Source organism: Collinsella aerofaciens (assembly GCF_040910265.1).
Lineage (GTDB): Bacteria > Actinomycetota > Coriobacteriia > Coriobacteriales > Coriobacteriaceae > Collinsella > Collinsella aerofaciens_BK.
On record NZ_JBDGAW010000005.1, the window covers coordinates 56,769 to 112,686 of the forward strand.

Here is a 55,918-nt window from a genome sequence, read left to right on the forward strand (position 1 = left end):
GCCGGTCGCGCTGTGCCTCTGCGGCCCTGCCGTCCAATTTGTCATGGGCCTTGTGGCCGATTTCATCATTTGGCTCGCCTCTGTTGCCGGTCCCGCTGCGACCGCGGTTGTCGGCGCATTCTGGAATCTGATCATCGCCACCGGCATGCACGTGCCGATCTATACCGCCATATTGCCCGCCGCGCTCCAGAACGGTTACGACGCCATCTTATACCCCGGCACCGCGGTTGTAGCCTACACCACGCTTGCCATCGCGCTCGCCTATGGCCTGCGCGCTAAGGACAAGGAGAGTCGAGCCACGGGCTGGAACTTGTTCATCACCTATGCCTTCGGTCGCGTGAGTGAGCCCATCATCTACGGCATCCTGTTTCGCGACAAGAAGGCTCTTGCCTGGAACATGATTGGTGGTGCTGTCGGTGGTCTGCTGGTAAGCCTTCTTCATGCCAACGTCTATATCTTCACTGGCGTTGGTTTCCCATGGATGAACGTGCTCATGTTTGCTCAGGATATCATCCCTGGCACCATCGGGTGTCTTGCTGGCGGTGCCGTGACGTTTGCGTTGGCGATGATTTTTGGATTTGAAGGACAGGAGAAGATGCCGTTGAAGTCCAAGAGCGGCGATTCTGAGGCCGTTGAATCCGTCGAGGCATAAGAGGCTACTACACAAATATGCTCCCCAGCCGTTGCGCGGTCCGACCCCTTGGCCGCGCAACGGTACTGTGCTGTTGCGCGGCACTTGCCGAGTCCGTTGCGTTCGACAGTGTGGGCCGGGAATTTGATAGAAAGGACGACACCATAATGTTTAGAGAAGATTTTTTATGGGGCGGGGCTCTGGCTGCAAACCAGTGCGAGGGAGGATGGAACGAAGGCGGTCGCGGTTTAGCCAATTCCGACATGCTGCCGTTTGGCGATCAACGCATGGACGTCATGCGGGGAGACCTTGATCCGCGTGCGTTGGCACCCGACAGCTTCTATCCCGCTCGCAAGGGCATTGATTTTTACCATAGGTACAAGCAGGATATTGAACTGTTTGCCCAGATGGGTTTTAAATGCCTGCGCTTATCAATCGCCTGGAGCCGCATTTTTCCCAAAGGAGACGAAGCCGAGCCCAATGAAGAAGGCCTTGCCTTTTACGAGGATGTTTTTAGGACGTGTCGCGCGCATGACATTGAGCCTTTGGTGACGCTCAACCACTATGATGTCCCCATGCATCTCGTCGATGCGTATGGCGGATGGCGCGATCGCAGGTTGGTCGACCTGTTCGAGCGATATTCGCGTACCGTGTTCGAGCGCTATCGGGGATTGGTCAATTATTGGCTGACCTTTAACGAGATCAACATCATGACGCAGGCGTGCTTTATGGCGGCGGGGATCATCTTCGAGCAAGGGGAGAATCGCTATGCAACGGTTCACACGGCCGTGCACCATGTATTGGTTGCGAGCGCCCGTGCGGTCGGGGCGTGTCATGAACTGTGCCCTGGGGCGAAGATCGGTTGCATGCTCAACGCAGGTGTCTTCTATCCGGCTACATGTGATCCGGACGATGTGCTGGCTGCGCAGGCTGAGAATCGCAGCCATTACATGTTTACCGACGTCCAGGTGCGCGGTGCGTACCCGAGCTATGTTCTCAAGGAATACGCCCGCCATGGTTTTGAGGTGCCCTATCGGGATGATGACCGCGAAGTACTGGCTGCAAACCTGGTCGATTTCGTCTCGTTTTCGTATTACTCGACGCGCGTCGCAAAAGCGCATGCGGAAGGTCAGTTCGATTCGAACCTTCTTCGCTCGGCGCCTAATCCGTATCTAAAACAGGAGCCTTGGGGGAGGTTTATCGACCCCAAAGGGCTGCGCGTCACCATGAATGAAATCTGGGATCGCTATCAAAAGCCGCTGTTCATCGTCGAAAACGGTTTGGGTGCTCCTGATGTGCCGGAAGATTCGGGTGAAATAGAAGACGACTATCGAGTTGAATACCTGCGGGCCCACATCGAGGCGATGAGGGAGACCGTCGAGCTCGACGGGGTGGAACTCATGGGATATACCTGTTGGGGCCCGATCGATTTGGTTTCGGTCGCCACAGGACAGATGCGTAAGCGCTACGGGTTTATCTATGTCGATCGAGACGATAGCGGTGCGGGCTCGTTTGAGAGACGTAAAAAGAAAAGCTTCGAATGGTACCGACGCGTAATAGCAAGCAATGGCGAAGACCTTGCGTGATAACGTTAAGATGGACAAATGCGCCCGTTGGGGGAATAGTCGTGCCACTTCGCTTGACAACAGGCTAAACTAGCTATTAAACATTTACTATTCTGTTTAGATTGAATTTGCGGTCGTTTAGTTGCCGAGCCACGGGGCGGTCAAGCCACGATGCTCGGCCGCGACCGATGCTAGGGGGAACGATGGCTAAAGCAAGCGTCCGCGAGATCAGCCGCATTACCGGCTTTTCGCCCGCAACCGTGTCCAACGCGCTCAACCGCAAGCGCAGCGTGAGCGAGGAGACCGCCAAGGTCATCCTGGAGTGCGCGCAGTCGCTTGGCTATCAGCAGTCGACGCAGCTCGAGAGCATCCAGTTTGTGCTTGCGCGCAAGACGGGCGCCATCCTGGACGAGAGCACCTTCCATCCCGCGGTCATCGAGGGCGTGGAGCGTCAGGCGCGTCGCCACGGTATGAGCACGAGCTTTGTCTCGCTCGACTTTAGCGACCTGGACGCCGTGCGCCCGCAGGTCGAGGGTCTGATCGCCGACCCGTCGGCCGCCATCGTGCTGATGGGTACGGAGCTGGGCGAGGAGGACTACGCCCTGTTCGCCAACGCTGCCGCCCACCTGATTGTGCTCGACGGCTGGAGCGACCGCCAGTATTTCGATGCCGTGGTCATCGCCAACACCGATTCGGTGCTGCGTGCCGTGGATTACCTTATCGAGAAGGGCCACAAGCAGATTGGTTATCTGGCGGGCGACCTTCGCATCCGCAACTTTAAGGACCGCGAGCGCGGTTACCGCCAAGCGCTTGAGGATGCGGGTCTTGAGGCTAATCCGGCATGGCGCGTCACGCTGGGCACCACGCTCGAGGGCGCTTATCGCGACATGGGCGTGTGGCTCGACAATGTCTCGCGCGACGATCTGCCGACGGCTTTCTTTGCCGAGAACGACGTGCTCGCCGTGGGCGCCATGCGCGCGTTCAACGAGCACGGTATTCGCGTGCCCGAGGATGTCTCGATCATCGGCTTTGACGACCTGTCTTTGGGCGCCTTCTCCAACCCGCCGCTCACCACGGTGCATGTTCCCAAGCACGAGGTGGGCGAGATCGCGGTGCGTCGCCTGGTGGGCAACATCCGCAACCCCAAGAGCTATACCTGCAAGACGGCCGTGTCGACCTACTTTGTCGAGCGCCAGAGCGTGTGCGAGATCTAGGCGAAGAAAACGCCGGGGCGCAGGGCGGCAAAGCTCGCTAAGGCAGCCATATCTAACGCTACTAAGAGAGGGTCCTTCGGGGCCCTCTTTTTGTTTCCCTTGTATGTTCAGTTTGTTTACATACCGTTTAGGCTGATTTCTCTACCGTTTACGGGACTTTCGCGCTAGACTATTAAACAAAAGAGTAAAACATTTAGTAAACAGAACAAAACGAAACATGCGTCTGTTTACTGAACATGTGATTAGGGGAGGACGTACATGGACAAGATCAAGCTCGGCTTTGTGCCCACGCGCCGCAGCATCTTTAGCGCGCCGGACGCAATCAAGTATCGCGGCCTGACGGCTGATCGCCTGCGCGAGATCGGCGTCGACATCGTGGATATCGACGACATCAATGACGAGGGCCTGCTGTTCGACGACAGCCACATTGAGCCTATCGTCAAGAAATTCCGCGCCGAGGGCGTCGATGGCATTATGCTGTGCCACGCCAACTTTGGCACCGAGTACGTTTGCGCTCGCCTTGCCCGCGAGCTCGGCCTGCCCGTGCTGCTGTGGGGCCCGCGCGACGAGCGCCCCGAGCCCGACGGCACGCGCCTGCGCGATAGCCAGTGCGGTCTGTTCGCCACCGGCAAGGTCCTGCGCCGCTTCCAGGTTCCCTTCACCTACATGACCAACTGCCGCCTGACCGACCCCGAGTTCGAGCGCGGCGTTTGGGACTTTTTGGCCGTTTGCAACGTGGTCAAGACCTTCAAGCACACTCGCATCCTGCAGATGGCGACCCGTCCGTTCGACTTCTGGTCCACCATGTGCAACGAGGGCGAGCTGCTCGAGAAGTTCAATATTCAGCTTTCGCCCATCCCCATGACCGAACTTGTCCAGGCTGTGCGCGACGCCCAGGCCGACGAGCAGGCCATGGCCGCCATGCTTGCCCACATCAACGACAGCTTTGAGATCTGCATCCCCGAGGACAAGGTCCCTGCGGTCGCCGGTCTTGCCATCGCCATGAAGCGCTTGGTCGAGAAGTATGGCTGCAACGCCGGTGCCATTCAGTGCTGGAACGCTCTGCAGGACGAGCTGGGCATTATGCCCTGCGCCGCCAACGCCATCCTCAACGAGATGGGCATCCCCGTCGTCTGCGAGACCGACATCCACGGCGCCATCACCGCGCTCATGGTCGAGGCAGCCGATCTTGGCCGTCACCGCGGCATGTTCGCCGACTGGACCGTGCGTCATCCCGACAACGAGAACGGCGAGCTGCTGCAGCACTGCGGCCCCTGGCCCTGCAGCTGCGCGGCGGTCAAGCCCAAGCTCACCTACCCGCTGGCTTTCGATCACCCCGGCGCGCTGACGGCCGAGGCCAAGCACGGCGACCTCACCCTTGCCCGCTTTGACGGCGACAACGGCGAGTACTCGCTGCTGCTGGGCAACGCCCGCGGCATCGACGGCCCGGCCGGCATGGGCACCTACCTGTGGGTCGAGGTCGAGAACCTCAAGCGCCTCGAGGCCAAGATCGTCGAGGGTCCCTACATCCACCACTGCGTGGCCATCCACGCCAACGTGGTGCCGGTGCTCTACGAGGCATGCAAATATATCGGCATCGCCCCCGACCTGTACGACCCCATCGAAGAAGACGTCAAAGCCTACCTGCGAGGAGAGTAGAAATGGCAACTATCGAAGAGCTTGAGTCCCTGCGCTGGGACCTCCGCCGCGATTGCGTCGACATCATCATGGCCGGCGCCGGCGGCCACATCGGCGGCGACATGTCGGTCATCGACGCGCTCATGACCCTCTACGCCAACCATCTGAACATTTCGCCCGAGACCGTCGACGATCCCAACCGCGACCGCTTCGTGCTCTCCAAGGGCCACGCCATGGAGGCCTACTACGCGGTGCTGTGCCACGAGGGCTATCTGGACCTCGACGACGTCAAGGCCCGCTTCTCCAAGTTCGGCAGCCCCTATATCGGCCACCCCAACAACAAGCTTAAGGGCATCGAGATGAACTCTGGCTCGCTGGGCCACGGCCTGCCCGTGGCGGTGGGCATGGCGCTCGCCGGCAAGATGGACGGTCGCGACTACCGCGTCTACACCATCATGGGCGATGGCGAGCTTGCCGAGGGCTCGGTCTGGGAGGGCGCCATGAGCGGCGGCAACTACCAGCTCGACAACCTGTGCGCACTCGTGGACCGCAACCGCCTGCAGATCAGCGGCAGCACCGAGGATGTCATGAAGCAGGACTCGCAGGAGGAGCGCTGGGCCGCCTTCGGTTGGAACGTGCTGTCCATTCCGGGCAACGACGTCCAGGCCATCGACGCCGCGCTGACGCTTGCGGCCGAGACCAAGGGTAAGCCCACGGTCATCATCCTCAACACGGTGAAGGGCTACGGCTCGCCCGTTATGGAGGACAAGGCCGGCTGGCATCACCACCTGCCCAACGACGAGGAATATGCCCAGATCATCGCCGATTTCGCTGCCCATAAGGAGGCCGTCAATGGCTAACAAGATCGCCAACCGCAAGGTTATCTGCGACACGCTGCTCGAGGCCGCCGCAACCGACAAGGACATCGTCGTCCTGTGCTCAGACTCCCGTGGCTCCGCGTCGCTCACGCCGTTCTTCGATCAGTATCCCCAGCAGTCCGTTGAGGTCGGCATTGCCGAGCAGGACCTGGTGAGCATCGCCGCCGGCATGGCTTCGTGCGGCAAGAAGGCTTGGGCCGCCTCGCCCGCATCCTTTGTGACCACGCGTTCGTATGAGCAGTGCAAGGTCGACGTTTCGTACTCCAATACCAACGTCAAGCTCATCGGCATCTCGGGCGGCGTGTCCTACGGCGCCCTGGGTATGAGCCATCACTCCGCGCAGGATATCGCCGCCATGAGCGCGATCCCCAACATGCGCGTGTATCTGCCGAGCGACCGCTTCCAGACCGCCGAGCTCGTGCGCGCCCTGGTCGCCGACAACAAGCCCGCCTACATCCGCGTGGGCCGCAACCCGGTCGAGGACGTGTATACCCAGGACGAGTGCCCGTTCCAGATGGATCGCGCCACCTGGGTGCGCCGCGGCACCGATGTGACGATTGTCGCCACCGGCGAGATGGTCCGCCATGCCGTGGATGCCGCCGATCTGCTGGCCGAGCAGGGCATCTCCGCCACCGTACTCGACATGTACTGCGTCAAGCCGCTCGACGCCGAGGCCGTGATTGAGGCCGCCGGCGCCACGCGTGCCGTCGTGACCGTCGAGGAGCACAGCCCCTTCGGCGGCTTGGGCTCTATGGTCGCGCAGGTGGTGGGCGAGCATTGCCCGCGTCCGGTCAAGTGTCTCTCCCTGCCCGACGCGCCGGTCATCACTGGCACGAGCCCCGAGGTCTTTGCGCACTACGGCCTGACGGGTGTCGGAATCGCTGAAACCGTTAAGGACTTCCTGCCCGCAGAGTAATTGGAATGTGACAAAGGGACAGTCCCTTTGTCACATTCATTTTGAAAGGGGTGGCCATGGGCCGCTACATCATCGGAATCGATCAGTCCACGCAGGGCACCAAGGCGCTGCTGGTGGACGAGGGCGGCCATCTGATTCATCGTGCCGACCGCTCGCATCGCCAGATCGTCAACGAGGCCGGCTGGGTGAGCCATGATCCGGCCGAGATCGCGGCCAACGTCCTGGCCGTGGCGCGTGCCGTGGTGGAGGAGACCGGGGTCAATCCGGCCGATGTCGCCGGCATCGGCATTTCCAACCAGCGCGAGACCACCGTTGCCTGGAACCGCACGACGGGCGAGCCGCTGTGCGACGCCGTGGTGTGGCAGTGTGCCCGTGCCCGCGAGCTGTGCGACGAACTGGCCGCGCGCGAAGGCGTGGCCGAGTTGGTGCGCGACACGACGGGCCTGGTGCTCTCGCCCTACTATCCGGCGGGCAAGATGGCCTGGATTCTCGCAAACGTGCCGGCAGCTGCTAAGGCCGCTGCGGCGGGCGAGCTGTGTCTGGGCACGATTGACGCCTGGGTGGTCTGGACGCTCACGGGCGGCACCGAGTTTCGTTGCGACTGGTCCAACGCCAGCCGTACGCAGCTGTTCGACCTGCGCCGTGGCTGCTGGAGCGAGCCGGTGTGCCAGGCCTTTGGCATCGACGCTGCCTGCCTACCGCAGGTGACCGATTCCGACGGTCTGTTCGGCACAACGGACCTGGGCGGCTTTTTGCCGGCGCCCGTGCCCATTCACGGCGTGCTCGGCGACAGCCACGCCGCCCTGTTTGCGCAGGGCTGCCACAGCCGCGGCATGGCCAAGGCGACCTATGGCACCGGCAGTTCGGTCATGATGAACGTCGGCGACGAGTTTGTCGCCAGCTCGCACGGGCTTTCGAGCTCGCTCGCGTGGCGCATGGACGGCGTGACCGAGTACGTGCTCGAGGGTAACGTGAGCTACGCCGGCGCCGTCAAGACGTGGCTGCGCGACGACCTGGAACTCATCAATAACCCCGAAGAGGTCACCGACCTGTGCTATGCCGCCAACCCGGCGAGCCGCGTCTACTTTGTGCCGGCGTTTACCGGCCTGGGCGCGCCGCACTGGGCAAGCGACGCCGAGGGCTGCGTCTTTGGCATGACGCGCACCACCGGCCGCGCGGAGTTCGTGAAGGCTGCCGACGAGTCGATCGCCTATCAGATCTTCGACGTGATCGATGCGATGGTCGAGGATTCGGGCGCGGCGCTGGCCGAGCTTCGCGTTGACGGCGGCCCCACGCGCGATGCGTACCTGATGCAGTTTGAGAGTGACCTGGTGGGCTCGCCCATCCGCATCGCGAGCAACGACGAGATGAGCGGCCTGGGCGCGGCTTGGGCCTGCGGCATTGCGCTGGGCATGTACACGCGCGACGTGGTTGACGTGTACGGTGCCCGCGGCATTGTGGAGCCCTCGATGCCGGCAGACGAGCGAGCCAAAAAGATCGCCGGCTGGCGCCACGCCGTACAATCTACGATCGCGTACACCGCCTAGCATGATTTTTCTGGGACGGGGATTAAAAACTCATTGGTCCCCGTCCCAGGTAGCTAATTTGGGACGGGGCTTTTTTGACTGGTATGATTGGTGCGACCATTCCAACCAGCTAAAAGAGCCCCGTCCCAAATTGACTACCGAGAGGATCTACCATGGAGCGCATTGCGAGCTTTTCTGTCGATCATCTGCTGCTTGAGCCCGGCGTGTACGTGAGCCGCATCGACCGCGATCCGGCGACCGGAGCCGCCGTCACCACCTTTGACCTGCGCCTGACCACGCCCAACAAAGAGCCGGTCATGAACACGGCCGAGTGCCACACCATCGAGCACCTGGGCGCGACGTTTCTGCGCAATCATGTCGAGTGGTCGAGCCGTATTGTCTACTTTGGCCCCATGGGCTGCCGCACGGGCTTTTACCTGGTCGTGTTTGGCGAGGCGACGAGCGAGGAGATCCTGCCGCTCGTGCGCGAGCTGTTTGAGTTCGTCGCCGGCTTCGAGGGCGATGTCCCCGGCGCCGCTCCCGAGGAGTGCGGCAACTACCTGGACCAGAACCTCCCCATGGCCAACTGGCTCGCGCACCGCTACCTTGACCGCGACCTGACCGATATCGACGAGAAGCACCTGCACTATCAGCAGGCATAAGGATTGCCTTCTGCTTCTAAACCGTTCACATGGAGATATCGACCGTTTAACTGTTTAGTAATGTTTACACGAGGTCATTTACGGTGTTTCGCTTAAACTGGCAACCAGAGTGATATTCAGGCAAGGCTCCTGAAGCAGCATCTGTCGACATTGATTGTCGGATTCTGCTTCGGGAGCCTTGTTTTGTTTAAGGGGGACACATGGAAATCGTTAAACGAATTAACACCAGCGCTGTCCTCTGCATCGACGGAAATGGCAGGCAGCTGGTGGCATTCGGGCGTGGCCTGGGGTTTAAGGACGTTGGCGATGAATTACCGCTCTCGGAGATTCAACGAACGTTCTATAACGTTAGTTCCCGCTACATCGCTCTCATTGATGAAGTCTCGGATGAACTTCTCGAGCTGACCTCGGATGTTATTGATATGTCGACAGGACTGCTTCCCTATGAAGTAAGCCCTAATTTGCCGTTTATTCTTGCGGACCATATCGCGTATGCAATTAAGCGCAAGGAGCAAAACATTGTTGTCCATATGCCCTTGTCTTTTGATGTTCGCCAACAATATCCCGTCGAATTCAAAATCGGCGAGTACGCGCTTCGAATAATCAGGAAACGTCTCAATGTTAGGCTTCCCGCTCATGAGACAGTTGGAATTGCCATGGCGTTTATCAATAACATGGCCGATTCGGATTCATGTGAGCTGGCTGAAGAGTTTGGCACGGACGTTTACGATCGCGTTCTCGAAGAATCAACTATTGCTGTTGAAAGACGGCTTGGTATTCAAGTTGATCGGGAGGGCTTCGATTATGCAAGGTTCGCAACCCACCTTCAGTACCTATTCAATAGGTTGAACTCTGGCGAAAGTATCGTAAGCGACAACCGCAAGATGTATCTCTCGCTCAAAGATGAATATCCGGTGGCATCGGCGTGCGCCGATGACATCGCTTCTGTTCTCAGCCGGCTGACGGGCCAAGAACTTATAGACGAAGAAAGACTCTATCTGATGATGCATATCAATCGAATCGCATCGAAAGCTAGGTAATTGGTCGGCGAAGGCGCGCGCTTTGCCGATGGTTACATATAAAACACAACATGGGAGAAATGGTATTTATGGCAGATACAACCAAGCTCGCTGCCGAGATTCTCGAGATGGTGGGCGGTGCAGAAAACGTTACATTTGTAGCCCACTGCATGACTCGTTTAAGGTTCAATCTTAAGGACGAAAGCATCGTAGATGATGCAAAAGTCAAGGCAATCGATGGTGTGATCGATATTCGCCATTCAGCAGGGCAATACCAAGTGATTGTGGGGCCCAAGGTCGATAAGGTCTACGAAATCGTTGCAAAGGAAACCGGGGTTGACACCGGGAAGTCCGCGGCAGATGAAGGCGAGACCAAAGGTTTTCTGGGAAAGCTGATGAAGCTGATCAGCGGCATCATGATGCCCGTTCTTCCCGCCTTGATTGCATGCGGAATGATAAACGCCGTCCTTAGTATCCTGACGACGGCAGGTGTCGTTTCCGCTGAGAGCGGAATTTATACCCTGCTGTACGGCATGGGAAACGCCAGCATGTATTTCTTGCCCGTTCTCGTCGGATCGTCTGCGGCCAAATTCTTTGGAATCGATCAATATATCGGTGCGGTGCTCGGTGCAATCCTGCTTTACCCGACTTTTGTTGCCGCAGCTGGAGCTGGTGATGCGCTGGATTTGTTCGGCATGAAGTTCACGATGGTGAGCTATGCCTCGACGGTGTTTCCCGCTATCGTGGCGGCTTGGTTCGCATCCGTTCTTTATAAGTGGCTGCGTGCGGTTCTTCCCGATGCTTTGGCATTTGCACTCGTTCCGTTCCTGACAGTTGCTATTGCTGCCCCCATCTCGCTTCTTGTGGTTGGCCCGGTTATCCAACAGGCGAGCTCCTTGCTTGCGACTGCCGTACTGGCGGTCTATCAGTTCAGCCCCATTCTTTGCGGCGTTATTCTTGGACCGATATTTGGCCTCGTCATGATTCCTCTTGGACTCCATTGGGCCCTCATTGTGATCTCCATCAACAATATTATGACCGTCGGTTCCGACCCTATCCTTGGACTTCTTTGCGGTAGCATGGGTGTCGTCGGCGCTTGCTTGGCGTTTGCTTTCCGCTCGAAGGATCCGAGCGAAAAGAGCCTTGGATTCAGCTGTGCCATTACGAGCCTGTGCGGAATTACAGAACCTGCCCTGTACGGCATAGTTTTGGAGCACAAGAAGATCATCGTCGCTTCCATGATTTCTGGTGCAATTAGCGCTGTTATCCCGGCTATCTTCAATACCCGCACGTTCGTTATGACGTCGAGTGGTATTTTCAGCTTCCCCGGCTACATGAATCCTTCCGGTGATATGAGCAGCCTTATTGGTGCGATCCTTTGCAATGTCGTTGGTTTTATTCTTACCTTCGTCCTCGTCTACATCATGTATCGCCCTGATGCAGACACGTCGGCGGAATAGACAATTATTCGGAATGTAAGCTGCTGAAAACCCCGCGGCAGATTGCATATGGTGGGCTTGCGATTGATCTGCGCGAGCCCACCTCGTTTTTGGAGTGACTGGTTATGACAATTACTGCCGATATGACATTTGGAGAAATCGCACTTCTTCCTGAGTTCGCTGGGTTCGGTGAGCATCTCATGCTTTGCCGACCTTCAACTTGGGAGCGCATGTGGAATAAGCCCATCGCGGCCCATTTGAATTCCGACACTAATCCGTATGAAGTTACTCGTGTTCTGCGCGGGTTGAATCGGATTGTTGAGCTTGCGGATGACGGGAGGCAGGTTGCATACGATATTTGGGATGAAGCCGATTGTATTCGCGATCCGACCCGGCGCAACACAAAGCTGTTTTTCTTTCCGGGGCGACCGGGGGCGCCATTCGTTATCGCGATTTCGGGTGGGGGCTATCAGAGCGTTTGTCACCAAATGGAAGGTTTTCCCGTTGCTCCCGAGCTCAACGATGCGGGCTATAACGTGTTTGTGTTGTCATACAGGGTGAGGGTCGAGCCGCTGATGCCGCGTCCGATCGATGACCTTAATCGCGCAGTCCGTTTTGTCCTCGAGAATTCAACGCGATTTAATGTGGACAAAAAATATGCGGTTATCGGTTTTTCCGCTGGCGCGCATTTGACCGCCGAGTGGGGGACGGATAACAAGGGGTTTGCATCTTACGGATGCGAGCCGCCAAAAGCTTTGGTTCTGTGTTACGCCCCGATTGACCTTCATGAGTCCGAATGTGCGTCAGACCATAGATTTCTTGATTCGGTGTGCGGTGGAGCTGGGCACGATGCGATTGATGATTTCTGCATTGATCAACATGTGTGGGAACGGTATCCGCCGACATATCTTTGGCAATGCGCCGACGATGATGTCGTATCGCCCGGCAATCTCGGAAAGATGGTTGACGCACTGGATGCGGCTGGGGTGCACCACGAGGAGATTGTGTATCCAGAAGGAGGACATGCGTTAATGAAACCTCATGCGCCGGAAACTGATCACTGGTGCTCGGGTGTCATTGAGTTCCTTAAGGGCTATCTCGGCTAAGTAAAATACACGCCGCCCTTTTGCCCATGTGACTCTGGTGCGTGTTGTTTGCGGTATTGACTCCATCAAAAGACGGCTAATGTTCTAGAATGTTTATATAGTCACATTTACGAACAGGAGCGAACATGCATATCTACTCTGTTACCGATCCCGAGTTCAAGTCCTACGGCCGCGTGTGGGGCGACGTACCCTCCAGCCTGACAGCTCCGCTTGTCGAGGCACTTTCCGCCACGCCCATTCCCGAGGGTAGCAAGTATGTGGCCTCCGCGCCCGAGCTGGAACAGGTCGAAGGTGCCGACACGCTCGGTCTGCTCATGTACGGCGGCCGCCCCTTCCAGCTGGGCTGGTGCAACGGCCGTAACACGAAGCTCAACTGCCTGGAGTATCACCGCGCCAGCGAGTTCAACCTGGGCGCCCGCGATTTTATCCTGCTGCTGGCCAAGCGCGAGCAGATCGTCGACGGCAAGCTCGATACCGCGCAGGTCAAGGCCTTCCGCGCGCCGGCCGGCACGCTCGTCGAGGTCTACGCCACGACGCTGCACTACACGCCGTGCATGGTCGACGACGGTGGCTTCCAGGTAATGGTAGCGCTGCCCGCCGGCACCAATGGTCCGCGTCCCGAGGCCGCTGCCAACATGTCCGCCGCCGGCGACAGCTACTGCTACTGGAAGGCCGACAAGTGGGTCCTCTGCCACGCCGATAGTCCCAAAGCAGCCGAGGGCGGCTACGTAGGCCTAACCGGCAAAAACCTCGACATCACCTGCGACTAGCGCTTCGTCTCAATCCTGTAACATCTAGCAGCCAAAATCGTCTCTACCTGTTACAGAACGAGACAAACTGCAGGGGGCTGCCCGAAAATCTCAATCTGTAACACCAGGCTCGGTTTTGACGGTCTAACTGTTACAGACCGAGACAAACCGGTCAAAACCATCACAAAGGTGCCTGTCCCCTTCGTGGTGGTTTTCCTACAGCTGACTGCGCAGGTAGTCAGCCATATAAGGAACAGCGAAGCGCACGTACCCGCGGCGGGCCTGTTCGATTACGCCGGCGTCGATAAGGCGCCGGCGATACTTTTGTGCGTAGTCGGGTGTGACCGACATGCGCTCGGCTACATCAGAAATGCGCGACACGGTGTCTTCGTCATCCGCCATTGCGGCAAGAAACGCAACGTCTTGGTCCGAGAGCGCGGCGAGCGTCGTCTCGCACACATCGTTTTCGAAATCGACCTTTGACGCCTCGATGGCTCCGTCGACTAGCTCTCGTGTTGCGCGTTCTCCTGCCTGGCAACGATTGGCGATGTTGTAACCGATGAGCTGCAACATGTAGGGCGAGCCCTGGGTTGCGCGAGCGGCATCTAGTCGAAGATCGCTTGGGATATCAAGGTCGAGTTCTTCGAAAGCCCGCTGGTAATAGGTGTCGACGTCTCCGACTGAAAGCGGTTCGAGTGTGACTTTGCGAGCGCGGTTGAGAAACGTCAGCACGCGGTCATTGAGCGTCGCCGAGACCGCTCCCGGAAGGCCCGCCATAACGAGCGCGACGTTGAGTCCCTCACCGACGAGTTCTTGATAAGCGGTGACAAGTTGCCTGATTTCGGGCGAATTGGCCTGGAGCTCATCGATAAGGATGAGGATGCCGTGTCCTTGCTCGGTCAATTTGCGCGTCAGCTGCGTGAGCTTGAACTGGAAGCTCTTGGTTTCCTGCACATCGCGTGTGAACTCAAGACCGGCCGAGAAACCGAAGACGCTCAGGCTGCCACCCGTGAGTTTAGGGAGATGGCGTTTGTTGGCATAGGGCTCGCCCGCCTCTTGGATTTTTTCAACAATACGCTCGAGCATGTCCTCGGAGGCTACGGTGGGTGTGGCAACAACGAAGCCGAGCTTACGAGCGCGATCGGCAAGTTCCCACAGGAGAACCGTTTTGCCGCTGCCTCGCTGGCCAAGCATGAGCATGGCGCGGTCTCGATTGCCCGGCTCCTGCTCAAGGCCGGAGATGAATGTCGAAATTACACTTCCTCGCCCAACCAGATAGGACGGGCGATTTCCAAACGAAGGGGAGAAGATGGTTTCAGTCATGAGTCTCCTTTCCTTTTTTCCCTATTTTTTCCTTTTTTTCCTATTCAGTCAAATTGCCTGCTGGCCGAGGGCGGCTATGTGGGCCTCATCGGCAAGAACCTCGACATCGCCTGCGACTAGAATCTTCCGTCTCGATCTGTAACACCTAACGGGCCAAATCGCCTCTACCTGTTACAGATTTAGACAAACGAGCGGAGCCTCCCGAATAATCTCAATCTGTAACATCTGGCCCGGTTTTGACAGCCTACCTGTTACAGATCGAGACAAACCGGCGGGGCGAATTATCTTCCAAGACAAAGACCGCCGCAGGCCACCGAGTTCCCGCAATCTAACAACTTGCGATGGAATGCGGGCTGATTTGTCTCCGTGAACGGTCGATTATCGGCCGCGAACGGCTTTTTTCGATTTAAGCGTTTCATTTAGAAGCAGATATGTGCATACTATCCATGCGCCGCGTTACTCCTCGGGAGGCGCCACGAGCATTTTTAACCACGTCCTGCGGATGCGCGGGGCCATCGGATGCTGAAAGTGGAGCCAGGGGAGTTTTTTCATGCTCATAACCAAGGCCATAAACAACAATGTCGTCCTTGCCGAGGATGAGAACGGGCGCGAGCTCGTGCTCTTTGGCAAGGGACTTGGTTTTCGTGGTGCTCCTTCCTACATCGAGGACGAGTCCGCAATCCAGCGTAGTTTCCGCGACGTGCGCCTCGAGCTCTATGACGCGCTTGCCTCGCTTGGCGACGACGTGATCATTATCGCGTCGGGCATTGTTGATATTGCCCGCCAGGAACTCAACTGCAAACTCAATCCAAATCTCGTCTTTACCATTGCGGACCACCTGCAGTTTGCCATCGAACGTGCTCGTGATAACAAGGTGATCCCCAACCCACTCGCCGAAGAGGTCCAGTTTGTCTATCCTCGCGAATATGACGTGGGCCGTCGCGGCGTATTGCTGGTCAAGGCAATCGATGAAGATGTCGACTTTCCCGATTTTGAGGCGGCGGCCATCGCGCTGCACGTCGTGAATGCCGAGAGCCTCGATGAGGGTGGCTCGGAAGCGTTAAGCCATAACATGGGCATCGTGGTCAAGAGCACGGAGGTGCTCGAGGCGGTCACTGACATCATCCAGCGAACGCTCGGCATCCAGATCGACCGCTGCTCCTACGGCTACGCGCGCTTTATCACACATATGCGTTTCCTCATTAGCCGTCTTATGAACGGCGAGGTCGAGAAGTCGCGCAATAGCTCGCTTTTCCGTCAGGCAACGCACGATTTTTCGGATGCCTACACGTGCGCCCGATCCATCGACGAATACCTGCGCACTAAACACGGGTGGAAGTGCTCCGATGAGGAGCTTCTTTACCTGATGATGCACATCAACCGTCTTTGCCCAGGCCGTTAACCGGGCAAACTTCGCTGTCTTGCCCCAAGGCGTCGGGGCTGCAGATATACCTTGTAATCGCCGTGAAACGAGGAGGTTTCACCATGGCTAAGGACTACACGCAACTTGCGCGTACCATTATCGAGCTCGTCGGTGGCGAGGAAAACGTCACTAGCGTCTCGCACTGCATTACCCGTCTGCGCTTTAAGCTCAAGGACGAGGACAAAGCCCAGACCGAGAAGCTCAACCAAACCGAGGGCGTTATCTCGGTCATCAAGAGCGCCGGGCAGTACCAGGTTGTTATCGGCAACCACGTCACTGACGTCTACGATGCGATTCCCAAAGTCTCGAACATCGAGCTGGGTGGCGAAGTCGACGCTGATGAGCAGGGTGGCAACCTGTTCAACCGTGCAATTAATTTGATCTCGGGCATCTTCATGCCGATGCTCCCCGCCATGAGCGCCGCTGGTCTTCTCAAGGCGTTTGTGATCATGTTCAACACGTTCGGCGTGCTCGACGCGGCAAGCACTACCTATCAGCTCCTGTACGCCATGGGCGACGCGGTGTTCTATTTCATGCCGATCTTCCTGGCACGTACGGCTGCGCAGAAGTTCAAGTGCAACGACTGGACTGCGATGGCCATCGCTGCGTTCCTCTGCTACCCGACGCTCACCACGCTCTTTAACGGTACCGATCCTGTCGACCTGTTCGGTCTGCCGGTAACGCTCATCAGTTACACGTCCTCGGTCCTGCCCATCATCGTTGCCGTGTGGGTGCAGTCTTGGGTTGAGCGTGCGCTCAACAAGGTCACGCCTGACATGCTTAAGGGTCTTATCGTCCCCCTGTTCACCGTCTTCGTTGCGTGCGTTGCCACGATCTTTGTCGTCGGTCCCGTTACCGATATCATCGGCAAGCTGATAGCCAACGCTCTGATCTCGTTGCTCAATACTGTGCCGCTTGTTGCCGGCTTCTTGATCGGCGCCCTGTGGCCCTGCCTCATCATCTTCGGTATGCACTGGGCCTTCATCCCGGTCATCATGAGCAACATCGGTACGCTCGGCTATGACGTAATTCTTCCCATTACCGTGGGTACCAACTTTGCCGTGGGCGCTGCCGCGTTGGCCGTCTTCCTTAAGACCAAGGACACCGGCCTCAAGGAGATTGCTGCCGCGAGCTCGGTGTCCGCACTGCTCGCTGGCATCACCGAGCCCGCCATCTACGGCGTCGTGCTCAAGTACAAGCGCCCGTTTGTGATCATGGCCCTGTCCTGCGGCGTCTGCGGCGCCATTGCTGCGACGGGCGGCCTGCATCAGGCGGCTCTCATGACCACGTGCGTTCTCACCATTCCCGCGATCGGCGGCATGGTTGGCTGGCTCGATGTCATCGCGCTTGCAGTTGCTGCTGCGATTACGTTTGTCGCGACGCTTGCCTTTGGCTACAGCGACAAAATGCTGCTCGAGGCTGACAAGTAATCTGCTAGCAAATTTGCTCCCCAATCCCCTTACTGGCCGGGGGCCCGGCAATACGCCGGTGCCCCTGGTCCTGTTTGTCGAAGACGGTATATCGTCGCTCGCTTGGACGTCGATGCATCGTCTTGGACAAACAGAAAGGATGCTCGTCATGAAAGACAGTGAAGTTCTGGAACTCCTGAGTCGCATGACCCTTAAAGAGAAGATCGGTCAGCTGGTGCAGCTTGACGGCGGGTGCTTTGGCACCGAAGCCCTGGCCGTTGGCCCGCGCGCCAAGCTCGGCGTGACCCAGGAGGACGTGGATGTATGCGGCAGCGTGCTCAACGTGCTTGGCGCCGAGGAAGTTCATCGGATTCAAGATGCTTATCTCGAGCGCAGTCGCCTCAAGATCCCCCTGGTCTTTATGGCCGATGTGATCTATGGCTATCAAACTTGTTACCCGATTCCTATGGGACTTGGTGCCACGTGGGATCCAGATTTGATTCGCGAGGACTACAAGCTCATTGCCGAGGAGGCCGTTGCAGACGGCTGCATGGTGACGTTTAGCCCGCCGGCCGATGTGGCTCGCGATGCCCGTTGGGGCCGCTGTCTTGAGATGCCGGGTGAGGATCCTTTTCTTAACGCGCGATTTGCTACGGCGATGGTCGAGGGCTTTAAGGGCGATGAAACGCCCGAAAAGAGTGTTGCAAGCTGCGTTAAACACTATGCCGGCTACGGTGCGCCTGAGGCCGGACGCGAGTACAACACCGTTGACATGAGCGAATGGCGCTTCCGCAACGAGTACCTGCCGCCCTACAAGGCCGCGGTCGATGCTGGTTGTGATCTTGTGATGACGAGCTTCAACACCGTTGACGGTATCCCCGCTACGGCAAACAAGTGGCTCATGGACGATGTGCTGCGCGGCGAATGGGGTTTCGACGGCCCGATCATTACTGACTATGCGGCCATCTCGGAGCTCATCGGCCATGGTGTGGCGGCAGACCGTCGCGAGGCAGCCAGGCTCGCCATGAACGCAACGGTCGATATCGATATGAAGACGCCGTGCTACGCACATGAACTCGAGGGACTCATTGCCGAAGGCGAGATTTCCCTGGAGCAGATTGACGCCGCCTGCCTGCGCGTGCTTCGTCTTAAGAACAAGCTCGGACTCTTCGAGGATCCGTATCGAACCTGCTCGCCTGAGCGTCGTTTGGCGGTGACCTGTACGCCCGAGCGACTCGAGAGCGCACGTAAAACCTGTGACGAGGCGCTTGTGCTCTTCAAGAATGAGAATGGCGTTCTGCCGCTTACTGCCGGTGCCGAGGCTCCGCGCGTGGCACTCATCGGTCCCTATGCCAACAGCCGCGACATTATCGGCATGTGGGCGATTCATGCCGACAAATCCCATTCCGTCACACTGGTAGAGGCGTTTGCCGAGGTACTGGGCGTAGACGGTTTTGCCTGGGCCTGCGGCTGCAATATGCTCGACGACTATACCGAGCTCGGCGAGTTCGGCAAGGTCCCAGCCTTTGGTTCGCCGACCGATGAACGCGACCCACAAGAGATGGAGACCGAGGCGCTTGAGCTTGCTGCGACATCCGACGTGGTGGTCATGGCACTTGGTGAGCATATGCTGCAGAGCGGTGAGGGCGGCGCGCGCACCGATATCACGCTGCCGGCGCCGCAGAAACGCCTGCTCAAAAAGGTCCGCGCCCTCGGCAAGCCGGTAGTGCTCGTGCTCTTCAACGGACGACCGCTTGCCCTGACGGATATCTTGGATGACTGCGATGCAATTCTGGAGGCTTGGTTCCCCGGCACGGCGGGCGGCCGCTCGGTGGCAGACGTGCTATTTGGCAAGGTCAATCCCTCGGGCAGACTTACCGTGAGCTTCCCGTATAACGTCGGTCAGGAGCCTCTGTATTACGCTCAGTTCTCGACAGGTCGCTGCGCCAAGACGTCGATCCACAGCGGAAGATTCGTCTCGCGCTATATGGATTGTTCCAACGGCGCGCTTTTCCCCTTCGGGTACGGTCTTTCCTATCACAAGGCGCGTTATGAGAACCTGCGTCTTTCGTCCACGCGGATGGTGGCGGGCGAGCGTCTGCTCGTTTCGATCGACGTGGAGAACGAATCCGAGGTTACCGGTGTCGAGACCGTTCAGCTCTACATCCATGACAAGGTGGGCACGCGTGTGCGCCCCCTGCTTGAGCTGCGCGATTTCAAACGAGTGTCGCTTTCTGCGCACGAGCGCAAGACTGTCGAGTTCGAGCTCGGCGAGGAACAACTAAGGTTCTGGACACCTGAGCATGCCTGGGCGAGTGAGCCCGGTGAGTTCGAGGTGTTTGTCGGGCCCAACAGCGAGGAGCTGCTCGGAGCGGAGTTCCAACTTGTCGATTGACGATAGCTGATATCACCTATTTTTCACTTACGTTTGAAAGGATTGGCATGCAGCACGTTGCAACAAATCCCTATTTACCGGGCTGGGAGTATATCCCTGATGGTGAGCCTCGTGTGTTCGACGGGCGTGTATATGTGTATGGTAGCCATGACGCCCCCGATGGCACGGCGTATTGCCCCGGTGACTATGTCTGCTGGTCGGCTCCTGTCGATGACTTGGGGGCATGGACCTTTGAGGGCGTGGTTTGGCGCAAATCGGATGACCCCGCCAACGCCGATCTTGCTGGATACGGTGCGCCCGATGTGTGCAGGGGCGCCGACGGCAAGTACTATCTTTTTTATTTTTGCATGGCAACACCCGATGGTCCGGTCATATCGGTTGCCGTGTGCGACGATCCGGCGGGCCGTTATCGCTACCTCGGACCCGTGCGCACACCCGATGGTAAGCGGTTTACGGCGGCATCGGGATACGGTCTTCCGTTCGATCCGGCGGTGCTTGCGTGCAAAGACGGCGGATGCTGGCTTTATTACGGCTTTGGCGCCAAGAAGGCCGGCGGGCGTCTGCCCTCTGCGGCGACCGAGGGCAGTTTTGTGGTGCGTCTTTCGGATGATATGCATACGATGACAGGCGCCCCCGTGCGCCTGGCGCCGGGGTGTCTGCAGGCGGACGGGACGGGCTTCGAGGGACATGCGTTCTTTGAGGCATCGAGCATCCGTGAACTCGATGGGCGCTATTACTTTGTGTATTCCAGCGAGGTGGGCCATGAGCTCTGCTGGGCAACGATGCCCGCCCCCGATGGTCCCGTGACGTACGGCGGCGTGCTCGTCTCCAACGGTGACGTGGGCTTGCCTGGTCATGAGACCGAGGATAAGGCCGTTATGGACCTTGGCAACAACCATGGTGGCATGGTACGCATCGACGGGCGCGACTACATTTTCTATCACCGTCACACCCACGGTGCCCAACATGCGCGGCAAGGCTGCGCGGAGCCGTTGTATATTGCGGTCGACGGATCAATCGAGCAGGTTGAAATCACGAGCTGCGGACTCAACAGGGCAGCGTTGCCATGCGGGCGTGTTTACCCTGCAAGCATCTGTTGCCATCTGGTCGGTCCCCATGGCGCGGTTCACTATCGGGGGGATCTGGAGCTTGCGCCCAATCACTCCGTAATCACGCAGGAAGTCGATGCCGGTTGCGTGACTTCGGCACGCACGTATGTCGCCAACTTCTGCGACGGCGCAACGGTGGGATACAAATATCTTGCCTTTGAGGGTACGGAGCGAATTCTTCGCTGCGAGGTCCGCGGTGACTTCGAGGGCGAGCTCGAAGTGCATATCGATGCCGTGGATGGCCCGGTGATCGGTGCCGTCGCGTGTGCGCCGGATGCCGGCTGGCACGAGGCAACGGCGGGCATTGAAGGTCTCACCGGTAGCCATGCCGTCTATTTCGCCGCCAAGGGCAAGGGGACTCTCGATTTCTCCGCTTTCTGTTTTGAATGATGCAAGTGCGGAGGAGTACTGCCGATATGAGTTCGATTCCATGCCTTGAGAGAGATACGTCAAAAGTCGCCATAGGGGGCGGGCCTCATTGTGATGACCGTCTATACAGAACACCCGTACGGCCTCTTTCCTTTCTTTCCTATTTTTCCTAATGAGGCGGGCGGTTCGATTTCCGTTTGTCTCAATCTGTAACATCTAGCGGGCCAAATCGTCTCTACCTGTTACAGATTTAGACAAACTGCAGGGGACAGACCGAAAAATCTCGATCTGTAACACCAGGCCCGGTTTTGACTGCCTATCTGTTACAGATCGAGACAAACCGCCCCGAACCACCACAAAGGTGCCTGTCCCCTTTGTGGTGGTTGGGTATCAGAAAGTGTCAGGCTCGGGCGGCTGCTGGGCGCCTGCGTGCGAAAAGAAGTGTCGACCTGCGTTGTTGTCGTTGGGTGGCGCCCCGTTTACGGGGATACTGAAACCACGACAAGCAGCGTATGAAAGGATCGATGCATGGCTTTCCGTAATGACTTCCTGTGGGGCGGCGCGACGGCTGCCAACCAGTGCGAGGGTGCCTACAACGTGGACGGCCGCGGCCTGGCCAACGTGGACGTGGCCCCGCACGGCTCCGAGCGCTTCGCGGTGGTCTCCGGCCAGCGCAAGATGCTCGACTTCGAGGACGGCTATTACTATCCCGCGCAGACCGGCATCGATTTTTACCATCACTACAAGGAGGACATCGCCCTCTTTGCCGAGATGGGCTTTAAGACCTTCCGCATGAGCCTGGCTTGGACCCGCATCTTCCCCAACGGTGACGAGACCGAGCCCAACGAGGCCGGCCTGGCTTTCTACGAAGACGTGTTCCGCGAGTGCCAAAAGTACGGCATCGAGCCCCTCGTGACCATCACGCACTTCGACTGCCCCATTCACCTCATCAAGGAGTACGGCGGCTGGCGCAACCGCAAGCTCATCGACTTCTACAAGAATCTGGCCACCACGATCTTCACCCGCTACAAGGGCCTGGTGAAGTACTGGCTCACCTTCAACGAGATCAACATGATCCTGCACCTGCCGTTTATGGGTGCCGGCCTGGTCTTTGAGGAGGGCGAGAACAAGGAGGCCGTCGAGTACCTGGCCGCCCACAACGAGCTCGTCGCCAGCGCGTGGGCAACCAAGATCGCCCACGAGATCGACCCCGAGGTCAAGATTGGCTGCATGCTCGCCGCCGGCACCTACTATCCCTACAGTTGCCGTCCGGGCGATGTTCGCCAGGCTCAGCTCGACAACCAGGACAACTACTTCTTCGTCGATGTCCAGAGCCGTGGCTACTACCCGGCTTATGCCGTCAAGAAGCTCGAGCGCCTGGGCATCGATGTGGGCATGACCGACGAGGACCGCGAGATCATGGCCGACAACACCGTCGACTTCATCAGCTTTAGCTACTACTCCACCCGCTGCTCCGCCGGCGCCGACAACCCCGATGTCGAGAAGACCCAGGGCAACGCCTTCGCCGGCGCCAAGAATCCGTATCTTCAGCAGAGCCAGTGGGGCTGGGCCATCGATCCGCTGGGCTTCCGCATTACCCTCAACGACCTGTACGACCGCTATCAGAAGCCGCTGTTCGTGGTCGAGAACGGCCTGGGCGCCAAGGACGTTGTCGAGGAGGATGGCTCCATCAACGATGACTATCGTATCGACTACCTGCGCCAGCACATCCAGGCCATGCGCGACGCGGTGACCGAGGACGGCATTGACCTGCTGGGCTACACCACCTGGGGTCCGATTGACCTGGTCAGCGCCGGTACGGGCGAGATGTCCAAGCGCTACGGCTTTATCTACGTCGACCGCGACGATGCCGGCAATGGCACCCTCAAGCGCTCCAAGAAGAAGAGCTTCGACTGGTACAAGAAGGTAATCGCTTCCAACGGCGAAGATTTGGCCTAAGGACACTGAGGCACTCAACCTTGGGGCTCCAACCCTCCTCGCGTGCTTAAGTACGCTTCGTCGGGCTTGTCGCTCCCAATCTTGAGCACCTCAGGCCCTTAGGAGGCAGTCTCGACCGCGGCTCTTCGCAAGTCCAACCGCATAGTCTCCTAACCAAAGCGCCCGGCGAGTAGTTTGTGCTTGCCGGGCGCTTTGCCGTCTACGGATTTTGGGACATGCGGCCCGTTTTTTGAGCCTGCCTGTCGGTACACTAAAAGCACTATGGGTACCCGTGAGCGACATATCGGCCGTGCGGCCGCCCGATCCGCGCCGGTGGCGGATCCCAGGGGCGGCAGGCTCTTCGCCATGCCGCGATTCCTCGTTGGCATAACGCACCTGGTATACCGTCGCCGTGCCTTCGTCATTGCTGGCGTCATAACCGCACTATTTCTTCTGCTTTTGGCGGTCTTGCCGGCGTTATTCGCCTCCGACCCTAAGCTCTCCAACACCGTGCCTGTCTATAGCGAGGTGTCCAAAGAAGTCGTGGACGGGCTTATCCATTCGAGCTCGATTCCGCTGCTTGTCGCTGCGATCGCCTTTTCAATCTGGGGCGTGCTGGTCTATCTGCGCTGTCTGGATTACGTTTTGCGCCGGCGCCTCGTTGCCGTTGCCACCATCTGCGCCCTGTGGATGATCGAGGTCATCCTCAAGTACAAGTCGTTCACGCCGTTCTATGCCACGATCTTGTGGTACCTGTACTACGTCCCCATGACGCTCGTTCCGCTGCTCTATCAGCTGTGCGGCCTGCGTCTTGCAGGCTTGGAGCAACATCGTGCGGGCCGCCGCTACCGTACGGCCTTGTGGACTGCGGCCATCCTGCTCATGGTGTTTGTGCTTACCAACGATTTTCACCAGCAGGTCTTTCACTTCGATCGCTCAAGTGACACCTGGAGCAACGACTACACGTACGGCTGGGGCTATTTCGCCGTGCTCATATGGACGGCCTTTAACTTTGTCACCTTTTTCATTTTGGTGGGGCGTTCCTCGTCCTTCCGCATTCAGCGCTTTTCGGGCACGGCGGCACTCGTGCTGCTGGGCGGCGCGTTCTTTGCCATCTCGTATGCCCTGCGCGTGCCGTGGGCGTGGAAGCTCAACTTTTCGCTCGTCTACTGTGTGCTGTGCGTGGTGACGCTCGAGATTTGCCTCGATTGCGGCGTCATTCCGTCGTATCACGACATCGCCGGCATCTTCGATACCCTGCCGCTCGACCTTAAGGTCCTAACGCGCGACCTGCAGGAAGTTTACGCCACGCCGGTATCAAAGCCGATTCCGGCGGGCGTGCGCGAGGAGCTGCGCGCTCAAGAACTCGGACACCCCCACGCCTTTGCCGTCGTTTCCAATCCCGATGTGATGTATCGCTCCTTTCCACTGTTGGGCGGGTCGGCCCTGCTTGCTCAGGACGTATCGGAGGTCAACGAACTCAACCGCGAGCTGGCGCATCGGCGTATGGAACTGCAGCGCCAAAACGAACTGCTCACGGCCGACTACGACCTTAAGGCGCATCTGGCGGATCAAGAGGCCGAGGCCTTGTTGGTCAAAGACGTTGACCAGGCACTTGCCCGCGCACTCGGCGAGATGTATGGCTTGCTGAGCTCGCTGCCGCCGCTCACCGACGAGGCATCCTCGCACGAGCGGTACCGCATGCTGCAGTGTGCCAAGATGTTTGTCGCCTATTGCAAGCGCAAAGGCTCGCTCACGCTGGCACAGCACGGGGAGAGCGGTTTTGACCGCGACCGTATCCAGCTGATCGCCAACGAGATGGCAAGCGATCTGCGCACTATCGATGTCGACTGCGCCTCGATTATTGCCATACGGCGCCCCATGCATGCCAGCGCGGTGAGCGCGCTGTACGACTGCGTGTACGATTTTGCGTTTTTCGCCTACACCACCGATCATCCGGCGCTCATGTATCACCTGAGCGACCACGATTCGTGCAGCGTGGAGCTGCGCGCCACGCTCTTCTCCAATGACGAGGAGGACTTGTCGCAGACGCCGGCTGCCCACGAACTCGAAAGCGCGCTGCAGGGGCGCAACGTGGCATATCGCCTTGAGGGCGAGTCCGGTCAGCTGCGCATGATCGTATTGATGCCGTGGGCAGGTGAGTGACGATGCAGATTCTGCTTATCCTTCCCCAAATCGTTGCGCTCGATATCGTCTTTGCTCTGGCGGCGTGCCTGCAGACCATTCACGTTCCGCTCATCGCATCGCGCCGCTCGTCCTACAACCGCAAAGTGATTTGCGCCTACGAGGCGAGCCTTGTGCTGCACTTGATTATCTCGGCCGTCATCTTGTTCGCGTTGTCTGGCTCGTATTTGGTGGCGCCGCCTCACGTCGCCGCCGAGGCGGCGGGCGCACTGCTATGGCTCAACGCTGCGATTGCCGCCTATGGCGTGGTCCTTATGGTGCATTATCGTCGTCCCGTCATGATGGTCGAGCTGCTGCTCGTTGCCGCCGTGACGCCGCCAGTGGTTTATGCCATGGGCCCGGCATGGACCGCAGTCCTTATCGCGGAGGGCGCGTTCTTCCTGTTCCGCTCCGTCGCGGCGCTTTTGATGGACGTGCGCAACCGCCAGGAGGACATCACGGCGTTCTCGACGATCGAGACCATCAACGTGATTCCCGTGGGCATTCTGTATCTGGATTCGAAGGGCCGCCCGTTGCTCATGAACCGCTGCATGCGTAAGAACCTCATGGAGCTTCACATGCCTACCGACCTGCACGACATGAGCGATACGTGGAGCGGCCTTCGCAAACTCAGCGCGCAGATGCCCGAGAGCAGCAAAGACCGCGTTCGAATCGACCTGGACCGCTTTGGTGAGGCGCGTGCAGTGATCGAGATTTCTTCCGCCGAGATTCGCCTATTTGTGCGCGACGATGTTATGGTTTCGGGTCGTTCGTTCGAACGCATTATTGGCTTGGACGTGACGGAGTACGCGCATGCCCACGACCGTCTGGCGCAGGCAAATCACCTGCTTGAGCTTGCGGGTCAAGAGCTCCAGGCTCAGATCGAAGAGGTCAAGAAGGTTGCCGACAATGCGGCCTACCTGCGTATGCGTGCCCGCGTACACGACGTGATCGGGCAGCGCCTGTCCATTCTCCATCGTTATCTGGAAGAGGGACGCCTGGACGACGAGTCGCTCAAGCAGATTGACCCGCTGCTGCGCTCGATTGCCGCCGACCTGCGCAGCGGTGGCGCTAGCGAGCCTGCGGAGCAACTGGGCGATATCGTTCATGCCTTTGGCCTGGTGAGCGTACAGATCGATGTAGATGGATCGCTTCCGGACGATGTGCACGTCGCTGCCGCCTTTTTGCAGATTATTCGCGAGGCATCGACCAATGCCACCAAGCATGCGCAGGCCCACCAGGTCCAGGTGCGCCTGTGGCAGGAGGTATCGGATGGTGGCGCCATTGCACACATGACGGTATCAAACGACGGTGCGCCCGCTCCCGTATCGTATCGCGAGGGAACGGGTATCCCTGGCATGAGGCATGTCGCGCAAAATCTGGGCGGCAGCCTGGAGGTCCATGCCGCCCCGCCCTTTACGCTTGCGGTATCCATTCCGCTGAACTCCAACGCAACGGTCCAAAGGAGAAGCTCATGATTCGTATCCTTATCGTCGAAGACCAGGCCATTCTGCGCGAGAGCCTTGCACGCTCTGTTGGTGACCAGCCCGACATGACCGTTGTTGCCGCCATCGCCGATGCCTCAGATGCCTTGGACGTTGCGCTCAAGGAGCATCCGGACATGATTTTGATGGACGTGTGCACCGAGCACGATTCCAACGGCATCGTGGCGGCGGCGCGCATCAAAGAGCAGCTGCCCGAGTGCCGCATCGTTATCATGACGGGCATGCCCGAGATTACGTTTGTGGACCAAGCGCGCGAGGCCGGCGTCGACAGCTTTGTGTACAAGAACGTCGGCATCGATGAGCTCTTTGCCGTGATGCGCTCCACGCTGGCAGGTTACTGTACGTTTCCCAAACCGCCCGAAAGCATCTTTTCGGGCACGGCGGCGCTCGATGACGTTGAGCTGTCGATTTTGCGCCTTGCCTGCGAAGGCAGGAGCCGTCGCGAGATCGCGGCCGAGTTGTTTATGAGCGAGGGCACGATCAAGCGCCGCATCTCGGAGATTCTCAACAAGACCGGCTACGACAACATCATGCGCCTGGCCGTGCACGCGGTGACCGAAGGCAGCATCGTCCCCAATATGGAGCGCTAACGCTCGTTACCTATCGGCGCAAAGCGACGGGGCCGCAGGATCAACTCCTGCGGCCCCGTCTGGCATGTGCGCGGATGTGTCCGCCAATCCGCGGCTGTCGTGGTCTGCCGTTACGCGATGGTTGCGCTGTAGGAGGCGACGTCCTCGTAGGAATCGGTCAGGTAGGCGTCGATGCCGATGGTCGTGTTGACCAGGTCGTCGAGGCTATCGAGCGCGCCGTTCGAGAACGTGAATTCCTCGGTGGCGTTGGTGCCGGGCATCAGGTGAGCCGAGAACCAGGGTTCCTTCATGGTGCCGTTGACGTTGGTCTTACCGCTGGGAGCGTAGAAGGTCAGGTCCTTGTCGCTCTTGTTGGTGATGTTGACGACAAAGCCGATGTCGCCCCAGTCGTCCTTGAACTTCTCGGTGATGGTGATGGTGCACAGATCGTCATCGGCGACGGTGACGGCGGGGGAGATTTCGACGCTCTGGACGTCGTCGTCTTCGACGGCCTCATCGATCTCCTCTTCCTTCTCGGCGGCCTCGCGATCCTTCTTCACCGTGCCGGACAGATCCTTGTCGGACTTGGTGAAGACAAGATTGCCGTCATCCTCTTCGAGGATGAGTTTGCCGTCCTTGAGCTTCATGTCGTGCGACTCGTCTTCGGCGGTGATCGTTACGGTGGTGGCGTCCTTTGCCTCCCATTTAAGGTCGACAACCTCAAGGAACAGGTCGAGGGCGCCCGTGCCGTCCTCATCGAGAACCAGGACGCAGTGGACACCCCAGTCCTCGAGCATATCCATGTACTCATCGGTCAGCTCTTCGCCCTCCAGGGTTCCTCCCGAGAGCTCCCAACTGCCGACGAAGTTGGCCTTGGGATCCTTGCCGCCGCCACCGCTGCAGCCCGTCAGGGCAAAGGCGAGCGCCAGGACGCATGTCAGGAATGCGAGTACGGACTTTTTGAACGTTGTCTTCATGGTGTCCTCCTTAATCGAACGAAACCCATAGAAGCAGGAGCGGGGGCGGCGGTTCCCCCGCCAATTACCAGATAGAGGGGCTAGGGCCTGGGCGTTCCGCAGTTGCTGCAGAACTTGCCGTCGTTTTCGCTACCGCAGTTGGGGCAGAACCACTTGGCCGGCGCCGGGGCGGGTGCGGGGCTGCCGCACTCGGGGCAGAACTTGCCGGTGTTGGTGGCGCCGCAGCTGCAGGTCCACGTGCCGGCCGCGGGAGCGGCGGCGGGAGCCGGTGCCGGGGCGGGGGCAGGTGCCGGTTGCGGGGCGGCCTGCTGCTGCGCCTGGCCGGCGGCGAACAGCTGGCTGGCGTTCATGCCGCCCATGCCGCCCGCCATGCCCATGCCCATAAAGCCGGCCAACGCGCCGTTGGGGTTGGCCGCTGCCGCGCGCATCGCGTCGCTCTGGGCGCTGGCGATGTTGGCGGCCGCCATGGTGGGATCGCGCATGACCGCGGCCTTTTGCAGGTCCTTGATCATCTGCTCGTCTTCTTGCGAGGCGGCGATGGAGTTGACGCCAAAGCTCACGATCTCGACGCCGCGCAGGTCGCGCCAGTCGGCGGAGAGGACCTCGTTGAGCGCACGGGCGAGCTCGGTGGTGTGCCCGGGGATGGCGCTGTAGCGGATGCCCATCTCCGAGATCTTGGCAAAGGCGGGCTGTAGGGCGGTGAGCAGCTCGGACTTGAGTTGGCTGTCGATCTTGTCGCGCGTATAGCTATCGGTCACGTTGCCGCACACATTGGTGTAGAACAGCAGCGGGTTGGTGATGCGGTACGAATACTCGCCGTTGCAGCGCACGGAGATGTCGACGTCCAGGCCAATATTGTTGTCGACCACGCGGAAAGGCACGGGCGAGGCGGTGCCGTACTTGTTGCCGATGATCTCCTTGGTGTTGATGAAGTAGACGCGCTGGTCCTTGCCCGCGTCGCCGCCAAAGGTAAAGCGGCTGCCGATATTGGCGAAGGTTTCCTTGATGGAGTCGCCCAGGTTGCCGCTAAAGACGCTCGGCTCGCTGCCGGTGTCGAAGACGAACTCGCCGGGCTCAAGCGCGACCTCGATAATCTTGCCGTTTTGCACCACGAGCATACCCTGGCCGTCGTTGACGGCGATGACGGAGCCGTTGGAGATGACGTTGTCCTCGCCGTGCGTGTTGGAGCTGCGGCCGCCGGTGCGCTTGACGCCCTTGCAGGCCAAGACATCAGCGGGCATCGATTCGCAATAGATAAATTCCTTCCACTGGTCGGCCATGACGCCGCCGGCAGCTCCCAATCCAGCTTTCAAGAGTCCCATGGTGATCTTCCTTTCTCGTTAAAGTCGGGGCGGTGTTGATCGGGCTATTTAGTCGTCCTTGTCGTCTTTCATGACAACGGTGGTCTCGGTGTGGCTGAAGGTGTCGTGCTTCTCGGTCAGGTCGAGCTCGCCGCAGCACTCGTCGGCGTGGGTGGCCTCGTTGGCTGTCTTGAGCTGGCCTACCAGTAGCACGTCTCCGATAATCACGATGATCAGCGGCGCGATGATGTTGATGAGGATGCCCTCGATATCAAAGGCGAGGTAATCCGGATCGAAGGCGTTCTCGCCCATAAAGAGAATCTGGGAGAGGACAAATCCGATCACAAAGAACAGCACCGAGGCGATGGCGAGCTTGGGCTTGGAGCAGGGGAGCTCGCCGACCAAGCGGCCGGTCTGGCCGTTCATGGCAAACAGGTAGCTCTTGCCGTTCCACGAGGTGGAGAGCATCCAGACGGGGAACAGGGCGTAGTCGCTGTCTTCCCAGGTGTAGTCGAGCTGCTTGCTTTCGACCGTGGCATCGTCGTATTCGTCGACGACAGTCTCGCGCAGGGCCGAGATCGTGCTTTCTTCCATACGGCGCTCGGCGCGCGCCTTGCAGGTCTCGCAGTCCTCGTCGTAACGGTTGGCGATGTAGCCGGGCATGTAGGCGACCGAGAACGGACGCAGTGCGTCGTAGTCAAACGGCTCGATGGCGTCCATGTGGCCGTCGGGCATCTTGGACGATCCGTCGACGGGCACGCGCTTAAACGAGATATTGCCCTTGCGATAGGCATCGTAGTGGTCGGTGGTCGTGACGGTGCGATCGGATTCCTCGGTCACGGTCTCGTTGGTCGCGTCAAAGTACACTTCGCCGTCAACGCGGGCGCCGTAGAGCCAAAACGGCACGTAGACACCTTGGACCTCGTCGATGTGGTTGCCGGTGACAAAGCTCTTGGGCAGCAAGATCTTGCCCTTATAGTGTTCCTTGAGTGCGGCCGTGACGTCGTCGCGCCCGAGCTTAAACGGAATCACCAGGTCGGGCGAGAAGTCGCCAGAGAGCTGGCCGGGCGCCACGGCGGAGTTACCGCAGTACGGGCAGGTGGTGACGGCGACGGTGCCGTCGGACACGAGCTCGGCGCCGCACGACGAGCAGATGTAGCCGGCGTTTTGGGCGAGCTCCTGCACCGCGTCGTCGGCAGCAGGTTTGGGAGCTGCGGCTGCGGCATCGGCTTTGGCATCTGCCTTGTTCTGGCGCTCGCGATAGAGGGCCTCGACTTCTTCGACTTCAAAGCGTGAGTCACAGTAGTCGCAGACAAGCTTTTGCTCGGCGCTGGCAAAATGCAGGGGACCACCGCAGGCGGGGCACTGATAGTTAACGCTCTCGAAGGCCATGATCGGTCCTTTCCGTGCCGGAGGCTATGCGCCGATGGCGCCGCCGCAGTATTCGCAGCGCCCACTGGCATCGGGAATGGTGGTGGCGCCGCAGAAGGGGCAGGTCACCGCAGTCTTGGGGGCCTTGGCGGCAACGACGCTATCGCGCGTCTCCTGACGCAGCTGCACCAGCGCGTCGCGGACTTCGGTTGCCTGACGTTTGGCCTCGCGGTACTCGATGGACCCGCGCTGCTCGATGGTGGAGTCGTTCACGCGCAGGTCGATCTCGGTAAAGTACGGCGTGTTGACGTGGATGGTCAGGTTAAAGTCGTAATCCAGGTCGTAGCGCGGCGGGTCATAACTCTCACGCTCGCCGTCCTTGGTCTCGCGATAGATCTCGGTGCGATGCTCGTCGATATCCATATCGCAGCCGAGCACCTGCGAGAACTCGATGATGTCGGGATTGGCGTCGCGCCAGCGCGTCTGCGAGGTAATGATCAGCAGGCCCGCGTCCTCGTCGAGCATAATATTGGTGCGCCCGGCCGAGAGCGTGCGCGTGGGATTGAACGATGCTAGGCGCTCGGCATTGGCCTCGCGATAGGCGAGCTGCTCGCGAATGTCGTCCGCGGTGCTAGAGCGATAACCGCCAAAGAAGGGAGAGAGCTTGCCGACGCATTCTTTGCACAGGTAGCCTTCATTGATCTTGGTCTTACCTAGAAGTCCCAGCTCGGTACCGCAAATCGCGCACTCTTTCTTCTCGAACATCTTGTCAAAGAAGCCCATGGTTGCCTCCCATCAACAGGTAGCGTGTGTCACTTTTGATGATGGGGGAGCGCGCGATCTTTCACGATACCCAGACGGCTCAAGAGGTCTCCACAACTGGGACACATGGCCCATTTTTCATCCCCAAATAACTTGCGGTGAAATAGTTCCCAAATGTGGGCCATAGAAGGCCAAACAGGAACTATTCCACCGCAACTTCTGGGTAGTCATCGGGGACGTTCTTAAACGACTAGTCGTTGGGGGCAGTCTTTGTCTAATGCGGTGGCCGCCGCTTGCTACGCGACGGTGATGGCGACTTGGGCGTAGCGGGTGCAGGGGCGCTCGGCGCACGTCTGCACGCTGAGGGTGAGCACGATGCGGTCACCGGGTTGTGCATCGGCGGGCACGGTAAAGGCGGCGTCCACCGCGCATTCCTGCCATAGCGACAGGTCTTGGGCGCCTGCATAGCTCGATGGCCCCATGGCGACATCCCAATGCGCATCGAAGCCCCTGCTATCGGGGTCGACGATGGACGCTGCAAGAGCAACGCGCTCACCGGCTGTGGCACTGCGGTCGCCCATGACCTCGGTAACATACGCCGGATGTGAGCAGGTCGCGGGCTCGTGAGCACACCACTGCGCGCGGGCGGCGAAGTCCTCCTGATAGGCGCGCAGGTAGGGATTGGGGTTGCCGTCCACCGGCGTTCCCATGGCGGCAAAACCAGCGGGCGCATTCGAATCGGGATGCCCGTCAAGGAACATGCGGCCGAGCAACGTGTCAAAGTCGCGGTTATCGATGCCGCGCAGGCCAACCGGCAGCAGCGGAATATAGGTCATCGAGTCGCCCTCGGCCATAAAATCGCCGCGCTCAAACTGCATCGCGGGCATGCCTTCTAGGCCCCAATCCAGGCGGGCATGCTTGCCAAACTGGAATCGCTCAGGCTCGTTTTCGTACACCTTGCCATCGCCATAGAGCATATAGCGCGCCATAAGGGGGCCGTTACCTTGGGTGAGGTTCTGTGCAGGCCAGGGAGCTTGGAACAACGGCAGCGTATCGGGCTGAGCCATCTTGGCATCAACGTAGCCGCCATACATATAAGGCACGCACCAAAAGATGAGATCGGGAAAGAGCTCGCGCCCATGGTCGAGCCAAGAATTGTCCTGCCCCACACCATCGGCAACGCCCATCACGCGCACCTTCTGATAGACACGCTGCTGCACAGAAGGCCATTCGGGCGTATCACGATAGCGCTCAGCAATGCTCATGAGCGCACGAACAATGGTATTCATGCCACCCCAGCTGAGCAGCCAAAGCGCACGCGGGTCATCATCCAAGATCGCTTGAGCAATCACGCGCGAGCCCTCAGTCTCTGCGCGCACATCGCCCTCAAAGGCAACGTTCCCAACAAAGGTACGCTCAATCATCTGAGCAGGCGAGGGAAACGGCGGCTCACCGGCAGCGTCCGCATTCGCCTGCAACTGCGGCCAAGCCTGGGCATATTCATTACTCCAGAGGCTCTCGATCCAATGCTCAGGAAACGGTCGATACTCACGAAGCTCCCCAGCCGTGGGATCAGGTTCATGGGGCACAACATCCCACTCATAAGAGCGCCGCCCCTTAGTCCGCCAATGCGGATTCACCTCACCGAGCGTATGGACGCCATCCCCAAGAAAGTGATACTGCGAAGCCGTATACACCACAGCCTGCACATCAAGCACGTTGAGATACAGAGCCAAATGAACGAGCGAGTTCATATCATCGACTTCCATATCAGTAGTAACAATCACCCGAGTTAAATCGCGAGTCATAAGAAAGCTCCAACCAAAATCATTTCAGCCAGTTACGCGCAAGGCAAGACGGGCCCCACACCTCCATCGCCGTCAACCCGGCGGCCCGCCGGAAGCGCTCGTCCAGCGTTTCGAACAACGTTAACTTAGGGGCCCTGACCTTTAGTTTTGTAAACATTCCGCAGCGCGGGTCCCGCTTATCCGTTGCTCCGAAGGAGCAGGATAAGCGGGACTCATGCGCGAGGACGTTTACAAAACTAAAGGTCAGGGCCCCGATGGGATGGTTACCTCGAAACCCTGGCCGACCACTCCCAGCAGCCCACCGGCTCGCCGTCGATGAGTACGTTGCCCCCGTCGAAGTCTTGATAACACATGTCGTTGAATTGGTGGATCCACACGCCATGGTTGAACGTCTTCTTGGGCGAGCCGTCGGCCTCGCGATAGCGTCCGGTCAGGTCCTCAACATGGCTAAAGTAGGTGAGATGCACGTTGGCGCCGGCGGCGCGCAGACGAGCCGTGAGCGGCAGCACGGTCTCCTGCGGGGCCACGAGCTCGTCGCCCTTGGAGTGCGTGAACCACAGCGGTGTCTTGGCAAGGGCAGCAACGTCCTCGTCCGTGGCGTTGTACCACGGCGCGCAGCAGGGAAGGCCCGCGGCGAAGAACTCGGGGTAGTCGGCGCACAGGCGCAGCGTCATAAAGCCGCCGTTGGAAAGGCCAGCGACCACGATGCGGTCGGTGTCGATGCGGTCGGCATGCTCGGCGACAAACTCGTCGATGAGCGCCTTAATGACGGGGGAGTAGATGCTCTGGTTGGAGTGGCCGAGCTGCTCAGTGCCGTTGTCCATCCAAAACGTGGGCGACTGCGGCACGAGAGCCCAGGCAAAGCCGCCAAAGTAGCGTTGGATCTGCGCCTGGCTGATGGCCGTCACGCGGTTGCCGATATAAGCGCGCGTGGCGCCCTCGCCTTGCGTAGCGCCCTTGCCCTCGCCAGCGCCGTGCAGGTACACCACGAGCGGGGCCTTCTGGGGCACGACAGTCGTTTCGGGCGCGAAGGGGTTGAAGCAGGCGGAGTCCTCGGCCTTAAAGCTGGGCTCAAAGAAGCCGTACTCGAGCGCGATGCCGTTGACGGCGGTCTTTTGCGTGGCATTGCTCCAGCCCTTGAGCGCGGGACAGATGTCGCCGCGGCAGGTGTCAAAGACCAGGCCGCAGGTTGGATCGTCACCGTCATTGCCGGGAAGGGCCGCGAGCTGCGTGATGCGCAGCTGGTCGTCGAGCAAGCGCGAGCCCATCACGCTGCCCTCGATCTTCTTGGTCAGGCGCTGCTCGGCGATCTCGAGCGCCACATGGGTGCCAAAGGCGAGCTTGCGTCCGCACTCATCGCACGGATAGGCGGCGAGGACGTCGACATAGCCTACGGAAGGTGCGGCGTGGTCGGCGCCGCGCTCTTTGCGCATCAGGATCTCGCCCGTGCGTTCATGGCGCTCTACATATATATGGAAGGTGCGCGCATCGATATCGTTGGCGCGAACGGTGCACGGCAGGTCGAGCACGACTTTGCTGATCCAGGGGCCAAAGTCTCCCAGCGTGGTGACGGTTGCGTAGGTGCACGATTTGAGTTCCATGAGCTGCCTCCTCTGCGCCGCGAGTGGTAAACATCAGCGGCAATACAACTTAAACATGTTTAGTTTAATGCAGAGCTACAGAACAGGCAGATGAACTCGGTAAACGGTCAAAATGAACACTCAACAAATTACTAAACATTCGTTTATCACCATTTAGCAGGGCTTTTGTTGATGGGTCAACAAAGAATAGAGGTGTTTACCAAATTAAAAGACCACGTAAATAGGCATTTAGCAGCAGAGCGTCAAATAGACAATCCCTTACCGTTCAAGTACGTTCACCCCCGATTTCCTACCGTTCACCGGACTACAGACGGCAAAATTGCCACAAATTAGACGTTCCGTGTAAACTAAAGCCCGTAAACGTTCAGTAAACACATTGTTTACGACAGCGTATCCAAGGGTTCGGCAGCCGTAAGGGGTTATAGTCGCCGAGCCAAAGGCGTGCCTACGCCCAAACGAGTAGGCACACGAAGATATGGGGAGGGGTCCCATGGCAGTAGATAACAAGCAGATTGCCACCGATGTCCTCGAGCTCGTGGGCGGTGCGGAAAACGTCACCGTCGCCACCAACTGCATGACGCGCCTGCGCCTGACGCTCAAGGACAACAACAAGGCCGACGTGGAGAAGATCAAGAAGGTCAAGGGTGTTCTGGGTTGCCAGTTCGCCGGCAGCCAGCTCCAGGTCATCATCGGCCAGAACGTGCCCAAGGTGCTCGCCGAGTTCGTCGCCATGTCCGGCGTCAAGCAGGGTGCCGCGGTCGACGAGAACCTCGATGCTCCCAAGGAGAAGTTCGAGCTCAAGAACCTGCCCAACATCATCCTCGACTATCTGTCGGGCTCCATGACCCAGCTGATCCCGCTGCTCATGGCCGGCGGTCTGTTCCGCACCATCGCTGCGGTTCTCGGCCCCACCATGCTCGGCGTCCTTTCCGACACCGATCCGACCTACACGTTCCTCTACACCACCCTGTACGAGGCCACGTTCACCTTTATCCCCATCTACCTGGGCTATGCCGCCGCTAAGAAGCTCGGCGCCTCCCCGGTTCTGGGCATGCTCCTCGGCGGCGCCCTCATGGCCCCGTCCGTCGTGAGCGTCGCGACCCAGGATGGCGGCGGAATCATCTCCGTCTACGGCATTCAGATCGCCGCTGCCAACTATCAGCAGTCCGTCCTGCCGATTATCCTTTCGGCGCCTGTCCTCTACTTCGTCGAGAAGTTCTTTAAGAAGGTCATGCCCGACGTGCTCTCCACGGTCTTCACGCCGTTCTGCACCATGATCGTCACCATCCCCATTGCCTTTATCGTCCTCGCCCCGCTCGGCAACGAGATCGGCAGCCTCATCGCCAATGCCCTCTTTGGTCTAGCTGACATGGGTGGCGTCGGCATCCTGATCGTCATGGCCGTCCTCGGCGCCTTCTGGCAGCTCTTCGTGGTCTGCGGCATGCACATGCCCGTCATCCTGCTCGCTCAGGTTCAGATCATCGCCGCCGGCTACGATCCCTTCGTCTTCGTTTCCACCAACTGCGCTATGGCCGCTGTCTGGGGCTGCGCCTTCGGTGCCTTCCTCAAGATGAAGAACCCCGACGAGAAGGGTCTTGCTCTGGGCTACGTCATCTCCGCCATCGCCGGCGGCGTCACCGAGCCCGCGCTCTTCGGTATCCTCATGCGCTTCCGTCGCACCATGTTCGGTATGTTCATCGGTGGTGCCATCGGCGCTGTGTTCTCCGGCCTCATGGGCGTTACCTACTACCTCGCCGGCGGTGCCTCCAACTTCCTGGTCTTCACCAACTACCTGCAGGGTGGCCAGATGAACACCGTCTGGGCTATCGTCGGTATGGCAATCTCCTTTGTCATCGCCGCTGCCGTCGTCTTCGTCGCCGGCTTCTCCAAGGAGGAGCTCGCCGAGATGGAGGCCTAAGGCCAAGCCATTCGGTCGACTACGACCTTACCTACACGACAGGGCCCCGTCAGGCGCAAGCCCGGCGGGGCCCTTTTGCAAGGTAGACTGGAGTGGGCAAGTGGTGCCTGCCTGTTGGGGCTTGCTAAGCGACAGGGGCTTTTGCACCAGGGGTTTCCGCGAAAGCTTCTGCCGGTTCGCAATTCCTTTATCGAGCGAAAGGGCATGCAGATGAGTTTGGGAAAGCTGACCGTCAACGGTCGTCAGGACGGTTTTTTGTGCGAGGGCAAGCCGTTCTTTTGGTTTGCTGATACGTGCTGGAGCGCATTTACCAGCATCCCCGAGGCCGACTGGGACTACTATCTGACCCGCCGCGCCGAGCAGGGCATGAACGTGCTGCAGATCAACACGCTGCCGCAGTGGGACCGCTGCTGCCCCGATCTGGGCATTTGGCCCTATGCCAGCGAGGACGGCGTGCACTTTGATTGGTCTCAGCCCAACCAGGCCTATTGGGACCGCGCCGCTGCCATGTGCCGCGCTGCCGTCGAGCACGGCATTCGCCCGGCGCTCGTGCTCATGTGGTGCAACTACGTGCCCGGTACCTGGGGTGCCAAGATTGCCGAGCGTTGCGGTGCCGAGGTTATGCCGCGCGAGGAGGTCCGCGCCCATGTTGCCCGCGTCGTCGAGAACCTGGGCGAGTTTGATCCCGTCTATGTGGTGACGGGCGACACGGACTTTGCCGGTGACGAGGCGATTGCCTATTACGAGGATGCGCTCGACGAGGTTGCAAAGCGCGCACCCGAGGCTCTGCGTACCATGCACATCAACCGTGGCAACCGCACGATTCCCGCGCAGTATCTGGACCGCCTGGACTTCTATATGTTCCAGCCCGGTCACAACTACGAGGGCCAGCCCGAGGCCTGGCACCTGCCGCAGGATTTTATCGCCAACTACCCCAAAAAGCCCATGGTCAACTCCGAGCCCTGCTACGAGCAGATGGGTGCGTCGCGCAATGTGTACTGGCGCTTTACCGCGCAGGACTGCCGCGCGAGCGTGTGGTCGTCGATCCTTGCCGGTGCCAGCGCCGGCGTGACCTACGGCGCCCACGGCGTGTGGAACTGGCAGACCAGTAAGAGCCAGGGCTCTGTCCTGGGTGAGGGCTTTGATATGCCGTTCCGCTGGCAGGAGTGTCTGCAGTTTGCGGGCGTGTGGGACTTTGCCGCCATCGAGCATGTGCTTGCCGGCCTGGGTGCCACGGCGTGCGATGACGCCCTGGCCGTCATCCCCGCGCAGGAGCTGCTCGACGATGCGCGCGAGGCCATCCGCGTGGCGCGTATTGGCGAGCGTGTCGTTACCTATCTGCCGCGTACCACGGCGCTTACGTTTAAGCTCGATAGTGCGCGCGGCTGGTCGGCGACGGCCCTCGACATGGAGGCCAAGCGTATCGCCAAGCTGCCCGTTCGCGATAACGGCGACGGTACCGTGCGCGTGGCTCAGCATCCCTTTGAGCACGACGCCCTGGTGGTCCTGACTCCCGAGCACTAACGCCCGAGCTTCGATCCCGAGTTGCTCCCTCGGCCCGGGCACCTCCCTCCCTTTTCCGATATCAACAACCCAGTCCCCTTTATATGTTGCGGTGGAATAGTTCCTAAATGACAGCCCGGGCCGGTCAAACAGGAACTATTTCACCGCAACTGCTGTTGGGGCATTTGCGCCGGATGCGTAACAGTTCGGGCATTGCGTGGATACTAAGACCCATTCTCCATTAAAATGGTTTTCCGGACATCTAAGCGGGTGGGGGTTACCATGAGGGACCTGGGAGACACAACCGCATATTTGCGCCGGGGCATACGGGAGATTCTGTGCCTGGCGCTTTTCTTTTTCACGTTTTTGGCCGGCGAGTACCTCTTTGACGTGCGCGTGGCCGAGTTTGTGCCGGCGAACGAGGTCGTTATCTACGAGAGCATCGTCGTCGGCGCGAGCGTGATCGGCTATTTTGTGCGTCCTCTCCTGTACTATCGCCGTCCCCAGGCAATCGATGCAACGAGCGATATGACGGGCGTGCTGCTGGTGTCGGCATTGCTGCTGCTGATTATGGCGGCGCAGTTTCAGGTTGTGATTGCGGGCGGTCTGGTGGCGTGCTGCGCCCTGGGCTACTGCGGATCGACCGCTCATGCCAATCTGGCGCGGCGTTTTGCGCAGACGCCTTGTCTGGCACGTGCCGTGGCGGTTTCTTATGCTGCGGGCATTTTGGTACAGGTGCTCAACCATATGGTGATGCCTGCGGGCATTCCTCAACAGTTTGTCCTTATTGCCTGTGCGATTGCGCTGGTTGGGCTGCTTCACGGTACCCGCCGAGCTAAATTACGCGATGAGTCCGCGCCCGAGTTCGAAGCCGAGATTGCCGAGCTATCGGTCGATGCGTCGGAGCATGGCGCCAAGTGGCGCGATAATCCCGAGGCAAAGGCGGCCTTCCAGGGTGCCGTAGTGCGCTTGACGGTGGCGACCGCCTGCCTCACCGGCGTATTCGCGGCTCTCAATGCCGGTCTTACGACCTCGCATGCCGCCGGCGCTATCGATCTGGGTGACTGGCCGCGCTTGCTGCTGGTTGTGAGTGCGCTTGCTGCCGGCGCCCTGTATGACCTGCGCGGACGCTCGTATATGAATATCATCATGACGTGCGCCGCCATGCTGTCCACGCTCTCGTTCTTTGTGCTTATCACCGATGGCAACGGCGGCAATGCGCTCGCCGCCACGATTATCTTTTACCTGGGCACGGGCTTTTTCGTGGTGTTCTTCACCGCGAAGTTCGCCGCGATTTCGATGTATGCCCGCTGGTCGTATCTGTGGCCGTGCATGGGCCGCGTCATCAACAACATTTGCTCAATGCTTGTGACGGCTCCGGCGGTGGCGATCATCTCGAGCCAAAACGTGCTGATGGCGGTGGGTGTCGTACTCGTGCTGTTTGTCGGCATTGCGATCTCGCTGTTGGGGCAGTTTGGACAAGGCGTTGAGGACGAAGCGGGTCACAGGGGGCTGGCGTTTGCCACCGACGATCTTGGCGTGAGCCGTGCGCCCGATCAGGTCGACACGGTGTCCCTGGAGACACCGGAGCTTTCGTTTGACGATCGACTCGACGGTTTTGTAGCCGCCTTTGGACTTACCAAGCGCGAGCGCGATGTACTGGAGGCGCTGGTCGTATCGGACGACAGCGTGCAGGACGTTGCGGCAGCGCTCTTCCTTTCGCGTTCTACGCTCTACCGCCATATCGCCTCGATCAACAAAAAGACCGGTGCCGCCTCGCGCGTGGCCCTCATCAATTTCTTCTGGTCCTGGACACCCCAAGACTAGCCAAAACCACCACGAAGGGGACAGGCACCTTTGTGGTGGTTTTACCTGCAAAAATATGAATATGAGACATTTGTCACCTGCCGTTTTGGCGCTCAAAGGCATATGAATGTGATGTTGAGCGGAGCAGAACGGAAGGGGTGGGCCTATGGCGTCTTGTGGTTGCTCGTCTAATAAAATTGCGGGCGCGCTTATCGCCGTGGTGGTCCTTGCTGCGGCGGTGACGCTTGTGCGGGCATACGGCTTTGGTGCCCGTGCCGACCAGGGAAAGAACGCCGCGCAAGCGTTGCTGAACGATTGTGCTGCCGATCCGGTGGCAGTCAAGCTTATCGAGGACGGCGAGGCGCGGACGATCTATGAGACCGACGATGCCGAGCTGGTCGCATCGACTTTTGCCGCGCTCGACGATTGCACCGTGGGAGGTGCGGTGGATGAGCGGATGAGCGATGCCGGTCGCACGCTCGTCTTTGTCTATGAAGACGGCTCGGAGCAATCGGTGGAGTTCGAGGGCGGGAATATCGTGCTCGACAAGACGGCATATCGCCTTGACGGTGCCGATGAACTGTGGCGACAGCTAGCCGCCATCAAGAACAGCCAATGAAATGAGGGGTGTACGGGATGAGTGATTTGAGATTCTGCCCGGCGTGCGGGATGCAGCTGCCGCGGGTCGCCGGCGTGCCGGTGCGATTTTGCCCGGGCGGCGGTGTTCGGCTTGAGAGCGTTGAGGATGACCCGGGTGTCGCGGAACACGCAAATGGGGCGGCTGCCGATGATGGCGCGGGCGAAGGTTGTGAGCCGAGCGCGAACGCGCCGGTCGATGTGCCGATGCAGGATGCCGACGCCGCGTCGCCGGTCCGCGACGTGGCCGCAGCGGATGCTCCCCGCGTCGGCGACCTTGAGCTCCACACTGCATGCGATGCCTCTGGCGGCCAAGCGCTCGCGCAAGTGGCGCTGCCGCGGGGTTGGCGTATCGAAGAGGCGCATCTTGAGCGCAGCAGTAGTTTCGACTGCCCGATTTCAGTTGGCGTGACGGCGGCAGGCCCGGCGGGCGAACGCATCATGTATCGCTCCGAGCTCTGCTACGTGGACGCGGGCGCCGTTGCCAAGCGTATCCCCACGCAAACCGAGCGCAAGGCGTTTGTGCACGTGGAGGCGGCGTGCGACGAGTTAGCTCAAGCCTGCGCGGCGCAATTGGGCGCACGGGCGGAGGTTGTGGCCGAGCAACCCTATCCGTCGAGCGCGGCAGGCGATATTGAACATGAGCGTGCTCGCGTAAAGCGCGAGGCTGCAAACGACTTTGCGATTCAGGGCTTTTCGATGGAACCGAGCGATGTGGTCTATGAGTGCCGCATGCGTCGATATCGGCTCGCGGGCGTCCCGGCGCCTACCGAGCTTGCAGTGGCGGCAAAGGTCGAGGGCTATGTAGTCTCGATCGGTGGAGTCGCGGGTTCTGTGGGTAAAGGCGTTGCCGCCGGGGCCGAGGCGCTGCTGGGCGCGGGCCTTTCGAGCGGACTGATCGGTGGCGTTCTGGGCAAGCGCCTGCGCGAGCGCCAGGCGGCTGCGGCGGCGGGTCAGCGCGCCGCGAAAGATCAGGCTCCGGATCAGGGCGATTGCCCAGACGGGGCGCCGTTCAAGCTGGGCGCGGCAGACCTGTTGCAGTGGCGTATCAGGGACAGCTTCTGCCTGGTTGCGCCGGAAGGCCGTCTGGACGAGGCGGCCTCCACGGCGCTTGCCTCAATGGCGTCGACTCTGCGGCTCAACCCGTCGATTGCGCGCGAAGCGTGCGCTCAAAAGCAGCAGATGGTGCTCGAGCAGCGTCAGCGCACGCAGATGAACATCGCCCAGCAGCAACAGCAGTTCGCGGCCTGGCAGCAGATGCATGCCTCGCAGCAGGCGGCGTTCGACAGCTACCAGCAGGCTTGGTTTGAGCGCAGCGATCGTCAACACGCCGCGAATATGGCCGCCAGCGCGGCCAATTTCTCCAGCGCAGGTGTGGGAACGGGCGCGGCGTCGTATTCCGATGCCATCCGCGGGGTCAACCATTACACCAGGCCCGACGGTACCGATGTCGAGGTTTCGGTGATGGCGGATCAAGCTTGGGTGAACGGCTCGGGCGACGTGATCGGCACGCGCGATGGCTTTGAGCCCGGTTTTGGCTGGACGGAGCTGCCCCGTCAATAGCGTGAGTGGGCTACGGGAGGATCGGTGTCGAGGCGTTGCTCGGCGCTGTGATAAGAAACGGGAAAGGAACAACGATGAGGGAGACGGTTATTTCGCGCACGGCGTTTGTCGCGGCGGCGGGAACGGCGTTGCTGACGCTTGCGGGATGCGGCGGACAGCAGGCGCAGGACACGACGGGTTTTAACGACGATCGCCCGGTAAAGGACAAGATGGATGCGGGCTCGTCATCGGGTGATTCCGGTGATGCGGGCGGCGGTGCGGACACAGACAGCGGCTCGGCGGACGCGTTCGATACGTGGTCGGATGACTGCTGGGATGCGCACCGCAACATCAGCATCGCAGCGTTGCTCGAGCTTAAGGGCTGGCAGTTGCAGGAGTTTGCGTCGCAACAGGGTTATACCTGGCAAGATGCGCTCGAGATGTACGAGAACGAGGCAGGTCGCGTGCTCAGCGTCTGCAATATCAGCAAGGATGGCGCAACCGAATGGCTCGGCGAGGATGAAATCGGAAAGCTCGACAAGGGCGGCACCGGGAGTACCGTGATGTTTACGCTGCAGCTTGCGGGCTATTCGAGCTGCGAGGATGTTATCGCGGGCTTTTCGGTGCCGGTTGAGGACCGCGCGCAGATCACCTCGAGCTCGTGGATCGCGTGCGTTTACGGTTCCAACATGGCGCGTCACGTTGCCATGGTGAGCCCGATGGAAAACGGCGACTACCGCCTAGACCTCATTACCGAGGAGGCCATCAAGACCGGAAGGTTTACCCAGGGCGGCGGTGCCCCCACGATTAACGAATTCTGGCAGGAAAAGACCGGGCGCGCGCTCGGCTAAGTGCGATGCGGCCAATATCATAGCGAGGGACAAACATGAAGAACGAGATGACGATAAGCCGTGCGGCCTTTGTGGCAGGCGCGGGTGCGGCGGCGTGTGCACTGGCTGGTTGCTCGGGCGGATTGGGCGGCGCGGGTGGCGCCAAGACGGCGAGCACGGCGGACGCCGCCTGCGTGGATGACAATGCCAACGTGACGGTCTATGCCGCAATCAACCTGGGTGGTGCCGATCTGGTGCGCCTACTCAAACATCAAAATTATGAGTGGCAAGGCGAGAACGTGGGCTACGGTGCCGTCGATGACGCGGGATTTTTCGCCTTTACCTTTTCCAAGGTTTCGGACGATGTGGACGAACTTGCGAACAGCGCGATACCGCTTTCGGAGTCCGAGTACGAGGAACTTGAACCGGGCGGCGGAGACGAAAACGTCGCGATTCTGCTCTCGGTAGGCGGCTATACGAAGGGCGAACGGGCACTCACCGGTGCGATTGGCGACGCAGCGATGGTGCAGGAGAAATGCACGATCGACGATACCTCGTATTGGCTGGTCAAAGCGCTTGACGGCCACCGTTACGTGATTATGGCCGACGACACCGAAGACGATGGCGACAGCGCTCATGACATCTATATCTACAACGAGGCTTTTATTCGCACAGGCTACCTGAGCGGCGGCGACCAGATCGATATCGATGAACTTTGGAGCCGCCTGGCCAACGCCTCGTAACGCCCCAAAACCACCACGAAGGGGATAGGCACCTTTGTGGTGGTTCAATAAGTTGCGGTGGAATAGTTCCTGAATAAGGCTTGGGGGTCTTAAAACAGGAACTATTTCACCGCAACTGCTGAGGGGACGGGTTGTGGAAACGGCTGCCGTGGTGGACTCGGGCTGTCTGTTACAGCAGCTCACCGTGACGGGCGATGTAGCGGCGCTTGGCCAGCTGGGTCAGTGCAATGTAGGCGGCGACGATGCCGATGAGCAGTGCAAAGAAGCTCAGCGGCAGCGGCGTGAGGCCCAGTGCATCGGCGATAGGGCTTGCCGGCAGCCAGGTGACAAGCGCCAGCCCCAGCACGGTGAGCACACACAGTGCGGGGGCGGCGTGATCGCGCGGGCTCGGAAGACGCGGGGAGCGCAGCATGTGGATCACGAGCGTCTGCGACCACATGGACTCGACAAACCAGCCACTCTGGAAAATCGCCGCAAAGGTCGCCATGCCGGCAACATTGCCCGCGGCGGCAAGCTCTGCCCAGCTCGCGCCCACGGCAGCGGGGCACACCACAAAGAAGAGCGCGGCGAACGTCACGATGTCAAACAGCGAGCTCACGGGGCCCAGTTCGAGCATAAAACCCTTGATGGACGCGGCGTCCCAGGCGCGCGGGCGGGCGGTCCAGGCATCGTCGACGGTGTCCCACGGCAGCGCGATGCACACGATCTCGTAGATCAGCGACAGCAGCACCAGCTGTAGGGCGCTCATGGGCAAAAACGGCAGGAACAGGCTCGCGACGGTCACGGACAGCACGTTGCCAAAGTTGGAGCTCACCGTGGTTTTGAGGTACTTGAGTAGGTTGCCGTAGGTGCGACGGCCTTCGATGATGCCGCGCTCGAGTACGCCCAGGTCCTTCTGGAGCAAGATGATGTCGGCGGATTCCTTGGCGATGTCGACGGCCGAATCGACGGAGATACCGCAGTCGCTCGCGCGCATGGCGGCGGCGTCGTTGATGCCGTCTCCCATAAAGCCCACGGTGTGGCCGAGCAGCTCGCGCATGACGCGCACCAGGCGCGCCTTCTGCAGCGGCGAGAGCTTGGCAAAGAGATGGGTCTGCTCGGCGCGCTCCGCCAGCTCGGCGTCGTCGAGCGCATCGATCTCGGAGCCCAGCAAGACGTTGCTCGCGTCGATGCCGATCTGCTCGCAGACGGTGGCAGCGACGCGGTCGTTGTCGCCGGTCAGGACCTTTACCGCCACGCCCTTGGCTTCGAGGGTGGCGACGGCGCCCGCGGCGCTCGCTTTGGGCGGATCGAGGAAGGCCAAAAAGCCCATCAGCACCATGTCGCACTCGTCGGCGATGCCAAACTCGCCCACGGTGCGCGGGTTGGTCTTCTGCGCCACGGCGATCACGCGCAGGCCTTCGGCATTGAGTCCTGCCACCTGTTTGCGAATCTGGGCGAGCTTCTCGTCGGTAAGCGGCTGAGCGGTGCCATCCACCTCGACGTAGGAGCAGACCTCGAGCATTTCCTCGGCAGCTCCCTTGGTGACCATCTGGGTCTTGCCCTGGGCGTCGGCGACAACCACGCTTAGGCGGCGGCGCGAAAAGTCGAAGGGCACCTCGTCGACCTTGGTGTAGCGGTCGCGCAGGCTCTGGCCCAGCATGGAATCGGGCACGACGGTCGAGAGCGTAACATCGGCGCGGTCGATAACGGCCAGGTCGATGAGGTTCTTGAGGCCCGTCTGGAAGAAGCTGTTCAAGAACGCATGACGCAGCACGCGCGTGTCCTCGTTGCCGTCGGTGTTGAGATAGCGCTCGAGCACGATGCGGTCCTCGGTGAGGGTGCCGGTCTTGTCGCAGCACAGCACGTCCATAGCGCCGAGGTTTTGGATCGCGGGCAGCTCCTTGACGATGACCTGGCGGCGGGCGAGGTCCTTGGCGCCCTGCGACAGGCTCGTGGTCACGATGACGGGCAGCATCTGCGGCGTGATACCCACGGCCACGCTCGTGGCGAACAGCAGCGCGTCGATGACGTTGCCCTTGGTGGCGGCGTTGATGGCAAAGACGGCCGGCGCCATGACGAGCATCAGGCGCACCAGCAGCATCGAGACGCTCGAGAAGCCGCGGTCGAAAGCGCTTTTCCCACCGCGTCCGTTGAGCATCTTGGCGATGCCGCCCAGGTAGGTGTTCGAACCGGTGGCCACGACAAGCGCCATGGCGGTGCCGTTTTGCACGGAGGTGCCGGTAAAGACGATGTTCTTGCAGGCAGAGAGCGGCAGTGCGGATCCGTCGGCGCCCTCGATGACGGTGACGGCGGCGGTTTTCTCGACGGCCTCGCTCTCGCCGGTGAGGGCGGACTCGATCACAAACAGGTCGCGCGCAGTGATGATGCGGGCGTCGGCCGGCACCATGTCGCCGGCGGAGAGGCGGATCATGTCGCCGGGGACGAGCTCATCGAAGGGGATCTCGATACGCTCGCCGTCGCGCAGAGCGGTGCAGGTGTTGGAGACCAGGTCCTTGAGGGCCTCGGCCGCATTGCCGCTGCGGGCTTCCTGGATAAACTTCATGCCGCCCGATACCAGCAGCATGATGCCGATGACGATGACCGTGGAGGGGTCGCGCTGCGGCTCGGGCACGGCGAGCACGTCGATGTAGAGCGAGACCAGCGCGAGCGCGGCGAGGATGCCGGCGAAGGGGTCGATGAAGGCATCGGCGATGCGGCGGGCGAGTGTCTTGGTCGGCGCCTCGATGGTGTTAGGGCCGGTGGCGTCCAGGCGCTCGGCGGCCTGATCGGCGGTGAGGCCGTCGGCCGTGGCGTCGAGCAGCACGAGGGCGTCCTCGGCGCTATGGGTGGCGGCGAATATGGTGTTCTTGGCAAGGCCGGCGTGAGCGGCGGGGCGCGCCGTGCGGCGGCGCTTGGAGATGACTTCGAGTACCGTGGCGGTTTTGAGCATCAGCATAGGGTCCTCCTTGCTAAAGGGAGTTAGCGTACGTGTCGTATTGAATTGCAAAAAACCTAGATGTCGCTCACGTCATGCTCACGAACCACCACAAAGGGGACAGGCACCTTTGTGGTGGTTTTGATGATCTGCTGTTGGCGCTTATGCGTGCGCGGAATCCTCGCGGCGTGCCGAGGGCGACATGCAGGTTTTTCGACTATGACTGCCTTCCATGGCACACCTCCTTAAGGCCGGGCGCAGCGCGCTTCGGGCATCTCGTACCCGTTTCAATCCGCAGGTATTCTTGACGAGGGGTTTTGTCGTGTCAACCCCATTGTTCGGATAATCATCGCCCCTGACAAAGCCCTTACAGAGTGTCGTGACTCCAAAGCGCGCCCGCATCGACGCCCTGCCTGCGCTAAACTGTGAGGCACGTACGCGATTACGAGAGGAGCCCACATGGAGGCTTACAAGCAAGAGTTCATCAAGTTTATGGTTGAGTCCGACGTTCTTAAGTTCGGTAGCTTTACGCTCAAGAGCGGCCGTCAGTCCCCGTTCTTTATGAACGCCGGCGCCTACGTGACGGGCTATCAGCTCAAGAAGCTGGGCGAGTATTATGCCCAGGCCATCCACGATAACTTTGGTGACGACTTTGACGTGCTGTTCGGGCCGGCCTACAAGGGCATTCCCCTGGCCGTCGTGACCGCGATTGCCTACCACGAGCTGTACGGCAAGGAGGTTAAGTACTGCTGCGACCGCAAGGAGGCCAAGGACCACGGCGCCGACAAGGGCAACCTGCTGGGCTACGAGCCCCAGGACGGCGACCGCGTGATCATGGTCGAGGACGTCACCACCAGCGGTAAGTCCATCGACGAGACCTATCCCAAGGTCAAGGCTGCTGCCGATGTCGAGATCAAGGGTCTGATCGTGTCCCTCAACCGCATGGAGGTCGGCAAGGGTGGCGTGACCACCGCGCAGAAGGAGATCGAGGCCAAGTACGGTTTCCCCGTCGCGAGCATCGTCTCCATGGCCGAGGTCGTCGAGACCCTCTACAACCACGAGATTGACGGCAAGGTCGTCATCGACGACGAACTCAAGGCCGCCATCGACGCCTACTACGAGCAGTACGGAGTCCGGGAGTAGTTACGCGGTTTTCCAAACCGCGTAACGGGCCGACGCTGCAAACGCCCCTAAGCGGCAATCTGCCTTTCAATCGTCGGGCATGGCCAGAAGGCCTATGCCCTCCTCTTTCAAGGCACCTTGCTCGCTTAGGGGCGTTTTCGCTGTCGGTGCCAAAACATCGGTGCGGTCGTTGGGTAGCTAATTTGGGACGGGGCTATTTTGACTACTTTACATGTGAAAGCAGTCAAAATAGCCCCGTCCCAAATTAGCTACTCTTGCACCAAAAATGAGCGTCCGAAAATCCACGCTCGTTTACTTGAGTCCTGGCAGGCGGGTGTAGGGGAATGAGCGCTCTAGGAACTCGGCGCAGCGGGCGTAGTCTTTGGCGAAGTAGCTGCTGTAGAGCGAATCGAGCACGTATTGCACGGCGATGTGGCTGGCGAACTGCGTGATGCGGTGCGTCATGCTCTCGTGGTCGCTCACCGTGAGATAGGCGGCAAAGCCGGGGTGCAGGCGCGCGCAGTAGGGCGTGCCGATGACAATGACGGGAACATGCCGGCTGCTGAGGATCGGCAAGATTTCCTTGAGGTTGGGTGCAAGGCCGCTGTAGGAGATGACGATGGCCGCATGGCTGGAATCCGAGGCGAGCGCTGTGCGCACCTGGGCCTCGCCGCTGCTGTAGCATGTGGCGCTCTTGCCGGACGAGAGCAGGCGGTCGCGGAACATCCCCGCTGGATACAGGTTATGCGAGCCCGTGTAGATGTCCACGGTGCCGGCGCGCAAGATAAGCTTGGCGGCGTGGTCGAGCTGCGCGGGGTCGAGCAGCTCCTGCGTCTCGGCCAGCGTGGTCTGGTAGAGACCTTCCATGCGCTCCATGACCTGCGCAGGCGTGGACGTGGCGTCGAAGGGAAAGTTGATATCCACGTCGCGGCGGTTGCCCGCCTCGGTTGCCAGGCGCATGAGCTCGACCTTGAGGTCTTTAAAGCCCTCCAGGCCGAGCTTTTTGCAGAAGCGGTGCACGCTCGCGACCGAAACATTGGCACGGGCGGCAAACTCCTTAATGGACAGCCCGCGGATGTCCTCGCCCATGGCAAGGGCCGAGATGCCGAGCTGCTGCTCGGTAGGGGTTAGGCCCTGCGCCTCGGTAATCTTGCGCTTGATATCCATTCGAACTCCCACGCTCGTCAAACCTGCCAAAAAGGGACAGGTTTATTTTGGCAGGTTTTGCCCGCGAAGGGTAACGGGGCCAAGGATGCCGCTGGGGGCGACGGGTTCGGTGAGGGCGAAAATGTCGGGAATCGCATGGTCGAGTGTGTTGATGGCGTCGATGGTGAGTTCGTGCGTGCCGGCGGCAAGCGGGCCGGCGGCAAAGCGATAGGGCGGGCAGATGCGCGTGCCGAGCGAGTGCCCGTCGAGCGTGAGGGTTGCGACTTCGTAGACATCTCCCAGGTCAATCGTGGCGTCGGCAAGGTCGTCGGCCAGCTCGAACGACGTGCGGTAACGGTATGTGCCGCAGGTGCCGGCGAACTGCTCGGCCGTGAGGTCGCACAGATGCTCGAGCTTTTGCGGCTCGCCAAAGGCCCCGTCGCCTCCGGCAGGGGAGAGGGCGACGGTCCACGGGCCGTCGATGTTGAGGATGAGCGCACTATCCGCGCCTGCGCTCGTGTCCGTGCAGCTATCGGACTCGACTTCGCCGTTTGCCTCCAAAGCGACAACGCAGCTCTCGAAGGGCTCCAGCTCCAACACGCCGTCAAACGCAACGGGCTCGGTGCCGTTCAGCAGGTCGAGGCGCGTGCCGCGCAGGCGCTCGCCTCGAGCAAGTGCAACCGTGCAGCGAATGCCCTCACGCGGATGCTCGTTGACTAGCATCACATAGGTCTCGCCCGCACGCTCGTAGCGCAGTGCGCGCAGCCAGGGCTGCGGCGTATCGGTCACAACGGTCTGCAGTCCCGCGGCTGCCAGCACGTCCGCCACGCCGGCAAGCGGCGTCGCCGTAAGCCCGTCCAGCTCGGCCGCGCCATCGGCATCGTAGAGGGCACTCGGCACCTCGTCGACGGCAAGCACCATAACGCCCGCGGCCATCATGCGTCTCGCCGCCTCCGCCGTAGCAGCTCCAGTAAACGACGCCCTGGTCATAACAAACGCCTGATAGCGGCAGCCATTAACGGCAAGCGTTCCATCGGCAATCGAAACCTCGTAACGCCCCTCATCCTCAAAGGCCTCTGCCGGCACAAAATCAAAGTCGATCTGCGCTCGTGTGAGCTCGGCCGCTACGCGCTCGATGGGCATGGCGTTGCCGGCCCATTCGGCATCGGCATGGTACAGAATGGCGACGGGGCGAGCGGCGTTGCCTCCCGAAAGGAGCGTCGCCGTGCGATTCATATAGCGCATGAGCTGGCCAAAGTGCGGCCATTGCGGGTTGTTGCCGTGCGCGTAAAAATGCGGCGGGCAGTCCCAATCGGGGAAGGGCGCCATGCTAAACGCGTGTGGCGTAAACCAGTTAATACCGCGGACGAGCATATGGTCGGCAATCCATTTCATCTCGCGCAGGCCCTCGTGCCAGCCAAAGGCGCCAAAGACCTCGGCCATGCAACGCCCCTGCTTTTTGGGGTCGAGGCGCGCGGCCGAAGAGCCCAGCTTGGCAAGCGCGTACGTAAAGAACTCCATGTTCCACGCGCCGTGGAAATAGCTGTAGTGCCCACGGTCAACGCCGGGGACGAGCTGGTTGATGACCACATCCACGCCGGCCATGTCCTGCCCCGCGACCGCGCGGAAGTAATGTCCGGCGCCCTGACCCAGGCGCGTGTGGCAACTCTTGTCCTCGATCACGTGGCCAATGTGCATGACGCCGTGCGCGCGACACCAGTCGCCGATCTGCTCGTCAAAGCACGCGCGGTAGAGCTGCGTGGCAAGGTCCATATAGGCGTGGCGAACCTGGGCGCCGTCTGCCTCGCGTGTCCAAAGGCCGTGCAGTTTGGTGGGCCAGCCCTCACCAAGCGCATCGTGCAGGCGGCGGGCAAGCTCGTCCGACCACGGCAGCGCTAGGTCGCCTCGCCCGATAAAGCTGCTGGTAGAAGCATCGTCGAGCGTGGTGCCCTTCTCGTTCATAAAGCCGGGCTCGTCGGTAAAGAAGCCCAGGATGGTCTTGCCGAACTCGTCGCCCAGATGCTCAAACGTGGGCTCGTAGACGGCATCGATCAGCACGCGGCACGAGGCGGCGTCGACCATGTTGATGTACTCATCGCGAAAGCCGGTCTTTTGGCTGGTGACGTACAGCTCGATCGCGGTGTTGCCGGCGGGAGCGTCAAAACGCAGGCGGGCGGGTGTGCCATCGTCGTCATGCTCGACAACGAGCGCGAGGTCGAGCGGCGCACCGGCGGCATCAAAAGCCGCTGCGCCCACATAACGCTCCGCAGGATCCATGAGATTGCCGAGCTTGATGGTCGTGGACGGCTGAGGGCCGACAACCGTAACTGCGCGATGCTTAAGCACGGTCTTCTTGAGCGCGGGATCGACGTCATCGCCCGCAAGCGCGCCGTTGGCGTAGCCCGTGGGGAAGTGTGCATCGTCGAGCAGCCAGATCTTTAACCCCAGGCGCTTGCACTCGTCGATAATAAACCGCAGGTCAGACCACCAGCCGTTGCGGTAAAAATCGGGATGCGTGCGCGACTCAAGACAGACCTCGCGGATGTCCGCGCCGGCAATCTGCTCCAGATACTCGGTGATCGTCTCGCGCGCCTCGCCCTTGAGCCACAAAAACGGAAGCACATGGTTGTCGTAGGTGCCGCCAAGCACCTGCTCAAAATACGCCGCCATATACGCTCCTCCAAAACCAGACTTTCAAATCCATTGAAGTCAGAGTACGCCGAGCGCGCCGTCCTGCTAATATCAAAACCACGGCAGAATATGACCGAATCAACGATGGGGGCACTATGGAGCTCACGCGTCTGGACAACCTTCTGCTCGAGCTGACCGACAGCGAGCGCGCCTATCGCGCGGGCGCCCGCTATGACTGGAGCGATGCACTCGGTCAAGGTAATCAAGCAGATGTCGATGGTCGACATATCCGCAAAATCGGCAATCCAACGCTCGCCCTGCGACAAGAAGGCATGCCCGAGGGTCTATCGATTGTACGTAACTCGCGTTTCAACCCCGTGCCGGAACACGTGCATGATTATGTCGAAATCAGCTATGTCTATCGAGGACGAGCGCCGCAAATCGTCAACGGTGCGGCGCTCACGCTTGCTCAAAACGAGGTGCTCCTGCTCGATGCCGCCTGCCCGCATGCCGTAGGCGAACTCGGCGAGCACGACATTATGCTGAGTGTCATCATCTCGCGGCCAATACTCAGCCGCAGCCTGGAGCAAAGTCTTTCGCCCACAAGCGCTGTCTCGAGCTTCCTGCTCAACGCCCTCACGGACGAAACGGACCACCGCGGACACGTGCATTTCCATACGGGCGGCAGCCGTCGCGTGCGCCGCTACATGCAGGAGATGCTCTGCGAGCGCTTGGAGCCGACGGCGGCGAGCCCCCAGATCGTCTCGAGGTTGTTCGAGCTGCTGCTAGTCGAGCTCATGCAAAGTTACGAGGCCGCGCTGCTGCAAACGGATGAGCCCGCGCTGCCATCGGCGCAGGTCGCGGCTGCCATGGGCTTCATCGAGCGCAGCGCCTGCGACTGCACCCTCGATGACCTCGCCCGCCACCTGCACCTGAGCCCCAACTACGCAAGCGCTCTGCTCAAGCGTCAGACGGGCCGCACGTTTATGCAGCTCGTGCAGGAGAGCCGCCTGGCACGCGCAGCGGCACTGCTCGACGCCGGCGCCACCGCGGAGGTCGCAGCACACGAGGCGGGCTATGCCAACATGAGCTTCTTCTACAAAAAGTTTGCCGAGCACTATGGCTGCACGCCGGCTGCCTATCGTCAGCGTTTGCCCAGATAAAACCGACCAAAATAAACCTGTCCCTTTTTGGCAGGTGTCAGGAAGTGTCAAGGGCAGGGTGGCGGCAGGCTGCGGGCGCGAAAAGAAGTGTCGGGTTTGGCTCCATCGCCTCCGCATGCCCCGCACGTGGGCGATACTCGGCTTATCGACCCACGATGCAAAGGAGATGCTCATGGCAAACATTAAGTTCCCCGAGGGTTTCTATTGGGGTGGCGCCACCGCCGCTAACCAGTTTGAGGGCGCTTGGAACGTGGACGGCCGCGGCGCTTCCGTCGACGACCACTTCCTGGGCGGCAGCTACAAGGAGCCGCGTCAGATCACGATCGACATCGACCCCAACCGCTTCTACCCCAACCATGACGGCATCGACTTCTACCATCACTACGAGGAGGACATCGCGCTGTTCGCCGAGATGGGCTTCAACATGTTCCGCATGTCCATCTCCTGGAGCCGCATCTTCCCCAACGGCGACGATGCCGAGCCCAACGAGGCCGGCCTCGCCTTCTACGACCGCGTCTTCGACTGCCTGCGCGCCCACAACATCGAGCCGCTCGTGACGCTTTCGCACTACGAGATGCCCTATCACCTGGTCGAGAAGTACAACGGCTGGGCAAGCCGCGAGCTCATCGGTTTCTTTGAGAAGTATTGCCAGACCGTCTTCGACCGCTACCAGGACAAGGTCAAGTTCTGGCTCACCTTTAACGAGATCAACTGCGGCACCATGGACATGGGCGCCATGATGGAGACCGGCCTGATCCAGGGCTTCGAGGGCCCGGCAAGCGCCATCAAGACCACCGCTCAGCAGCGCTTCCAGGCCCTGCATCACCAGTTTGTCGCCAGCGGCCGCGTCGTGCGCTACGCCCACGAGCACTACCCGCAGTTCAAGATGGGCAACATGGACTGCTTTATCCTCTCCTACGCCGCCACGTGCGATCCGGTCGACGTGTTCGCCACGCAGCAGCAGATGAACTCCATGAACTGGTACTGCTCCGACGTGCAGGTGCGCGGCAAGTATCCGTTCTATGCCAAGCGCTTCTGGGCCGAGAACGACGTCGAGCTCGCAATGGAGGACGGCGACCTGCAGGATATCGCCGACGGCAAGGTCGACTTCTACACCTTTAGCTACTACATGTCCGGCACCGTGGGCACCCACAAGGACCACGAGATGACCGAGGGCAACATGACCTTTGGCGGCAAGAACCCCTACCTGGAGTCCACCGACTGGGGTTGGCAGATCGACCCGCTGGGCCTGCGCATCGCCCTCAACGAGATCTACGCCCGCTACGAGATTCCGCTGATGGTGGTCGAGAACGGCATGGGCGCCTACGACGAGGTCGAGGGGGACGGTTCCATTCACGATCCGTACCGCATCGCCTATCTGCAGAGTCACATCAAGGCCATGGGCGAGGCCGTCGCCGACGGCGTCGACCTGATCGCCTACACCTGGTGGGGCCCCATCGACCTGGTGTCCGCCGGCACCGGCGAGATGCGCAAGCGCTACGGCTTCATCCATGTCGATAAGTACGACGACGGCACCGGCACCTACGAGCGCCGCCGCAAGGACAGCTTCTTCGCATACCAGAAGATCATCAAGTCCAACGGCGCTGAGGGCTTGGAGTAATTGAGTTCCGGCGATTGAGTTCCGGCGTTCTGACGAACGCCGGACCGGCGGCCGATTTCGTGACCACGAATGTCGACGACGACGGCATCTGGAACGCCTTCGTGCACCTGGGGCTCATCGAGGGTTAATCAACAAAACGGGCGCCGATGGACAAAGACGTCGGCAGAGTTTTCGATTCGACTCCCCACCTTAGTTTTTGGTCCAATTGGCACTATAATCACCATAGGCATGCGCACTACGTTGCGCTTAATCAAGAGGAGAAAACGTATGGGTCTGTTTGACATGTTCAAGAAGAAGGCTGAGCCCGCGGCTGCCGCTGCTCCGGCCTCCATCTCTGCTTCTGCCGGCGCCGACGTGCTGTGTTCGCCCGTCAAGGGCAAGGTCATCAAGATGGCCGACGTGCCCGATCCCGTCTTTGGTGGCGAGGTTCTGGGCAAGGGCTGCGCCGTGTGGCCCGAGGACGATTTGGTCTATGCCCCCTGCGACGGCAAGGTGACCGTCACCATGGGTCACGCCGTGGGCCTGCAGTCCGATAGCGGCATCGAGGTTCTGGTGCACGTCGGCGTCGATACCGTCAACATGAACGGCGACGGCTTCGAGGGCTTCGTCAAGGCTGACGATGTCGTGAAGGCCGGCCAGCCCATGCTCAAGATCGACCGCGCCAAGATCGCCGCTGCCGGTTACAAGGACTGCGTCGTCGTGGCCGTGTCCAACACCGCCGAGTTTGCCGACGTCGAGCTTGCCGTCGAGGCCGACTCCGCCGTCGCTGCCGGCGATGCTATCGTCAAGGTTGTCCGCAAGTAAATCGCGGCATCGCATGATGTCTAAGGGTGGTCGGATTGTCCGGCCACCCTTTTTTATTCAAGACTTTAGTCTGCTGGCCGCGCAGCGGCCAGCTTTAAACCACCCGCTACGCGGGTGGAGACAAACGGCTTTACAAAGCCACCCCTCCG

41 protein-coding genes (1 of these 41 running past the window's edge) are annotated in these 55,918 nt (G+C 60.1%); 31 read left to right on the plus strand and 10 right to left on the minus strand.

Translation table 11 applies throughout. The annotated features are described in order from the left end of the window. From AB5Z14_RS03700 to AB5Z14_RS03755, 12 genes are all read left to right on the plus strand, one after another. On the plus strand, positions 1 to 652 hold the final stretch of the coding sequence (locus AB5Z14_RS03700; protein ID WP_368130339.1) for a PTS transporter subunit EIIC. 797 nt of this gene lie to the left of the window's left edge; 652 of the gene's 1,449 nt are visible here — the last part of the coding sequence; its start codon lies off the left edge, out of view; its stop codon occupies positions 650 to 652. Between the two features lie 146 nt (positions 653 to 798). Continuing rightward, entirely contained in the window at positions 799 to 2,217 is a 1,419-nt protein-coding gene (locus AB5Z14_RS03705) for a 6-phospho-beta-glucosidase (protein WP_164473267.1), read from the plus strand. Positions 2,218 to 2,399: 182 nt separating this feature from the next. Beyond that, positions 2,400 to 3,410 (plus strand): LacI family DNA-binding transcriptional regulator, encoded by a 1,011-nt coding sequence (locus AB5Z14_RS03710; protein ID WP_368130340.1) that lies wholly within the window; start codon positions 2,400 to 2,402, stop codon positions 3,408 to 3,410. A gap of 258 nt (positions 3,411 to 3,668) precedes the next feature. After that, positions 3,669 to 5,069 carry an L-fucose/L-arabinose isomerase family protein gene (locus AB5Z14_RS03715; RefSeq protein ID WP_368130341.1) on the plus strand — a complete coding sequence of 467 codons (1,401 nt, stop codon included), beginning with the start codon at positions 3,669 to 3,671 and terminating at the stop codon, positions 5,067 to 5,069. A gap of 2 nt (positions 5,070 to 5,071) precedes the next feature. Continuing rightward, positions 5,072 to 5,908: a transketolase gene (locus tag AB5Z14_RS03720; protein ID WP_368130343.1), complete on the plus strand. Its 837-nt coding sequence runs from the start codon at positions 5,072 to 5,074 to the stop codon at positions 5,906 to 5,908. Then, positions 5,901 to 6,842, plus strand: a complete 942-nt coding sequence (locus tag AB5Z14_RS03725; protein ID WP_368130345.1) for a transketolase family protein — start codon at positions 5,901 to 5,903, stop codon at positions 6,840 to 6,842. The genes AB5Z14_RS03720 and AB5Z14_RS03725 overlap by 8 nt, the downstream gene beginning before the upstream one ends. 56 nt (positions 6,843 to 6,898) lie before the next feature. Continuing rightward, positions 6,899 to 8,389 (plus strand): FGGY family carbohydrate kinase, encoded by a 1,491-nt coding sequence (locus AB5Z14_RS03730; protein ID WP_368130346.1) that lies wholly within the window; start codon positions 6,899 to 6,901, stop codon positions 8,387 to 8,389. A 152-nt stretch (positions 8,390 to 8,541) separates the two neighbouring features. Next, on the plus strand, positions 8,542 to 9,030 hold the full coding sequence (locus tag AB5Z14_RS03735; RefSeq protein WP_368130347.1) for an S-ribosylhomocysteine lyase: 489 nt from the start codon (positions 8,542 to 8,544) through the stop codon (positions 9,028 to 9,030). A 200-nt stretch (positions 9,031 to 9,230) separates the two neighbouring features. After that, a complete protein-coding gene (locus AB5Z14_RS03740) occupies positions 9,231 to 10,070 on the plus strand; it encodes a PRD domain-containing protein (RefSeq protein ID WP_368130349.1) in 840 nt (279 codons plus the stop codon). A gap of 68 nt (positions 10,071 to 10,138) precedes the next feature. Further along, positions 10,139 to 11,509 carry a PTS transporter subunit EIIC gene (locus AB5Z14_RS03745; protein ID WP_158554644.1) on the plus strand — a complete coding sequence of 457 codons (1,371 nt, stop codon included), beginning with the start codon at positions 10,139 to 10,141 and terminating at the stop codon, positions 11,507 to 11,509. Positions 11,510 to 11,613: 104 nt separating this feature from the next. Beyond that, positions 11,614 to 12,594 (plus strand): alpha/beta hydrolase, encoded by a 981-nt coding sequence (locus AB5Z14_RS03750; RefSeq protein WP_276675040.1) that lies wholly within the window; start codon positions 11,614 to 11,616, stop codon positions 12,592 to 12,594. A gap of 125 nt (positions 12,595 to 12,719) precedes the next feature. After that, on the plus strand, positions 12,720 to 13,364 hold the full coding sequence (locus AB5Z14_RS03755; RefSeq protein WP_368130350.1) for a DUF4867 family protein: 645 nt from the start codon (positions 12,720 to 12,722) through the stop codon (positions 13,362 to 13,364). Positions 13,365 to 13,559: 195 nt separating this feature from the next. On the opposite strand, the gene AB5Z14_RS03760 is transcribed toward AB5Z14_RS03755, so the two are convergent. After that, positions 13,560 to 14,666, minus strand: coding sequence for an ATP-binding protein (locus tag AB5Z14_RS03760; protein WP_368130352.1), 1,107 nt, complete (start codon positions 14,664 to 14,666; stop codon positions 13,560 to 13,562). A gap of 550 nt (positions 14,667 to 15,216) precedes the next feature. Here AB5Z14_RS03760 and AB5Z14_RS03765 point away from each other — a divergent pair. The 8 genes from AB5Z14_RS03765 (at position 15,217) to AB5Z14_RS03800 (ending at position 27,588) form a co-directional block, all read left to right on the plus strand. Then, positions 15,217 to 16,068: a PRD domain-containing protein gene (locus AB5Z14_RS03765; protein ID WP_368130354.1), complete on the plus strand. Its 852-nt coding sequence runs from the start codon at positions 15,217 to 15,219 to the stop codon at positions 16,066 to 16,068. An 83-nt stretch (positions 16,069 to 16,151) separates the two neighbouring features. Further along, entirely contained in the window at positions 16,152 to 17,519 is a 1,368-nt protein-coding gene (locus AB5Z14_RS03770) for a PTS transporter subunit EIIC (protein ID WP_368130356.1), read from the plus strand. 112 nt (positions 17,520 to 17,631) lie between these two features. Further along, positions 17,632 to 19,893 carry a beta-glucosidase BglX gene (gene bglX, locus AB5Z14_RS03775; RefSeq protein ID WP_368130358.1) on the plus strand — a complete coding sequence of 754 codons (2,262 nt, stop codon included), beginning with the start codon at positions 17,632 to 17,634 and terminating at the stop codon, positions 19,891 to 19,893. A gap of 47 nt (positions 19,894 to 19,940) precedes the next feature. Further along, positions 19,941 to 21,392 (plus strand): family 43 glycosylhydrolase, encoded by a 1,452-nt coding sequence (locus AB5Z14_RS03780; protein ID WP_368130359.1) that lies wholly within the window; start codon positions 19,941 to 19,943, stop codon positions 21,390 to 21,392. 507 nt (positions 21,393 to 21,899) lie between these two features. Continuing rightward, a complete protein-coding gene (locus tag AB5Z14_RS03785) occupies positions 21,900 to 23,330 on the plus strand; it encodes a 6-phospho-beta-glucosidase (RefSeq protein ID WP_368130360.1) in 1,431 nt (476 codons plus the stop codon). A gap of 345 nt (positions 23,331 to 23,675) precedes the next feature. Next, complete coding sequence (locus AB5Z14_RS03790) at positions 23,676 to 25,475, plus strand: histidine kinase N-terminal 7TM domain-containing protein (protein ID WP_368130361.1); 1,800 nt, start codon at positions 23,676 to 23,678, stop codon at positions 25,473 to 25,475. 2 nt (positions 25,476 to 25,477) lie between these two features. Further along, positions 25,478 to 26,971 carry a sensor histidine kinase gene (locus AB5Z14_RS03795; protein ID WP_368130362.1) on the plus strand — a complete coding sequence of 498 codons (1,494 nt, stop codon included), beginning with the start codon at positions 25,478 to 25,480 and terminating at the stop codon, positions 26,969 to 26,971. Then, positions 26,968 to 27,588 carry a response regulator transcription factor gene (locus AB5Z14_RS03800; RefSeq protein ID WP_368130363.1) on the plus strand — a complete coding sequence of 207 codons (621 nt, stop codon included), beginning with the start codon at positions 26,968 to 26,970 and terminating at the stop codon, positions 27,586 to 27,588. The genes AB5Z14_RS03795 and AB5Z14_RS03800 overlap by 4 nt, the downstream gene beginning before the upstream one ends. Positions 27,589 to 27,698: 110 nt before the next feature. Here the strand turns inward: AB5Z14_RS03800 and AB5Z14_RS03805 are convergent, their stop codons facing one another. From AB5Z14_RS03805 to AB5Z14_RS03830, 6 genes are all read right to left on the minus strand, one after another. Further along, positions 27,699 to 28,544: a hypothetical protein gene (locus AB5Z14_RS03805; RefSeq protein ID WP_368130364.1), complete on the minus strand. Its 846-nt coding sequence runs from the start codon at positions 28,542 to 28,544 to the stop codon at positions 27,699 to 27,701. A gap of 80 nt (positions 28,545 to 28,624) precedes the next feature. Next, positions 28,625 to 29,866, minus strand: coding sequence for an SPFH domain-containing protein (locus AB5Z14_RS03810; protein ID WP_368130365.1), 1,242 nt, complete (start codon positions 29,864 to 29,866; stop codon positions 28,625 to 28,627). Between the two features lie 48 nt (positions 29,867 to 29,914). Next, positions 29,915 to 31,237, minus strand: a complete 1,323-nt coding sequence (locus tag AB5Z14_RS03815; RefSeq protein ID WP_368130366.1) for a hypothetical protein — start codon at positions 31,235 to 31,237, stop codon at positions 29,915 to 29,917. A 24-nt stretch (positions 31,238 to 31,261) separates the two neighbouring features. After that, the gene (locus tag AB5Z14_RS03820; RefSeq protein ID WP_117746877.1) at positions 31,262 to 31,999 is read right to left on the minus strand and encodes a DUF4428 domain-containing protein; all 738 of its coding nucleotides are present in this window, start codon (positions 31,997 to 31,999) and stop codon (positions 31,262 to 31,264) included. A gap of 275 nt (positions 32,000 to 32,274) precedes the next feature. After that, positions 32,275 to 33,786, minus strand: coding sequence for a nucleoside hydrolase-like domain-containing protein (locus AB5Z14_RS03825; RefSeq protein WP_368130367.1), 1,512 nt, complete (start codon positions 33,784 to 33,786; stop codon positions 32,275 to 32,277). Between the two features lie 263 nt (positions 33,787 to 34,049). Beyond that, complete coding sequence (locus tag AB5Z14_RS03830) at positions 34,050 to 35,387, minus strand: prolyl oligopeptidase family serine peptidase (RefSeq protein ID WP_368130368.1); 1,338 nt, start codon at positions 35,385 to 35,387, stop codon at positions 34,050 to 34,052. Between the two features lie 490 nt (positions 35,388 to 35,877). Between AB5Z14_RS03830 and AB5Z14_RS03835 the strand changes: the two genes are divergently transcribed. The 7 genes from AB5Z14_RS03835 to AB5Z14_RS03865 all read left to right on the plus strand — a co-directional run bounded on the left by AB5Z14_RS03835 (position 35,878) and on the right by AB5Z14_RS03865 (position 44,365). Then, entirely contained in the window at positions 35,878 to 37,305 is a 1,428-nt protein-coding gene (locus AB5Z14_RS03835; protein ID WP_368130369.1) for a PTS transporter subunit EIIC, read from the plus strand. A gap of 210 nt (positions 37,306 to 37,515) precedes the next feature. Further along, the gene (locus AB5Z14_RS03840) at positions 37,516 to 38,829 is read left to right on the plus strand and encodes a glycoside hydrolase family 140 protein (RefSeq protein ID WP_368130370.1); all 1,314 of its coding nucleotides are present in this window, start codon (positions 37,516 to 37,518) and stop codon (positions 38,827 to 38,829) included. A gap of 261 nt (positions 38,830 to 39,090) precedes the next feature. After that, a complete protein-coding gene (locus tag AB5Z14_RS03845) occupies positions 39,091 to 40,635 on the plus strand; it encodes a helix-turn-helix transcriptional regulator (protein WP_368130371.1) in 1,545 nt (514 codons plus the stop codon). 145 nt (positions 40,636 to 40,780) lie between these two features. Next, positions 40,781 to 41,233: a hypothetical protein gene (locus AB5Z14_RS03850; protein ID WP_368130372.1), complete on the plus strand. Its 453-nt coding sequence runs from the start codon at positions 40,781 to 40,783 to the stop codon at positions 41,231 to 41,233. A 17-nt stretch (positions 41,234 to 41,250) separates the two neighbouring features. Beyond that, on the plus strand, positions 41,251 to 42,813 hold the full coding sequence (locus AB5Z14_RS03855) for a hypothetical protein (RefSeq protein ID WP_368130374.1): 1,563 nt from the start codon (positions 41,251 to 41,253) through the stop codon (positions 42,811 to 42,813). A gap of 74 nt (positions 42,814 to 42,887) precedes the next feature. After that, positions 42,888 to 43,643, plus strand: a complete 756-nt coding sequence (locus AB5Z14_RS03860; protein ID WP_368130375.1) for a hypothetical protein — start codon at positions 42,888 to 42,890, stop codon at positions 43,641 to 43,643. A gap of 35 nt (positions 43,644 to 43,678) precedes the next feature. After that, positions 43,679 to 44,365, plus strand: a complete 687-nt coding sequence (locus AB5Z14_RS03865) for a hypothetical protein (protein WP_368130376.1) — start codon at positions 43,679 to 43,681, stop codon at positions 44,363 to 44,365. Positions 44,366 to 44,534: 169 nt separating this feature from the next. On the opposite strand, the gene mgtA is transcribed toward AB5Z14_RS03865, so the two are convergent. Continuing rightward, positions 44,535 to 47,303 carry a magnesium-translocating P-type ATPase gene (gene mgtA, locus AB5Z14_RS03870; RefSeq protein ID WP_368130377.1) on the minus strand — a complete coding sequence of 923 codons (2,769 nt, stop codon included), beginning with the start codon at positions 47,301 to 47,303 and terminating at the stop codon, positions 44,535 to 44,537. 438 nt (positions 47,304 to 47,741) lie between these two features. Here mgtA and pyrE point away from each other — a divergent pair, with 438 nt between their 5' ends. Then, positions 47,742 to 48,425, plus strand: a complete 684-nt coding sequence (gene pyrE, locus AB5Z14_RS03875; protein ID WP_368130378.1) for an orotate phosphoribosyltransferase — start codon at positions 47,742 to 47,744, stop codon at positions 48,423 to 48,425. A gap of 291 nt (positions 48,426 to 48,716) precedes the next feature. On the opposite strand, the gene AB5Z14_RS03880 is transcribed toward pyrE, so the two are convergent. After that, on the minus strand, positions 48,717 to 49,571 hold the full coding sequence (locus AB5Z14_RS03880) for a MurR/RpiR family transcriptional regulator (RefSeq protein ID WP_368130379.1): 855 nt from the start codon (positions 49,569 to 49,571) through the stop codon (positions 48,717 to 48,719). Between the two features lie 42 nt (positions 49,572 to 49,613). Beyond that, positions 49,614 to 52,220: a hypothetical protein gene (locus AB5Z14_RS03885; protein WP_368130380.1), complete on the minus strand. Its 2,607-nt coding sequence runs from the start codon at positions 52,218 to 52,220 to the stop codon at positions 49,614 to 49,616. 116 nt (positions 52,221 to 52,336) lie between these two features. Between AB5Z14_RS03885 and AB5Z14_RS03890 the strand changes: the two genes are divergently transcribed. The 3 genes from AB5Z14_RS03890 to AB5Z14_RS03900 all read left to right on the plus strand — a co-directional run bounded on the left by AB5Z14_RS03890 (position 52,337) and on the right by AB5Z14_RS03900 (position 55,769). Then, positions 52,337 to 53,344 (plus strand): AraC family transcriptional regulator, encoded by a 1,008-nt coding sequence (locus AB5Z14_RS03890; RefSeq protein ID WP_368130381.1) that lies wholly within the window; start codon positions 52,337 to 52,339, stop codon positions 53,342 to 53,344. A 172-nt stretch (positions 53,345 to 53,516) separates the two neighbouring features. Then, entirely contained in the window at positions 53,517 to 54,965 is a 1,449-nt protein-coding gene (locus AB5Z14_RS03895) for a glycoside hydrolase family 1 protein (protein ID WP_195535354.1), read from the plus strand. A gap of 267 nt (positions 54,966 to 55,232) precedes the next feature. Continuing rightward, positions 55,233 to 55,769 (plus strand): PTS sugar transporter subunit IIA, encoded by a 537-nt coding sequence (locus AB5Z14_RS03900; protein ID WP_055310775.1) that lies wholly within the window; start codon positions 55,233 to 55,235, stop codon positions 55,767 to 55,769. Positions 55,770 to 55,918 lie beyond the last annotated feature (149 nt).

Bases quoted from the DNA above. Each gene is read 5' to 3' on its own strand.
- AB5Z14_RS03740 (WP_368130349.1), top strand. From the start codon at position 9,231: ATGGAAATCGTTAAACGAATTAACACCAGCGCTGTCCTCTGCATCGAC.
- AB5Z14_RS03770 (WP_368130356.1), top strand. From the start codon at position 16,152: ATGGCTAAGGACTACACGCAACTTGCGCGTACCATTATCGAGCTCGTC.
- AB5Z14_RS03735 (WP_368130347.1), top strand. From the start codon at position 8,542: ATGGAGCGCATTGCGAGCTTTTCTGTCGATCATCTGCTGCTTGAGCCC.
- AB5Z14_RS03715 (WP_368130341.1), top strand. From the start codon at position 3,669: ATGGACAAGATCAAGCTCGGCTTTGTGCCCACGCGCCGCAGCATCTTT.
- AB5Z14_RS03805 (WP_368130364.1), bottom strand. From the start codon at position 28,544: ATGAAGACAACGTTCAAAAAGTCCGTACTCGCATTCCTGACATGCGTC.
- AB5Z14_RS03900 (WP_055310775.1), top strand. From the start codon at position 55,233: ATGGGTCTGTTTGACATGTTCAAGAAGAAGGCTGAGCCCGCGGCTGCC.
- AB5Z14_RS03790 (WP_368130361.1), top strand. From the start codon at position 23,676: ATGCCGCGATTCCTCGTTGGCATAACGCACCTGGTATACCGTCGCCGT.
- AB5Z14_RS03855 (WP_368130374.1), top strand. From the start codon at position 41,251: ATGAGTGATTTGAGATTCTGCCCGGCGTGCGGGATGCAGCTGCCGCGG.
- AB5Z14_RS03885 (WP_368130380.1), bottom strand. From the start codon at position 52,220: ATGGCGGCGTATTTTGAGCAGGTGCTTGGCGGCACCTACGACAACCAT.
- AB5Z14_RS03895 (WP_195535354.1), top strand. From the start codon at position 53,517: ATGGCAAACATTAAGTTCCCCGAGGGTTTCTATTGGGGTGGCGCCACC.
- AB5Z14_RS03705 (WP_164473267.1), top strand. From the start codon at position 799: ATGTTTAGAGAAGATTTTTTATGGGGCGGGGCTCTGGCTGCAAACCAG.
- AB5Z14_RS03795 (WP_368130362.1), top strand. From the start codon at position 25,478: ATGCAGATTCTGCTTATCCTTCCCCAAATCGTTGCGCTCGATATCGTC.
- AB5Z14_RS03890 (WP_368130381.1), top strand. From the start codon at position 52,337: ATGGAGCTCACGCGTCTGGACAACCTTCTGCTCGAGCTGACCGACAGC.
- AB5Z14_RS03860 (WP_368130375.1), top strand. From the start codon at position 42,888: ATGAGGGAGACGGTTATTTCGCGCACGGCGTTTGTCGCGGCGGCGGGA.
- AB5Z14_RS03815 (WP_368130366.1), bottom strand. From the start codon at position 31,237: ATGGCCTTCGAGAGCGTTAACTATCAGTGCCCCGCCTGCGGTGGTCCC.
- AB5Z14_RS03840 (WP_368130370.1), top strand. From the start codon at position 37,516: ATGAGTTTGGGAAAGCTGACCGTCAACGGTCGTCAGGACGGTTTTTTG.
- AB5Z14_RS03750 (WP_276675040.1), top strand. From the start codon at position 11,614: ATGACAATTACTGCCGATATGACATTTGGAGAAATCGCACTTCTTCCT.
- AB5Z14_RS03765 (WP_368130354.1), top strand. From the start codon at position 15,217: ATGCTCATAACCAAGGCCATAAACAACAATGTCGTCCTTGCCGAGGAT.
- AB5Z14_RS03710 (WP_368130340.1), top strand. From the start codon at position 2,400: ATGGCTAAAGCAAGCGTCCGCGAGATCAGCCGCATTACCGGCTTTTCG.
- AB5Z14_RS03800 (WP_368130363.1), top strand. From the start codon at position 26,968: ATGATTCGTATCCTTATCGTCGAAGACCAGGCCATTCTGCGCGAGAGC.
- AB5Z14_RS03725 (WP_368130345.1), top strand. From the start codon at position 5,901: ATGGCTAACAAGATCGCCAACCGCAAGGTTATCTGCGACACGCTGCTC.
- AB5Z14_RS03880 (WP_368130379.1), bottom strand. From the start codon at position 49,571: ATGGATATCAAGCGCAAGATTACCGAGGCGCAGGGCCTAACCCCTACC.
- AB5Z14_RS03835 (WP_368130369.1), top strand. From the start codon at position 35,878: ATGGCAGTAGATAACAAGCAGATTGCCACCGATGTCCTCGAGCTCGTG.
- AB5Z14_RS03845 (WP_368130371.1), top strand. From the start codon at position 39,091: ATGAGGGACCTGGGAGACACAACCGCATATTTGCGCCGGGGCATACGG.
- pyrE (WP_368130378.1), top strand. From the start codon at position 47,742: ATGGAGGCTTACAAGCAAGAGTTCATCAAGTTTATGGTTGAGTCCGAC.
- AB5Z14_RS03810 (WP_368130365.1), bottom strand. From the start codon at position 29,866: ATGGGACTCTTGAAAGCTGGATTGGGAGCTGCCGGCGGCGTCATGGCC.
- AB5Z14_RS03730 (WP_368130346.1), top strand. From the start codon at position 6,899: ATGGGCCGCTACATCATCGGAATCGATCAGTCCACGCAGGGCACCAAG.
- AB5Z14_RS03865 (WP_368130376.1), top strand. From the start codon at position 43,679: ATGAAGAACGAGATGACGATAAGCCGTGCGGCCTTTGTGGCAGGCGCG.
- AB5Z14_RS03720 (WP_368130343.1), top strand. From the start codon at position 5,072: ATGGCAACTATCGAAGAGCTTGAGTCCCTGCGCTGGGACCTCCGCCGC.
- AB5Z14_RS03830 (WP_368130368.1), bottom strand. From the start codon at position 35,387: ATGGAACTCAAATCGTGCACCTACGCAACCGTCACCACGCTGGGAGAC.
- AB5Z14_RS03820 (WP_117746877.1), bottom strand. From the start codon at position 31,999: ATGGGCTTCTTTGACAAGATGTTCGAGAAGAAAGAGTGCGCGATTTGC.
- AB5Z14_RS03850 (WP_368130372.1), top strand. From the start codon at position 40,781: ATGGCGTCTTGTGGTTGCTCGTCTAATAAAATTGCGGGCGCGCTTATC.
- AB5Z14_RS03745 (WP_158554644.1), top strand. From the start codon at position 10,139: ATGGCAGATACAACCAAGCTCGCTGCCGAGATTCTCGAGATGGTGGGC.
- AB5Z14_RS03755 (WP_368130350.1), top strand. From the start codon at position 12,720: ATGCATATCTACTCTGTTACCGATCCCGAGTTCAAGTCCTACGGCCGC.
- bglX (WP_368130358.1), top strand. From the start codon at position 17,632: ATGCATCGTCTTGGACAAACAGAAAGGATGCTCGTCATGAAAGACAGT.
- AB5Z14_RS03760 (WP_368130352.1), bottom strand. From the start codon at position 14,666: ATGACTGAAACCATCTTCTCCCCTTCGTTTGGAAATCGCCCGTCCTAT.
- AB5Z14_RS03780 (WP_368130359.1), top strand. From the start codon at position 19,941: ATGCAGCACGTTGCAACAAATCCCTATTTACCGGGCTGGGAGTATATC.
- AB5Z14_RS03785 (WP_368130360.1), top strand. From the start codon at position 21,900: ATGGCTTTCCGTAATGACTTCCTGTGGGGCGGCGCGACGGCTGCCAAC.
- mgtA (WP_368130377.1), bottom strand. From the start codon at position 47,303: ATGCTGATGCTCAAAACCGCCACGGTACTCGAAGTCATCTCCAAGCGC.
- AB5Z14_RS03825 (WP_368130367.1), bottom strand. From the start codon at position 33,786: ATGACTCGCGATTTAACTCGGGTGATTGTTACTACTGATATGGAAGTC.